The sequence below is a fragment of the Paracoccus fontiphilus genome, from assembly GCF_017356265.1.
Classification (GTDB): domain Bacteria; phylum Pseudomonadota; class Alphaproteobacteria; order Rhodobacterales; family Rhodobacteraceae; genus Paracoccus; species Paracoccus fontiphilus.
In genome coordinates this window covers 1-46,766 of the sequence record NZ_JAFNAW010000026.1, presented here as the reverse complement: position 1 = coordinate 46,766, position 46,766 = coordinate 1, and the positions used below count along the sequence as shown (strand labels likewise).

The following is a 46,766-nucleotide window of genomic DNA, read 5'->3' as shown; positions in this document are numbered from 1 at the left end:
GCGCGACGGAAAGGCGGCAGCCGGCGCGGCGCCGCGCGGCCCCGTCGTGGCCCGGCGCAAGTCCGCGCCCCCGGCCTTCGAGCTTGAGGAAGACCTGCCCGAGCCCGAGCTGATCGAACGCGATGCCGATTACGACGGCGACGCGCCCTCGGCCGAGGAGGTCAGCGGCCGGATCAACGACGCGATCCGCACGCGGTCAAGCAAGCCCTCGGTCCTGGCCACCGTGGCGGCCCGCCTGACGCGGGAAGGCCCGCGCGACGTGCCCGACGAGGACGACCTGCCCTTGGCCCAGATGCCGCGCGTCGCCGCGCCCTTGGTGAAGAAACCCGCCGCGCCCTCGCGCCCGTCGAGAGCCGAGCCCGAGGCCGAACTGTCGTTCGAGGATGTGCTGTCGACCTATGAGCGCCCGCCCTTGGCACTGCTCAGCGCTCCGTCCGCCGGCGACCATCACACGGTGTCCGAGGAGGTTCTGACCGAGAACGCCCGGATGCTGGAGGCGGTCCTGGACGACTATGGCGTCAAGGGCCAGATCACCGAGGTCCGTCCCGGCCCGGTCGTCACGCTTTACGAACTGGAGCCCGCGCCGGGCCTGAAGGCCAGCCGCGTGGTCGGGCTGTCCGACGACATCGCCCGGTCCATGTCGGCGCTGTCGGCGCGGGTCAGCACCGTGCCGGGCCGCACCGTGATCGGGATCGAACTGCCGAACGCGCGCCGCGAAAAGGTGCTGCTGCGCGAGATCCTGGCGTCCCGCGCCTTCGGGGACGGCACGCAGCCCTTGCCGCTGGCGCTGGGCAAGGATATCGGCGGCGATCCGGTCGTGGCGAACCTGGCCAAGATGCCCCACCTGCTGATCGCGGGGACCACCGGGTCGGGCAAGTCCGTCGCCATCAACACGATGATCCTGTCGCTGCTCTACAAGCTGACGCCGGATGAATGCCGGCTGATCATGATCGACCCCAAGATGCTGGAACTGTCGGTCTATGACGGCATCCCGCACCTGCTGTCCCCCGTCGTCACCGACCCCAAGAAGGCCGTCGTCGCGCTGAAATGGGTCGTCGGAGAAATGGAGGAACGGTACCGCAAGATGTCCAAGATGGGCGTGCGCAACATCGAGGGCTACAACGGCCGCGTCCGCGAGGCCCTGTCCAAGAACGAGATGTTCAAGCGCACCGTCCAGACCGGCTTCGACGAGGACACCGGAGAGCCCGTCTTCGAGACCGAGGAGTTCAAGCCCGAGACCTTCCCCTATATCGTCGTGATCGTCGATGAGATGGCCGACCTGATGATGGTCGCGGGCAAGGAGATCGAAGCCTGCATCCAGCGGCTTGCGCAGATGGCGCGCGCGTCCGGCATCCACCTGATCATGGCGACGCAGCGCCCGTCCGTCGATGTGATCACCGGCACGATCAAGGCGAACTTCCCGACGCGGATTTCCTTCCAGGTCACCTCCAAGATCGACAGCCGCACCATCCTGGGCGAACAGGGGGCCGAACAACTGCTGGGCCAGGGCGACATGCTGTACATGGGCAACGGCGCGCGGATCACCCGCATCCACGGCCCCTTCGTCAGCGACGAGGAGGTCGAGGAGGTCGTGACGCACCTCAAGTCCTTCGGCCCGCCGTCCTACAAGTCGGGCGTGGTCGAGGGGCCCGAGGACGAGGTCGCATCCGACATCGACGCCGTTCTGGGCCTGGGCGGCGACGGGGGCGACGATGCGCTGTACGATCAGGCGGTGATGATCGTCGCCAAGGACCGCAAGTGTTCGACCAGCTATATCCAGCGCAAGCTGGCCATCGGCTACAACAAGGCCGCCCGCCTGGTCGAGCAGATGGAGGAACAGGGCGTCGTGTCCGCCGCGAACCACGTCGGCAAGCGCGAGGTTCTGGTCCCCGAGGTGTGAGGACGGTATATCCGGCCCATGAGCGTCTGGAACATCCATCTTCTGAACGCGCGCCATGACCTGACGCGCGTCCTGTCCGAAGTCCGGCAGGCCAGCCGCGACGGGGTTGTCCAAGCCTCTCGCCATGCGGACCTGCCCGCCTTCGATCTGGTGATCCGCGCGCAGGCGGACCGGACGGCGGATGGCGCGATCCAGGGCCGGTGCCCCGCCCCCGGCGTGATCGAGATCGCGCTGAACCCCGACCGCTTCGACCCCACGGCCTTTACCCGCACCCTGGTCCGCCAGATGGCGCATCTGGTCCGCTGGACCGGACCGGGCTATGGCAAATCCCTGGGCGAGGCCCTGGTCAGCGAAGGGCTGGCGGGGCATTTCGTCCTGCAGGTCATGGGCGGGCAGGCCGACGCCATCGACAGCGTCAGACCGGCGCAGGGGGTGATGCGGCAGGCGATGAACGAATGGGCGCGGCGCGACCATGACCATGGGCGCTGGTTCGGGGGCAAGGGCGACCTGCGCAGGGGAACGGGCCATAGCCTGGGACACCGGATCGTCGCCGATCATCTGGCGCAGAACCCCGGTGATTCGGCCGCGTCGCTGGCAACCGCCCCGGCCGAGCCGTTCCGCCAGACCCTGCGCCGCCTTGCCGCGTCCGAAGGTCAGGCCGATCCAGAGGATTCAGAAGGCTGAGAAGCGGGGGCTGCGGGTTACGGCCAGGACCGCTCCCATGACCAGCCCGGCCATGGTTCCGCCCAGATGCGCTTCCCACGCGATCGAGGGCATGAGGACCGTCAAGGCGACGTTCAGCACGACCATCAACGCGACGCCGCGCCACAACTGTCCCAGCGGGCGGCGGCGGCGCCATCCCGTCACGGCCGCAAAGCCGATCAACGCGCCCGCCAACCCGAAGATCGCGCCGGATGCGCCGATCATCGGCCCCCCGTCCGGGGTCATCACGGCGAACAGCAGGGCGGCCGCGACCTGCGTGACCGCGTAGACGGCGGCCATCGCCCCCGCGCCGACAAGGCGGTTCAGTTCCCGCGCAAGGGCCACCAGCGACAGCATGTTCATGCCCAGGTGCAGCAGCCCGGCGTGAAGAAAGCCGTATGTCACGAAGATCGTCAGGATGTGACCCGGAAAGACCCCGTGCCCTGCCCAGAGGACCGGCGACCAGAACCCGCCGAAGATCAGCGCCGCCTGCCGCAGGATCGGATAGCCCAGCAGGTCGGCGATGATGAACGCGGCCTGGATCGCGCAGCACAGGGTGATCACGACCTTGACCCACAGGGGCAGGCGCGGCTGCAGTTCGTCCCGCAGGGCCGGGAAGGGGTCCGACCGGGCGGTCATCACTCCGCCTTGATCCGGCGGGCCTCGCCCACCAGCATGATCGGAATTCCCGCGCGGATCGGGAAGGCAAGGCCCGCGGCCCGGGACACCAGTTCCTGCCGCGCTGCGTCATAGGACAGCGTGGCGTGCGTGACGGGACAGACCAGGGCCTCCAGCATGTGGCGGTCGAAGCCGGGCTGGGCGGGGGCGGGGTGATCGGGGCGGTTCATTGCAGTCTTTCCTCGTTGTCGCCGCCGTGCAGGGCAAATTCGATCAGACCCTGCAGCAGTTCGCGCCGGTCGGCCAGGGTCGGGCTTTCCAGCAGCGCCTGCTTGTCGCCGGGCGAGAAGGGCAGCACCATGGACAGCGAGTTGATCAGAGCCTCGTCCTGGGCGTCGGCCGCCGCGTCCCAGTCGGTGGACAGCTCGTGCGCCTCCATGTAGCGGCGCAGAAGGGGGAACAGCGCGCCGCGGTCCATGGCCGGGTCGTCTTCCGACCCCTTCATGTCGCGGCCGAAGGACGACCAGTCCACGTCGCCCACAAGGTAGGGGGTGAAGCCTTCCTTCGCCTCGACCAGCCGGAACCGCGACACGGCCCGCAGCGAGATCATCTGCCGCCCGTCGTCCGTTTCCGAGAATGCCACTACCCGGCCCGCGCAACCGATCGCGGCCAGGCCCTCGCCCTCGGGCTGGATCAGGCCGATCAGGCGGTGGTCGGTCTTCAGCGCATCGTCCAGCATCTGCAGGTAGCGCGGCTCGAAGACGTGCAGGGGTATCCGCGCGCGGGGCATCAGCACCGCCCCGGGCAAGGGGAACAGCGGGATGCGCGCGGGCAGATCAAAGCGGAACATCATGGCCCGGTTCAGGCGAAGATCAGGGATGACAGGCGGCGGCGGCCCTTCTGGGCCAGCGGATCGTTGGGCTTGAGGCTGTCGAAGATGGTCAGCAACTGCGCCTTGGCCGCGCCCTCGTTCCAGTCGCGGTCCTGGCGGAAGCTGTCCAGCAGGATGTCGATGGCGTCCTCGACCCGGCCCGCGGCGTGCAGGGCCTGCGCGTATTCCAGGCGGGCCTGCTGGTCGGCCGGGTCGGCATCGACGCGAGCCTGCAGGGCGTCGAGCGGTCCGGCCTTCGCGGCCTGGCGGGCCAGGTGCAACTGGGCGCGCGCGGCCTCGACGGGGGCACTGGTCGCGGCGGGGGCAGGAATGGCGTCCAAGGCGGCCTGCGCGGCCTCAGCGTCGCCTGCGGCCAGATGGGCGCGGACCACGCCGGCCCAGGCATCGTTGCTGGACGGGTCTTCTTCGGCAATGGCGGCGAAGGTTTCGGCGGCGTCGATGAAGGCGCCTTCCTCCAGCATCTGCTCGGCCGCGGCCAAGGCATCGGCAAGCCCGCCGTCGTCGCCCGACAGCGCGGCCAGCTTGTCCACGAACTGCTTGATCTGGCTTTGCGGGATCGCGCCCTGGAAGGCATCGACCGGCTGGCCCTGGAAGAAGGCGTAGACGGTGGGGATCGACTGCACGCGCAGTTGCGCGGCGATCATCTGGTTTTCGTCGACATTGACCTTGGCCATGCGGACCCGGCCCTTGTGGCGCGCGACCTCGGCCTCCAGTTGCGGGCCGAGGGTCTTGCAGGGGCCGCACCAGGGCGCCCAGAAATCGACGATCACCGGCACCTGCATGGAGGCCTGCACGACCTCGGCCATGAAGGTCGCCTCGGTCACGTCCTTGATGAAATCGGCGGTCTTGGGCGTCTCGGTCGCGCCATCGAAAAGCATGGTCATGGGGTCCCCAGGGTGGTTTGGGCCAAAACGGTTGGCGGCAATATGGGGTTTGCTGCGCGCGAGGGGAAGGGTTGTTTGAGGCGGCAAGGCCGGGGGACTTCACGTCCCCCGGACCCCCTGTGGGATATTTGGGCCAAAGTGAAAGGGTCTTACAGATCGAAGCTGGCCAGCACCGGCACATGGTCGCTGGGCTGGTCCCAGCCCCGGCAGGGGCGCAGGATGCGGCTGGCGTGCGCGGCGTTGGCAATGTCGGCGCTGGCCCAGATGTGGTCCAGGCGGCGGCCCTTGTCGGCGGCATCCCAGTCGGCGGCGCGATAGCTCCACCAGGAATAGAGGAGGCCCGTGGGGATGTCCTTGCGCGTCACGTCCACCCATCTGCCCGCGTCCTGGGCCGACAGCAGGTGATCGACCTCGATGGGCGTGTGGCTCACGATCTTCAGTAGCTGCTTGTGGGACCACACGTCATCCTCGCGCGGGGCGATGTTCAGGTCGCCCACCAGGATCGACTTGCGGGGATTGTCGGCGTGGAAGACGTCGCGCATCTCGGCCACGAAATCCAGCTTCTGGCCGAACTTCTCGTTCACGGTGCGGTCGGGGATGTCGCCGCCCGCCGGGACATACATGTTGTGGATCGTCACGCCGTTTTCCAGCCGGGCCGACACATGGCGCGCATGGCCCAAGCGCGCGTAGTCGCGGTCGCCCGCATCCTCCAAGGGCAGGCGCGACAGGATCGCCACGCCGTTGTAGCCCTTCTGGCCGCGCGCCACGATCCAGTCGTAGCCAAGCGCCCGGAACTGATCCAAGGGGATCTTCTCGACCGGGGACTTGCATTCCTGGAGGCACAGGACATCGGGCGCTTCCTCGCGCAGGAAGCGGGCCACAAGCCCCTCGCGCAGGCGGACCGAGTTGATGTTCCAGGTGGCGATGGTGAACATGGGCTGGCTCCTTTGCGCGCGGACCCTAGCGGCGGGAACGGCCAGAGTCGAGTTGACGCGGCGGCAGCGAAAAAGCGTGAAACATCAATCCCTGCTTGGTGATCGGGGAAACTGCGGCTAAGCAATGACCGGCAAGCCAGGGGGACAGGATGCGACTGACGGTGGACGAGGCTTTGGCGCGCGGCGGGGCCGGGCGGTTCCAGTGGCGGCTTCTGGGGATCTTCGGTCTGGTCTGGGCCGCCGATGCCATGCAGGTGATCGCGGTGGGCTTTGCCGCGCCCTCGGTCGCCGCCACCTTCGGGATCGAGCGGGTGACGGCCTTCCAGATCGGCACGGTGTTCTTCGCGGGCATGTTCCTGGGGGCCTTCGCCTTCGGCCGGATCGCGGACCGCATCGGGCGGCGCAACATCCTGGTGCTGACCGTGGGGATGGATGCGATCTTCGGGCTGGCCTCGGTCTTTGCGCAGGATTTCACGTTGCTGCTGGTGCTGCGCTTCCTGACGGGCGTGGCCGTGGGCGGCACGCTGCCGGTGGACTACGCGATGATGGCCGAGTTCCTGCCGCCCCGGAACCGGGGCCGCTGGCTGGTCTGGCTGGAAGGCTTCTGGGCCGTGGGCACGATCGTCGTGGCGCTGACCGCCTGGATCGCCGTGGCACAGGGGGCGGCGGCACCCTGGCGCTGGATCTTCGCCGTCGCCGCCATTCCGGCGCTGATCGGCATCTTCCTGCGGCTGTGGCTGCCGGAATCGCCCATGTACCTGATCCGCAAGGGTGACGGGGCGGGCGCAAGGGCGGTGATCGACAAGGTTCTGGTCACGAACGGGATGCAGCCGCTGCCGCAGGATGCCGAACTGGTTCCGGCATCGGTGCCGACGGGGGCCGAAACCTCGATCTTCTCGGACCTGCTTCGGACGCGGACCATCGGCGTGCTGGCGGTGTGGTTCCTGGTGTCGCTGTCCTATTACGGCGTCTTCGTCTGGGTGCCGGGGCAACTGGCGACGGAAGGCTTCGGCTTCGTGCGCGGCTACGCGTTCCTGGTGGTGCTGGCCTTGGCGCAGGTGCCGGGATATGCCTTGGCGGCCTGGGGGGTCGAGGCGGTGGGCCGGCGCGCGACGCTGCTGGGCTTCCTGCTGCTCAGCGCCGCGGGTTGCGCGCTGTTCACGGTGGCCAGCGGCACCGCGATGGTCGCGGGCGCGCTGATTCTGATGAGCTTCGCGTTGCTGGGCACCTGGGGCGCGCTCTACGCCTTCACGCCCGAGCTTTACCCGACCCACCTGCGGGGCACCGGCATGGGCACCGCCAGCGCCATGGCGCGGTTGGGCGGCATCCTGGCGCCCAGCCTGCTGGCCTTCGTCTTTGCCAAGGGCTTCGGCTTCGCCATCGGGGTCTTTGCCGCCCTGCTGCTGCTGGGCGCCTTGGCGCTGCTGCTGGTGAAGACGGAAACCCGCGATCAGGCCATCGCCTGAAACCGGGGGCGGCTGCGGCCCGTTGCCCTGTCGATCACAGGAGGACAGGGCAATGGGCCAACTGGTCGAAGGCGTCTGGAAGGACGAATGGTACGACACGGGATCGAGCGGCGGAGAGTTCGTCCGCGACACGGCAAAGCACCGCAACTGGGTGACGGCCGACGGCAGCCCCGGCCCGACGGGCGAGGGCGGCTTCAAGGCGGAAAGCGGGCGCTATCACCTGTATGTCTCGTATGCCTGCCCATGGGCGCACCGGACGCTGATCTTCCGGGCGCTGAAGGGGCTGGCAGACCACATCGACGTCTCGGTCGTCCATCCCGACATGCTGTGGAACGGGTGGGAATTCCGGACCGATTTCGACGGGGCCACCGGCGACCGGCTGTTCGGCGAGCCTTACCTCTACAGCCTCTACCTGCGCGCCGATCCCAAGGCCTCGGGGCGGGTGACGGTGCCGGTGCTGTGGGACCGCGACGGGGACCGGATCGTGTCGAACGAAAGCAGCGACATCATCCGCATGTTCAATTCCGCCTTCGACGGGCTTACCGGCAATACGGACGACTATTGGCCCGAAGACCTTCGCGAGGGGATCGGCCACCTGAACGACCGCATCTATGACACGGTCAACAACGGCGTCTACAAGGCGGGCTTCGCCACGGCGCAGGAGGCCTATGACAAGGCCGTCCACCCGCTGTTCGACAGCCTGGACTGGATCGAGGGCATCCTGGCCGGGAACCGCTATCTGGCCGGCGACCGCCTGACCGAGACCGACTGGCGGCTGTTCACCACGATTGCGCGCTTCGATTCGGTTTATCACACGCATTTCAAGTGCAACCGCCGCAGGATCGTGGACTACCCGAATCTGTGGGGATGGGCGCGGGAACTGTATCAAGTGCCCGGCGTGGCCGAGACGGTGCGGCCGGACCATTTCACGCGGCACTACTATTTCAGCCACGACATGGTGAACCCGCACCGGATCATCCCCATCGGCCCGGACATGGACTGGACCGAACCGCATGGCCGGGGATGATACGCAAGCCCCGGCGCGGGAAAACGCCGGGGCATCAGAGAGAGGGAGGGAGAGAGTGTGGCCGCATCCGCCGACCACTGGGCTTCGGATTGACAACTCGGATCTTGGGCCGGGGTTCCTGAGGGCAGCCCGGCGGGGACGCACATTCCGCTGACGGGCTCCGGGACCGATCCGTCGCTCAGCCCTGGCTTGGCAGCGTGACGATGATCGGCCTCCGGTTTGTCGCCACGACGGTATGTTCGTACTGGACAACGGGTGCCGGCGGCTCGCTGTAAAGGGTCCAGTCGTCCGCGCCCGTGGCAGCCCAGGTTCCGCCCCGGGACAGGAACGGCTCGACGGTCAGCACAAGGCCCTTGTGCATCCGCCGCCGGTCGCCGCGTGTCGGCCAGGTCGCCACCTCCTCGGGGTATTCGTGCAGGGCCCGGCCGACCCCATGGCTGGCGAGGTTGCGGATCAGGGTATAGCCGCGTGCCGACGCGAACCGCCCGATGGCATTGCCGATCGCGGCCAGAGGCTTGCCGTGGCCCACCTGGGCGATGCCGATCTGCGTCGCGTGCCGTCCATCGCGGCACAGGCGCTCCAGGGACGGGCCTGCAGGCCCCAGGGGGAATGTCGCCCCCGTATCGGCAAAGTAGCCGTTCCTGGAGGCCGAGACATCGATGTTGACCAGATCGCCCGCGCGCAGGGTCCGGTCGCCCGGAATGCCATGGGCGATTTCCTCGTTGACGCTGATGCAGGTGGCGCCCGGAAAGTCATAGGTGGCTTCGGGCGCCGGAACCGCGCCCTCGCAGTCCAGAATCCTGCGGCCGATCTCGTCCAGTTCCCTGGTCGTCATGCCGGGTTCCATCGCCCTGGCCATGGCCTGCATGGTATCGGCCACGACGCGCCCGATATCCTTCAGGCCGTCCAGTTCATCCTGGTTCGTGATCGTCATCCTGCCTCTCAAAGCGGCGCAGCGTATCCGCCGTTCCTAGCAGCCATCGGCAGCCTTGTCCCGCGTGACGGTTCCTGCCGCGGCGACAGCAACCCCCGGTGCGAAAAGGCCCGGCGAATGGCCGGGCCTTTGCCTTGCGACTTGATCCGGCAGTCACGCCACCAGCCGATAGCCTCCCGATTCCGTCACCAGCAGGCGGGCATTGCTGGGATCGGGCTCGATCTTCTGCCTCAACCGATAGATGTGGGTTTCCAGCGTATGCGTGGTCACGCCCGCATTGTATCCCCAGACCTCGTGCAGCAGCACGTCGCGGGCCACCACCCCGTCCTGCGCGCGGTACAGGAACTTCAGGATGTTGGTTTCCTTCTCGGTCAGGCGGATCTTGCGGTCCTTGCCGTCGATCAGCATCTTCATCGCGGGCTTGAAGGTATAGGGCCCAAGCTGGAAGATCGCGTCCTCGGACTGCTCGTGCGTGCGCAACTGCGCCCGCAGCCGTGCCAGCAGAACCGGGAACTTGAACGGTTTGGTGATATAGTCGTTGGCGCCCGCATCCAGGCCCAGGATGGTGTCGGCGTCCGTGTCATGGCCGGTCAGCATGACGATGGGGCACTTGACGTTCAGCTTGCGCAGCTTCTTGCACAACTCGCGCCCGTCGGTATCGGGCAGGCCCACGTCCAGGATCACCAGGTCGAAGATCGCGCCCTTGGCGGCGTCCACGGCGCCCGCGCCGGTGCCCGCCTCGGTGACGTCGAATTCGTCGGTGGCGATCAACTGTTCGGCCAGGGCCTCGCGCAGGTCTTCCTCGTCGTCGACCAGCAGGATCTTTTTCAGTCCGGGCATGTTGCCTCCTCAACCTTGTTGCGCGATCAGGTGGGCAAGGCGTGCCGCGTCGTCCAGCATCATGTCGGAAATCTCACATGGAGTTGTCGGGAAAGGCGCATATGTTTCAGAATGTTTCACTTGGCCGGGACCATCCATGAGCCTGATCCCCACCCTGACCGAGGTCGTGTCTCGCGCCCGCACCGACTTGCGCATGGGCCTGCCGGTGATGATCGGCGGCCATCTGGTCGCGGCGGTCGAAACGCTGGCCCCGGCGCGGCTGGCCGACATCCGGGCGCTTGGCCGGCCGGTGCTGGCGTTGACCGAACGGCGGGCGGTGACGCTGAAGTCCTGGGCCAGTCGCGACGGCGTGGCGCGGATCGTGGTGCCGGCGGATGCGGATCATGGCTGGCTTCGGGCGATGGCCGATCCTTCGACCGATCTGATGAATCCCTTGAAAGGGCCGCTGTTCACGGCAGACGAGGGCGACGCCACCCCGCATCTGGCCGGGCTGGCGCTGGCGAAGTCGGCGCAGCTTCTGCCGGCGGTCCTGGTGGTCGCGACGGAGCCCCTGCCTGGCCTGACGCAGGTCGCCCCCGGCCCGCTGCTGGCGCAACTGGCGCACGAGGCGGCGATGGTCCCGGTTGCCGCCGCCAACCTGCCCTTGATCGCGTCGGAACGGTCGCGGCTGCACATCTTCCGCCCCGATGACGGTGCCGCCGAGCATTACGCGATCGAGATCGGCGATCCGCCACGCGACGCGCCCGTGCTGGCGCGGCTGCATTCGGCCTGCTTCACCGGCGACGTGCTGGGCAGCCTGAAATGCGACTGCGGTCCCCAGCTTCACGCGGCGCTGACGGCCATGGGTCAGGCGGGGCAGGGGGTTCTGCTGTACCTGAACCAGGAAGGGCGGGGCATCGGGCTTGCCAACAAGATGCGCGCCTATGCGCTGCAGAACCAGGGTTTCGACACGGTGCAGGCCAACCACCGCCTGGGGTTCGAGGATGACGAGCGCGATTTCCGCATCGGCGCGGCCCTGCTGCGGCGGATGGGGTTTTCGCAGGCGCGGCTGATGACCAACAACCCGCGCAAGGTCGCCATGATGGAAAGCCACGGCATCACTGTCACCGAACGGGTGCCGCTGGTGGTCGGGCGCAACCGCTTCAACGAGGCCTACCTGGACACCAAGGCCGAGAAGTCGGGGCATCTGCTGTGAGTCCGGGCGATCTGGTCCTGACGCCGCAGGGGGTGCGCTTTCGCGGTCGCCTGTTCCCGTGCAGCATCGGCAAGCGCGGCGTGACGCGCGACAAGCGCGAAGGCGACGGCGCCACGCCCGCGGGGGTGATGCGGATCGCCGGCCTGTGGTATCGCCCCGACCGGCTGGCACGGCCTGCGCCCTGGGCGCGGCCCATCGGCCTAGGCGACCTGTGGTGCGATGCGCCCGGTCATCCGGCCTACAACCACCACGCCCGCGCGCCGCTGGCGGCCAGCCACGAAAGGCTGCGCCGGGCCGATCCGCTGTATGACCTGATCCTGACGACGGACTGGAACTGGCCCGATGCCGTGCCCGGCCGGGGGTCGGCGATCTTTTTGCACCAGTGGCGGCGTTCGGGCTTCGGGACCGAAGGCTGCATCGCCTTCGCGCGCCCCGACCTGATCCGGATCGCCCGTCATGCGCGGCCGGGAACGCGGGTGATCGTGCCCTAGAGCGCGTTACGGGGCATCGGCAGCTCGCCCCGGTTATAGGGTCCCCAATCCGCGACCTCGGGATAGAACTGCCTGCGCCAGGCGCGAACGCGCGGGTTCATGCGCCGCCGCCACCAGGGCGGGACCATCGCCACGAAGGTCATCGCTGGATAGCCAAAGGGCAGTTGCGGGGCCTCGTCCGTTCCATAGGTTTGCAGCAGGGGAAAGCGGCGGTCGGGCTTGTAGTGGTGGTCCGAATGGCGCTGGAGGTTGATCAGCAGCCAGTTCGACGCCGTGTGGCCGGCGTTCCAGCTGTGGCGCGGCAGGATATGTTCGTATCGCCCCTCGCCCAGGTGCTTGCGCGTCAGGCCGTAATGTTCGACGTAATTCGTCAGCTCCAGTTGCCAGACGGCGACAAAGGCCTGGAAGACGAACAGCAGCAGGCCCTGCGCGCCGCCAAGCGCCAGCGCCAGCGCGATCATCCCCCCTTGCAGCGCGGCATAGCGCCAGAACGGGTTGCGCCGGTCCCAGGGACTGCGTTTGGCCCGCGCCAGCAGCCGGGTTTCCGCCCGCCAGGCGCTGGCGGGACCGTCGCGAAGGACGCGCCAGAAGAAGCGGTAGAACCCCTCGTTGTAGCGCGCCGAGACCGCGTCGCGCGGGGTGGACACCCAGGCATGGTGGACCAGCAGATGCTCGGTCCTGAAATGCGAATAAAGGGTCGAGGCCAGCAGCAGGTCGCCCATCCAGCGTTCCACGGCGGTCTTCTGGTGCAGCAGTTCATGGGCATAGACCATGCCGATGGTGCCGGACAGCACGCCCACGCCGAAGAACAGGCCCAGCTTTTCCGGCCCCGACAGGTGGCCCGCATGGGACACATGCCAGATCGACCCGAAGATCGCCGCGAATTGCAGCGGGAACCAGATGATCGTGACGGCGCGATGCCAGAACAGCCGCGCCGTTTCGGTCTGCGGGTCGGGATTCGCCTCGTTCAGGCCAAGGACGCCATCCAGGGCGGTGGTCAGATACCAGGCATAGGCCGGCAGCAGCGCCCACCAGAAGCCGCCCCGGACCGCCGCCAGCGCGACCAGCGGCAGCATGACCAGCGACATCCAGAAGGGCGCCGCAGCGGGCAATCTGCTTGAGGTAGAATCGCTCATGCCCGCGATGTTACGCGGCGATCTCGGCCCGCGCCATGTCCCAGACCTTGCGCATCAGCCCGGGCAGGGCCTCGCGGTCGATTTGCCGCAGGGGAACCAGGTGGCCGCGCGCCGGTGCCGCGTCCAGATCGCCGACCATGACCTGCAACGACAGGTTGAAGTGGGTGAAGACATGGCGGACATGGCCGACCGCCCGCCAGTCCGCCGCGCCGGGCGGCGGCAGGTCGCGCCCGTCCCAATGGGCCGAAGGGAAGGCCAGCGTCCCGCCCAGCAGTCCCGTTGCGGGCCTCTGCTCCAGCACAAGGGCGTCGCCGCGGCGGCCCACCCAGGCGATGCCGGTGCGGTCAGGCTTGGCGGTCTTGGGCGCCTTGCGCGGCAGGCTGGCGGCGATGCCTTGGGCGCGGGCGTCGCAGTCATGGATCAGCGGGCAGATGCCGCAGGCCGGGCTGCGCGGCGTGCAGATGGTGGCGCCCAGGTCCATCATCGCCTGCGCATAGTCGCCGGGGCGTTCCTGCGGCGTCAGCGTTTCGGCAAGCGCCACCAGTTCGGGCTTGGCGGCGGGCAGGGGGGTCTCGACCGCGAACAGCCGCGCGACGACGCGTTCCACATTGCCGTCGACCACGGTTTCCGGCGCGTCATGGGCGATGGCGGCGATCGCGGCCGAGGTATAGGCGCCGATCCCCGGCAGTTCCCGCAGCCCCTCCCGTGTCAGGGGAAAGCCGCCCCCCGCTGTCACCGCGCGGGCGCAGGCCAGCAGGTTGCGGGCGCGGGCGTAATAGCCAAGCCCCGCCCATTCCGCCATCACCTGCGCATCGTCGGCAGCCGCCAGATCCTGCACGGTCGGCCACAACGCCGTGAAGCGTTCGAAATAGGCCTTCACCGCCGCCACGGTTGTCTGCTGCAGCATCACCTCGGACAGCCAGACGCGATAGGGATCGGCCGCGCCGCCGCCGGGCGGGACGCGCCAGGGCAGGGTGCGGGCATGGCGGTCGTACCAGTCCAGCAGGGTAGGGGCGATCACCTTGGTGTCACGCAATTATCAGTCCTCGGCTTGTTTGACGTGCTTTCATCCCGGGGCGGGGCTGATTAAGGATATGGGGGTGATAGCAGGACAGGCAAAGATGGCACAGGCGCCGGACCGCACCCCCCCAAGCCGACGCAGGCGCGGCTTCCAGCAGGCCGCCACCCTGCTGGCCGACCGGGTGCAGAAGGCGGCCGAGGGGCGGGGCTTCGCCGTGGCCCGCCTGCTGACCCATTGGCCCGAGATCGCGGGCCCGCAGCTTGCCGCCATGACCCGGCCCGTGCGCATCAGCCACGCGCGCGGCGGGTTCGGCGCGACCCTGACGCTGCTGACCGCCGGCCCCGTCGCCCCCTTGGTCGAGATGCAGCTGCCGCAGTTGCGCGACCGTGTGAACGCCTGCTACGGCTACAACGCCGTGCAGCGGATCACCCTGACCCAGACCGCCGCCAGCGGATTCGCCGAAGGGCAGGCGGTCTTTGCCGCCGCGCCTGCCAAGCCTGCCATTCCCGACCCGGTCAGCCGCCAGGCCGCCGACCAGGTCGCCAGCCAGTTCCAGGACCCCACGCTGGCCGAGGCGATGGCCCGGCTGGCGTTGAACATCGCAACCAAACGAGACCGGAACCACCGAAAGGATTTTCCATGCTGATCCGCTCTGCCGCAGCCGCCGTGGCGCTTGCCCTAGCCCCTGCCGCGATGGCCCAGGAAGCCGCGCCCGCCCCGGCCGCGCAGGCGGAAACCCTGCCCGACATCGTGCTGGGCAATGCCGACGCGCCGCTGACCGTCATCGAATATGCCAGCTTCACCTGCGGGCATTGCGCCAATTTCCACACCGAAAGCTTCCAGAAGCTGAAGACCGAATATGTCGATACCGGCAAGGTCAGGTTCATCCAGCGCGACGTCTATTTCGACCAGCCGGGCCTCTGGGCGGGGGTTCTGGCGCGCTGCGGCGGGGACGAGAAGTTCTATCCCGTGTCCAGCATGCTGTTCACCGAACAGCAGGAATGGCTTTCCGGCGGCACGGGCGAGGAGATCGCCGCGAACCTGCGCAAGATCGGCCTGAAGGCCGGCATGACCGAGGACCAGATGACCGCCTGCTGGGAAGACACCGCCAAGGCCGAGCAGTTGATCGCGACCTTCCAGCAGAACGCCACCGCCGACGAGATCGAGGCCACGCCGACCTTCATCATCGGCGGCGAGAAGGTCTCGAACCAGCCTTGGGAAGACATGAAGGGCGTCATCGACGCCAAGCTGGCCGAGGCCGACTGATCCCCCCTGCGGCCCGCCCTGCTTACAGGGCGGGCCGATCCTGCCCGTGCAGGCCGATGCGATCACCGGGAATTGATTTTTGGCGGTGCGGGCCTCATGCTTCCCGTGGCGCCGGTATGGCGCATGTCACAAAGGATTGCTGCCCATGATCAGAGAATTCCGAGAGTTCATCGCCCGCGGCAACGTCATCGACCTTGCCGTCGGCATCATCATCGGCGCGGCCTTCACCGCGATCGTGAATTCGGTGGTGGCCGACCTCATCAACCCGATCCTCGGCGTGCTGACCGGCGGCGTCGATTTCTCGAACCTTTATTTCGTGCTGCCGAGCGATATCGCCGTGCCGGAGAATGCAAGCCTTTCCGCCGCGCGCGACACCGGGGCGCCGATCTTCGCCTATGGCGCCTTCCTGATGGCGGTGCTGAACTTCCTGATCATCGCTTGGGCGGTATTCCTGCTGGTCAAGGCCGTGAACCGCCTGCAGCGCATGGCAGCCCGGCCAAAAGAGGAGGAGGTTGTCGTGACCGCCCCCACCCAGGAGGAACTGCTGGCCCAGATCCGCGACCTGCTGGCCGACCGCACCGGTTGGGTCGACCATCCCGAGCCGCGGATCTGAGGCCTCATCCGACGCGCGTGACCCGCGCCGGTTCGGCCAGAAGCTGATCCGGCGTGATCGCCTCCAGCCCCAGGGCCTCGCCCACCGGGGGCGAGGTCAGGCGGCCGCCATGCGTGGACAGACCCGCCCGCAGATGGGGGTCGTCCTGGATCGCCCCCCGCCAGCCCTTGTCCGCCAGCGCCAGCACGAAAGGCAGCGTCGCGTTGCCAAGCGCCTGGGTCGAGGTCCGGGCCACCGCACCCGGCATGTTCGCCACGCAGTAATGCACGATCCCGTCCACCTCGTAGATCGGGTCCTGGTGGGTGGTCGGGCGCGAGGTTTCGAAGCAGCCGCCCTGGTCGATGGCCACGTCCACCAGCACCGCGCCGGGCTGCATGGTGCCAAGCTGCGCGCGCGTGACCAGCTTGGGCGCCGCCGCGCCGGGGATCAGCACGGCGCCGATCACCATGTCGGCCGTTCCGATCAGGTCGGCGGTGGCGGCCGCGCTGGAATATTGCGTGGTCAGGCGGCCCATGAAGATGTCGTCCAGATAGGACAGCCGGGAAATGGACCGGTCCATCACGGTCACGTTCGCCCCCATGCCGACCGCCACCCGCGCCGCCGCCGTGCCCACCACGCCGCCGCCGATGATGACCACGTTCGCGGGCCGCACGCCCGGCACGCCGCCCAGCAGCACGCCGCGTCCTCCGTTCGCCTTTTGCAGCGCCCATGACCCGACCTGCGGGGCAAGGCGTCCGGCGACCTCGGACATGGGCGCCAGAAGGGGCAGGCCGCCCGGCGCGTCCGTCACCGTCTCATAGGCGATGGCGGTCACGCCCGATCCCAGCAGGTCGCGCGTCTGGTCGGGGTCGGGGGCCAAGTGCAGATAGGTGAACAGCAGTTGCCCTTCGCGCAGCATCTGCCGCTCGGGCGCCTGCGGCTCCTTGACCTTCACGATCATGGCGGCCGCGTCGAAGACCGAGCGGGCATCCGGCGCGATGTCGGCGCCGGCCGCGGCGTAATCCGCATCCGTGAAGCCCGCCCCCAAGCCCGCGCCGGTTTCGACGAAGACCTCGTGGCCGCGCCCGACGGCCTCAGTCACGGCGGCGGGGGTCAGGCCCACGCGGAACTCCTGCGGCTTGATCTCTTTCGGGCATCCGATCTTCATGGTGCATCCTCCCTGGTTTTGAACCAGTGTGGCACCGCCTGGCCGCAAGGTGCTGCGAAGCTTTGGCCGCCAAGGGGCGTTGCTATCAAGAAACGGCTGGCATCGGCCCGTTTCGTCGAAGAATATCGCGCCATGTCCGATCTTGATGCAATAGACCGCCGCATCCTCGCCCTTCTCCAGAAAGAAGGGCGAATCAGCAATGCGGAACTGGCGCTGCGTGTGCACCTGTCGCCGTCCGCCTGCCACCGCCGCGTCCAGCGGCTTGAGGAAGCGGGCGTGATCCACGGCTATGTCGCGCTGCTGGATGCCCGCAAGCTGCGCCGCCAGACCACCGTGTTCGTCGAAATCACCCTGTCGGGCCAGGCCGACGAGGTGCTGGAGGCGTTCGAAAAGGGCGTGCGCGCGATCCCCGACGTGCTGGAATGCCACCTGATGGCCGGGACCGCCGATTATCTTCTGAAGATCGTGGTCGAGGATACCGACGACTTCGCCCGCATCCATCGCCAGCACCTGGCGCGGTTGCCGGGGGTGGCGCAGATGCATTCCTCCTTCGCGCTGCGCACGGTGTTCCGCACCACGGCGATCCCGGTCTGACAAAGGCTGCCTCGCACCCGGCTTGGCCCTGCCTTGTGTCCGCCCGTTTCCCGACCCCGCCCAATCCTGCCCCGGAAGAACGGCCATTTCGCCCCGGGTGCCGCCGATGACCGATGGCGCAGCCATGCGGGCCTGCCCGAAGCGGCGCGGCATCCCCCGGATCTGCATCCGTGCCGTCAGGGAAACGCAAACCCCCGCAACTTGCGCTGCGGGGGTTTGGCTGAAACGCTGTCGCGTCGTCTTGCAGTGCGCTTTCGCGCGCCCCTTACAGGGCGCCTTCGCGCTGGGCCTTTTTCCGGGCCAGCTTGCGGGCGCGGCGCACGGCCTCGGCCTGCTCACGGGCTTTCTTGACCGACGGTTTCTCGAAATGTTGCCGAAGCTTCATTTCGCGGAACACGCCCTCGCGCTGAAGTTTCTTCTTCAGGGCACGAAGCGCCTGTTCGACGTTGTTGTCGCGAACGTTGACCTGCATGTGGTTGTCACCACCTTCCTAGGTTAGAGTTGCAAAGATTGCAGGATGCGCCCCCCTATCAAAGCCGGGCGCGCTTGTCCAGACGGAGGCTGTTTATGACCCGAACCGACCGCGACGCGCTTCTTGACGCCGCCCTGACCCATGTTCCCTTCGAGGGGATGAACGACCGCGCCCTGATGGCGGGCGCGCGCGACCTGGGCATGTCGCGCGATCTGGCGCGCGTGCATTTCCCCCAGGGTGGCGCGGGACTGGCCGCCGCGTATCACCGCCGCGCGGACGCGATGCTGCGGGACAGCCTGGCCCAGACCCCGCCCGGCGGGCGCTTCCGCGACCGCGTAACCGAGGCGGTGTGGCGCCGCCTGATGCTGGTCGATGCCGAACTGGTCCGCGCGGGCGCCGCGACCCTGTCCCTGCCGCAGAACGCGGCGCTTGCCGCCCGGCTGGTCTGGGAAACGGCGGATGTGATCTGGACGGGTCTGGGCGACCGGTCGGAGGATGCTAACTGGTACACCAAGCGCGCCACCCTGTCGGCCGTGATCAGCGCCACGGTGCTGTTCTGGCTGGGCGACGATTCGCCCGACCACGCCGAAACACGGGCCTTCCTTGACCGCCGCATCGACGGCGTCATGCGGTTCGAGGGGCTGAAGGCCAGCCTGCGCAAGCTGCCCGGCGTCGAAACCGTGGCGGGCATGGCGCTGGGCTGGATCCGCGCCCCCCGCCCACGCGACCTGCCCGGCCGTGTCCGCCCGTAAGGAGAAGCGATGTTCCCCGATGCCATGAACGCGGTCGAGATCGCCGCCCCCGGCGATGCCGACGTCCTGAAGCTGGCCAGCCGCCCGGTTCCCGTTCCCCGACACGACCAGATTCTGATCCGCGTGGCCTATGCGGGCGTGAACCGTCCCGACGTGCTGCAACGCCAGGGCAGCTATGCGCCCCCGCCCGATGCCTCGGACCTGCCGGGGCTGGAAGCCTCGGGCGAGATCGTGGGCATGGGCGCGGGCGTGACCCGCTGGAAAAAGGGCGAGCAGGTCTGCGCGCTGTTGCCGGGCGGGGGCTATGCCGAATATGTCGCCTGCCACGCCGATCACGCGCTGCGCATCCCCGCCGGCTTGTCGCTGCGCGAAGCCGCCTGCCTGCCGGAAACCGCCTTTACCGTCTGGTCGAACGTCGTCACGCGCGGCGGGCTCAAGGGCGGAGAGCGGTTCCTTGTCCATGGCGGCACCTCGGGCATCGGCATGATGGCGATCCAGATCGCCCGCACCCTGGGCGCGCGGGTCTTTGCCACCGCGGGCAACGACAGGAAATGCGCAGCCATTGCCGCCCTTGGCGCCACGCCGATCAACTACCGGACCGAAGATTTCACAAAGGTCATGGCGGCCGAGGACGGGGCCGACCTGATCCTCGACATGGTGGGCGGCAGCTATATCCCGAAGAACATCAAGGCGCTGGCGCCGGACGGGCGCCTGGTGATGATCGCCTTCCTGGAAGGGCCGAAGGTCGAGCTGAACTTCGCCCAGATCATGGCAAGACGGCTGACTGTCACCGGATCGACCCTGCGCCCACAATCGGATGCCGCCAAGGCCGAGATCGCCGAGGCCTTGCGCAAGAAGCTGTGGCCACTGATCGGGGCCGGTTCGGTCCGCGTCACCATCGACAGCGAGTTCGACCTCAAGGACGCGGCCGAAGCGCATCGCCGGATGGAAAGCAGCCAGCATATCGGCAAGATCGTCCTGAAGGTCGCTGGCGACGACGTCTGAGGCACGGTCGGATGCCTCCGGCGGGGATATTTGAAACACAGAAGATGACGGACAGGCACACAGACCTTGCGGGCACCCGTCCCCAAGGTCTGTGGCATCTCCTGTGGCGGTCATCGGCGTCCCCGCCTGTACCGCATGACAGGCTTAACCTAGCAGGTGTTAAGAAAGTCTGAACGCGTCCATCTTCTGTGCGAAAATATCCCGGGGGTCCGGGGGCTGGCCCCCGGCTTGTCATCGCACCTGCTCCATCAGCACTCGCGCCCGCGAACAATCCCGCCTGGCGTCCGGCATACAGTCGCGCGGTTCCAGATCGCGGGTCAGGCAGATGCGGACCTCTTGCAGCCCCTCGGCCTTGCAGGTGACGGTGATGCCGTCGGGGGACAGGGCGGGGTTGGCGTCGATGAAGGCATCCTCGACGACCAGGGGCGGCAGGGTCAGGTTGCGGTCCAGATCGTCAAAGGGCACGGGGATCGCCACTTGCCGAAACGCCCGACGCGTCGCGGCGAAATAGTCCGCGGCCGACAGGCCGGAACATGTGCCGTGCTTTTTCCACTGATGCAGGGCCAGGCCCGGCGTCATCAGGTCTTCCATGGCCTGAACCTCGTGCCGGGACGGGTCGCGTTCGGCGGTCGCGCAGTAATCCGGCCAGCCGTCCTCGTATTGCGGCCAAAGCCCGTGGACTGTGAAATCCCGCCCGCTGTCCTTGGCGCATTCGCGGGCATCCTGCGCATCGCCGGTCGTCCGGCACCAGCTTGGCTGCCAGCTCAGCGACAGCACGTAGTAGTCGAAATCGCCCGCCATCCTGTCGGCGGAAGCCGCGGCGGGCCACAAGGCCAGCAGGACGGACAGGATGCGCCTTGTCCCCGTACGCGGCCACATGTCCATTGCCTTCATGCGAATCCTCTTTTCCCCGGGTCTCGAAAACGCTATATCACCCGTCAATTCCCCCCGAAAACGAGGAATGGCACCCGCCAAAAGCCGTTTTACCGGCCTCAGACCTGCTGTTCGGGGCAGACACGCGAAGGAGATTGACATGAGCAAGCCGCTGATGGCCAAGGCGACCGCCGTCTGGCTGGTGGACAATACCACGCTCAGCTTCAAGCAGATCGGCGATTTCTGCGGTCTGCACGAGCTGGAAGTCCAAGGCATCGCCGACGGCGACGTGGCCGCGGGCGTCAAGGGCTACGACCCCGTCGCCTCGCACCAGCTCGACGCCGAGGAGATCCGCAAGGGCGAGGCCAGCCCCACCTACAAGCTGCGCCTGAAGCACAACCCCGCCGCCGAGGGCGAGGAAAAGCGCCGAGGCCCGCGCTATACGCCCTTGTCCAAGCGCCAGGACCGTCCGAACGCCATCCTTTGGCTGGTGAAGTTCCACCCCGAGCTTCCGGATGCAGCGATTGCCAAGCTGGTCGGCACCACAAAGCCCACCATCGCCTCGATCCGGGAACGCACCCACTGGAACATCCAGAACATGCAGCCCATCGACCCGGTGGCGCTGGGGCTTTGCCGCCAGACCGAACTGGACGCCGCCGTGCAGAAGGCCGCGAAGAAGGCCGGCGCCACCGGCGAGGTGATGACCGATGACGAGCGCCGCAAGCTGGTCAGCACCGAAACCTCGCTGGCCATGAGCGACGAGCCGCGCCTGCCCTCGTCGATGGCCGGGCTGGAGAATTTCTCGTTGACGCGCGACGAGGAAAAGACGCCCGAGCCCGACCTGGATGCCGACAGCTTCTTCAACCTGCCCGACGCGGACGAGGATGAGGACGACGAAGGGCGCTGATCCCTTTTCGGCAAGCGAAAAGGCCGGTGCGGATCGAACGCACCGGCCTTTCCGTTTCCGCCCGCTCAGGTATTGCGGCGAATCATCCGTCCCAGGGCGATCAGGATGCAGGCGCCGATCACGGCGATGACGATCTGCCCGATGGCCCCGCCCGCCGTGGTGCCGAAGACCGCCCGAGCCAGCCAGTTGCCCAGCAGCGCGCCCAGGATACCCAGGATGATGTTCAGCAACAGGCCGTGGTCGCTTTTCATGATCTTTTCAGCGATCCAGCCCGCGATGGCGCCCAGGATGATCGACAGAATCCAGCCAAAACCTTCCATGCACTTCCCCTTTTTGCAAAAGCGACCCCGGATGACAGGCTGAAGGCCGGGGTCTTCGCAGGTCAATGCCGAGGCCCCGCCTTCCGTTCCGCAAGCCGTGGAATTGGTTGCAGAACTGTCAGATCGACAGGCAGATGTATTTCATCTCCAGGTAATCCTCGATCCCGTGGCGGCTGCCTTCGCGGCCCAGGCCCGACTGCTTGACGCCGCCGAAGGGCGCCACCTCGGTCGAGATGATGCCGGTGTTCACGCCGACGATGCCGTATTCCAGCGCCTCCTGCACGCGGGTGATGCGGCCGATGTCGCGGGCATAGAAGTAGGACGCTAGCCCGAAGATCGTGTCGTTTGCCTTCTGGACGACCTCCTCCTCGGTCTCGAAGCGGAACAGAGGGGCGAGGGGGCCGAAGGTTTCCTCGGTCGCGACCTTCATGCGGTCGGTGACGCCGGTCACGACCGTGGGCTTGAAGAACAGCCCGTCCAGCCGCTCGCCGCCGGTCACGACCTGCCCGCCGCCGTCCAGGACGTCGCGGATATGCTCCTCGACCTTCTCCACCGCGTCCTCGTTGATCAGGGGGCCGGTGGTCACGCCGTCCTCAAGCCCGTCGCCCACCCGCAGCTTGTCCACCGCAGCGGCCAGCTTCTGGGCAAAGGCGTCATAAACGCCGGCCTGCACATAGATGCGATTCGCGCAAACGCAGGTCTGGCCGTTGTTGCGGAACTTCGATGCCATCGCCCCTTCGACCGCCGCGTCCAGGTCGGCGTCGTCGAAGACGATGAAGGGCGCGTTGCCGCCCAGCTCCATGCTGCACTTCAGCACCTGGTCGGCGGCCTGGCGCAGCAGGATGCGGCCCACCTCGGTCGAGCCGGTAAAGGTCAGCTTGCGCACCAGCGGGTTCTCGCAGAACTCCTTGCCGATGTCGCTGGACCGGGACGAGGTGACGACGGACAGGATGCCCTTGGGCAAGCCCGCACGCTCTCCCAGAACCGCCATCGCAAGCGCCGACAAGGGCGTCTCGGCGGCGGGACGGGCGACAAAGCCGCAGCCCACGGCCAGGGCGGGGGCGGCCTTGCGGGCGATCATGGCGTTGGGAAAGTTCCAGGGCGTGATGCTGCCCACCACGCCGATCGGCTGGCGGATCACCGTCAGGCGCTTGTCGGGCAGGTGGCCGGGGATCGTCTCGCCATAGACGCGCTTGGCTTCCTCGCCGAACCATTCGACGAAGCTGGCGCCATAGGCGATCTCGCCCTTGGCCTCGGGGAAGGGCTTGCCCATCTCGGCGGTCAGGATGCGGGCCAAGTCGTCCTGGTTGGCCATCATCAGGTCGAACCACCGGCGCATCACCTGCGCGCGGTCCTTGGCAGTGCGCGCGGCCCAGGCCTTCATGGCCTGGGCCGCGGCGGCGATGGCGCGGGCGGCGTCGGCGCGGCCAAGGTCGGCGACCCTGGCGATGACGTCGCCCCGTGCCGGGTTGATCACGTCAAAGGTCGCGCCGTCCCCGGCCTCGACCCACTCGCCGGCCACGAAGGCACGGGTTTCCAGAAGCGAGGGGTCGCGCAGCAGCGTCTTCAGATCGGTGGAATGCTTGGTCATGGCTGGCTCCTGAAGCGGTTGGCCGATGATCACCACGCAGGCAGGGCGATGTCAAAGCCAAGGGGGATGATGCCTGCACGTGTGACAACCGTGAAAAAGTCGCGTCCGCCGTGAAACCCAACGGCCGCGCCGGCGTTGGAAGAACATCGCTAAGCCTTCCCTCTTGGCGACCCTCTCTCTGATGGGGCGGTGTGCCGGTCGCGCACCGCCCCTTTTTCATGGCCGCAGGTCGCGCCAGCAGGGCTGGCGGTCGCCCGGCGCCGGGACCGCGGCATGGACACCGCGCGCGATGGCCCGGGCCAGGCAGGACGCGGCGGCATGGCCCAGCAGGAAGGCATCCCGTGCGGGATCGGACAGCGGCCTTGCGCCCGACGAGACCGCGAAGACCAGGTCGCCGTCGAAGGGCGTATGGCTGGGAACCAAGGCGCGGGCCATGCCGTCATGGGCTGCGATGGCAAGGCGCTGCAGCGCGGCCTTGTCCAGGGCCGCGTCGGTCGCGACGATGGCGATGGTCGTGGCCTCGCCCATCCGCTTGGCCGTTGCCGGTTCCCGGGCGGCGGGAAAGCTGGCGGGCAGGCCCAGGCCGCCGAATTCGTCGCCCAACTCCCAGGGGGCGGCCCAGAACCGCCGGCTGTCGCCGACCGTCGCCCGGCCCACCGCGTTGACCACCGCCAAGGCGCCCACCGTGAGCCCGTCCGACAGTACCGCCGATGCCGAGCCGAGCCCGCCCTTGAGGTTCCCGGTCGTGGCCCCGGCGCCCGCGCCCGCCGTGCCCAGGGCAAACGTCGCGGCCGCTGCGTCAAGGGCTGCCCGCCCAAGCGCCGGATACGGATTGTCCGTCCAGTCCTTTTCCCCGCCATTGAGCAGGTCGAAGACGATCGCCCCCGGCACGATCGGCACCCGCGCGCTGCCCACGGCAAAGCCCCGGCCCGCCGCGCGCAGCCCCGCCATCGCCCCGTCGCAGGCCGCCAGTCCGAAGCCCGACCCGCCCGACAGCACCAGCGCATCGACCTGCGCCACCAGCTTGTCGGGGGCCAGCAGATCGGTTTCCCGCGTCCCCGGCGCGCCGCCCATGACGTGAACCGCTGCCGTGAAGGGCCGATCGGCGGTCAGCACCGTGACGCCGGATTTCAGGCGCGCGTCGGCGGCGTTGCCCACCCGCAGGCCCGCGATGTCGGTGATCAGGTTCAGCGGTCCCGGCTTCATGCGCTATTCCTTGGTGAATTCGATCTGGCGGACGCGGACATGGCGCAGCGATTCCACCATCAGCGCGGTCATCAGGCCAAAGCTCAGCAGCCCGTTCGCGGCGGCCAATCCCCCCAGGATGCGCCATTCGTCGGGCATCAGCACGTCGCCGTAGCCCAGCGTGGTAAAGGTCACCAGGGTAAAATACATCGCTTCCTCGAAATCCCGGAAGATGGACAGCAGGTGGAACGCCCCCGCCCACAGCCAGACCGACATCGTGACCATCGCCAGCACCGCCAGGCTGGAGGCCAGCACGATCAGGATCAGCTTGGGCCGGTGGGGCGCGCGCACAAGCCACCATTCCCATCGGGCGAAGGCCGTTTCCAGCAGCCAGATCCACAGGCCCGCGATGCCGATGCTGCACAGCATCAGAATTGATCCCAAGGCGATCTGACCCAGCATGGCAATGCCCTCCGCGCCTGCCGCAAGGGCTATCACACCCGGTCTGGCGCGCAACGCGCATCTTTACAGACCGCCCTTGCACGCCTATCTGCAAGCGCCATGGCCCAGGAACCCGACAAGAACTACAAGATCATCGCCGAAAACCGGCGGGCGCGCTTCGATTACTTCATCGAAAGCGACCTCGAGGTGGGCATCGTCCTGACGGGTTCCGAAGTGAAATCGCTGCGCACCGGGCAGTCCAACATCGCCGAAAGCTATGCCTCGGTCGAGGATGGCGAACTTTGGCTGATCAACGGCTATATCGCCGCCTACAAGCAGGCCGGGGTATGGGGCCACGAGGAGCGCCGCAAGCGCAAGCTGCTGGTCAGCCGCAAGGAACTGGCGCGGCTTTGGCAGGCCATCGGGCGCGAGGGGATGACCCTGGTGCCGCTGGTGATGTATTTCAACCACCGCGGCATCGTGAAGCTGAAGATCGGCGTCGCCAAGGGCAAGAAGGTCGCCGACAAGCGCGAGACAAGCGCCAAGCGCGACTGGAACCGGCAGAAGCAGCGGCTGCTGAAGCAGGGCTAGGCCATTGCAAGGGGGGCATCGGCCCTGTAGATCAGGCCCGCGCCATGAGGGGGAGGGGCCATGCAGGACGATCCGAAAACGCTGGTCTCGACCGAATGGCTGGCGGCCCATCTGAACGATCCCGACCTGCGCATTCTGGATGCAAGCTGGCACATGCCTGCAACGGGCCGCGACGCGCGGGCCGAATACGACGCGGCCCATATTCCGGCTGCGCGGTTCTTCGACATCGACGCGATTTCCGACAAGCGGTCGGCCCTGCCGCACATGGCCCCGCCGGTCGAGATGTTCATCTCCCGGATGCGCGCCCTGGGCGTGGGCGACGGCCATCAGGTCGTGGTCTATGACAATTCCGACGTGCGCAGCGCCGCGCGGGTCTGGTGGACCTTTCGCCTGATGGGCAAGACCGACGTGGCGGTCCTGGACGGCGGCCTCGCCAAGTGGCAGGCCGAGGGCCGCCCGGTCGAGGACATGCCCCCCATCCTGCGCGACCGCCACATCACCGTGCAGCGCCAGGCGGGCCTTGTGCGCGACGTGACGCAGGTGGCGGCGGCCAGCAAGCTGGGCGATCACGGGATCGTGGATGCCCGCGCCCCCGAGCGTTTCCGGGGCGAGGCGGCCGAGCCGCGCCCCGGCCTGCGGTCCGGCCACATTCCCGGCGCGCGGAACGTGCCCTTCGGGCGCCTGCTGAACGCGGACGGTACCATGAAATCGCCCGAGGCCCTGCGCGCCGCGTTCGAGGACGCCGGGATCGATCTGAAAAAGCCCGTGATCACAAGCTGCGGCAGCGGCATTACCGCTGCCGTGCTGAGCCTCGCGCTGGAGCGGATCGGGCACCGCAACCACTCGCTTTACGACGGAAGCTGGACCGAATGGGGCAGCTTCCCGGACCTGCCCATCGCAACCGGAGACGCCTGAATGCTGTCGAACCTGAAACCGCAAGCCCCCGATTCGATCCTGAAGCTGATCGAGGAGTTCAAGACCGACACCCGGCAGGGCAAGATCGACCTGGGCGTCGGCGTCTACAAGGACCCGCAGGGAGTGACACCGGTGATGCGGGCGGTCAAGGCGGCCGAGCAGCGGATCTGGGAAACGCAGACGACCAAGGCCTATACTGGCCTCGCGGGCGAACCTGAATACCGCAACGCCATGGCGGGCATGGTGCTGAAGGACGTGCCGGGCGACCGGCTGGCGTCGCTGGCCACGGTGGGCGGCACCGGCGCGATCCGGCAGGCGCTGGAACTGGCGCGCCTGGCCAATCCGGAGGTGACGGTTTACGTCTCGAACCCGACCTGGCCCAACCACCTGTCGATCATGAAGTTCATGGGCCTGCCCTTCGTCGAATACCGCTATTTCGACGCGGAAACGCGCGGCGTCGATTTCGACGGCTTGAAGGCCGACATCGCCAAGGCTGGCAAGGGCGACATCGTGCTGCTGCACGGCTGCTGCCACAACCCGACCGGCGCGAACCTGTCGATGGCGCAGTGGGAGGAAGTCGCGGCGATCCTTGAGACATCCGGCGCGATCCCGTTGATCGACCTGGCCTACCAGGGCTTCGGCGACGGGCTGGAGGAAGACGCGGCAGCGACGCGGATGATCGCCGCCCGCCTGCCCGAGGTGCTGATCGCGGCCTCGTGCTCCAAGAACTTCGGCATCTATCGCGAACGCACCGGCATCCTGTTCGCGCTGGCGGAAGACACCGCCGCGCGCGATCTGGCGCAGGGTTCGATGGCCTTCCTGAACCGGCAGAACTATTCCTTCCCGCCCGACCACGGGGCGCGGATCGTCAGCACCATCCTGTCTGACGACGCCCTGCGCGCCGACTGGGCGTCGGAGCTTGAGGAGGTCCGCAACACCATGCTGGGCCTGCGGTCGCAACTGGCGTCGGAACTGCGCGACCTGTCGGGCAGCGACCGCTTCGACTTCATCGGCCAGCATCGGGGCATGTTCTCGCGCCTGGGGGCGACGCCGGAACAGGTGCAAAAGCTGAAGTCCGACGCGGCGATCTACATGGTGGGAGATTCGCGGCTGAACATCGCCGGGCTGAACCGGGACACGGTGCCGGTCCTTGCCCGCGCGATCATCGACGCCGGGATCTGATTGCACAGGGCCCCTGCGGTCCTGCCGCAGGGGCTAGCTGGGATCGCGGCGCAGGTCGTTGACGCCGCCCAGCACGGGGCCCTCATCATCCATGTCGATGGCGATGGCCCCCGTGGCGCGCAGCCGCCCGAGATCCAGCATCAGGCAAGGCCAGTCCGCCTTCTCGACCCTGGCCGCGACCACCACGATGCGGCGCGGCTGGCAGGCGGCGGGCGCGCGGGTCTCGGCTCCCTTGCCGGTGAAATGCCAGACCTGCCAACCCCCCGGCAGCGCGGCCATCCGGTCGCGCTTGTCGCCCTGCCAGGCAGGGCGGGCGGCCGATTCCTCTTGCGTGACGACCTCGCCGTCCTCTTGCAGCCAGGTCTCGACGATGAAGGCCCCGCCCGAGGGTTTGGACACGGCCCGTCCCGCCACGGTCATCAGCCCCACGGCCTCGCCTTCGGGCGCAACCAGCAGCAGCGGGCGGCTGGCGGTCAGCCAGATCGCCCCGGACGCCGCCAGCATCGCAAGACCGGCCAGGAAGCCCGCCCCCATCGGGCCGGGCCGCCGCGCGGTCATCCCTTGCCGCCAGCACAGCACCGCCAGCGTCGCGCCGAAGCACATCAGCGGAATCACCGGGCCGGGCGGCAAGGGCAGCGCCGTGACCGATCCGCCAAGACCCGCCACGTATTCCGCGACCCGCAGCATCCAACGGGTGCCCAGTCCCATCACCCACAGCGCCGGTCCCGCCAGCCCCACCGGGGCCAGCAGCGCGCCAATCACGCCTGCGGGCATTACCAATGCCCCCATGACCGGCACGACCAGCAGGTTTGCGATCAACCCATACTGCGCCATCCGGTTGAAATGCGCCGCGGCCAGCGGCGAGGTCGCGATGGATGCCACAAGCGAGGAAACGATCAGCATCGCCACCGGCCTCAGCCAGAAAGGCAGGTGGGGCGAGATGCGCGACCATGGCCCGGCGGACAGGATCAGCGCGACGGTGGCCGCGAAGCTCATCTGGAAGCCGGGATGGGTCACGGCCTCGGGCGAATAGATCAGGATGATGGTCGCCGCCAGGGCGATGGTGCGCAGCGAGATCGCGCGCCGGTCGGCCATGATCGCCAGCAGCATCACCGCGACCATGACAAAGGCCCGCTCGGTCGCCACCCCGCCGCCCGACAGCCACAGATAGGCGGCCGAGGCCAGCAGCGCGCCAAGCGCCGCGATCTTGTGGACCGCCTGCGGCAAGGGTGCGCCCAGGCCCTGCGCCAGCACCAGGGCCATGCGCAGCGCGGCATAGACGAAGCCCGCCAGCATCGACATGTGCAGGCCCGAGATCGAGATGATGTGATAAAGGTTCGACGCCCGCATCACCTCGTTCGTGGCCTCCGTGATCCCCGAACGGTCGCCGGTCATCAGGGCCGAGGCCACGGCGCCTTCCTGCCCGCCGATGCCGTCCTGAATCGCCCGGCTGATCGCCATGCGGGCGCGGTGCATGGCCCAGAGGCCCCCTTCGGCCGGTTCCACGGTCATGATGGGGTTGCGGGTGTAGCCCACGGCGCCCAATCCCTCGAACCAGGCCAGCCAGCGGAAATCGAAGCTGCCGGGCGAGGCCGGGGCAGGCGGCGGGCCAAGATGGCCGGTCAGCATGACCCGCTGGCCCAGGGGCGGCAGCGGATCGGTCTGGTCCATCAGCGACAGCCGCACCTTGGCGGGCGTTCGGTCGGGGGCAGTGTCGCGCAGGACCGCCCGGTCCAAGGTGATGCGGATGCGGTCGCGGGCGGAGCGGTCGATGTCCACCAGCCGCCCCTCGACGGGCCCGTAGTATCGCCATTCCATGACAGGGGCCGCGACCATTGCGGATCGCAGCCCGATCAGGCCGAAGCCCGCGATGACCAGCAGAGCCGCGGTCGCCCCGATCCGCAGCCCGTCCGCCAAGGGCCAGCCGATGCGGCCCCGTTCCGCCCAGGGCAGGGCCAGACGCTCGGCGGCAAGCGCAGCCAGCGCCAGCAGGCCGGCTGCGGTCCACAGCCATCGCGACGGCGGGGCCGGCAGCGCGAACCACAGGGCGATTCCGGCGGCAAGGCAGACCGGCACCCAGGCGAACAGCCCCGCGCGCAGCGTGGCGGCCATCCGGGCGGGCCGCACGTCGGCGTGCCGCAGGGCCGCGCGCGCGCCGGAAAGGCCCGGCAATGCCGTCATGTCGCCCGAGGCGGCCATTCTTGTCCTTTCGCACCGGCTTGGCTATCTCTGCGCCCGAACACTGGCATGGACAGCTTACCAAAGCGTTAATGCCCGCCCGATCCAGGAAGCCGCCATGTCCGACACGCCCATCGTCACCCGCTTCGCGCCCTCGCCCACGGGATACCTGCATATCGGCGGGGCGCGCACGGCGCTGTTCAACTGGCTTTACGCGCGGGGCCGGGGCGGCAAGTTCCTGCTGCGGATCGAGGATACCGACCGCGCCCGCTCCACGCCCGAGGCGACCGAGGCCATCCTGAAGGGTCTGTCCTGGCTGGGTCTCGACTGGGATGGCGAGCCGATCAGCCAGTTCGAGCGCAAGGACCGCCATGCCGAGGTGGCAAGGCAGATGCTGGACAGCGGCGCTGCCTACAAATGCTTTTCCACGCCCGAGGAGATCGCGGAATGGCGCGAGGCGAACCCGCGCCAGCCGTTCCAGAGCCCGTGGCGCGATGCGACGGACCTGTCCGATGCGCCTTATGCCATCCGCCTGCGCGCGCCGCGCGAAGGCGAGACGGTCGTGAACGACGCCGTGCAGGGCACGGTGCGGGTCAGCAATGACCAGCTTGACGACATGATCATCCTGCGGTCGGACGGCACGCCCACCTATATGCTGGCGGTGGTGGTGGACGACCACGACATGGGCGTGACCCATGTGATCCGGGGCGACGACCACCTGACCAACACCTTCCGGCAGGTGCAGATCTTCGATGCGATGGGCTGGCCTCGTCCGGTCTTCGCCCATATCCCGCTGATCCATGGCGAGGACGGCAAGAAGCTGTCGAAACGCCACGGCGCCGTAGGGCTGCATGAATTCGCCGCGCTGGGCTATCCGGCGGCGGCGATGCGCAACTATCTGGCCCGGCTGGGCTGGAGCCATGGCGACGACGAGCTGTTCGACGACGCCCAAGCCCGCGACTGGTTCGATCTGGGGGGCATCGGCCGGGCGCCCGCCCGGCTGGACTTCAAGAAGCTGGAGCATGTCAGCGGCCATCATATCGGCGCCATGCCCGATGCCGAGCTGATGGCGGCGCTTGATCTGTTCCTGTCCGAGACGGGGGCCGAGCCGCTGACGCAGCGTCAAAGGGATCGGGTGATCGCCGCGCTTCCGGCCCTGAAGGAAAAGGCGAAAACCTTGCCGCAACTGCTGGATCAGGCCCGCTTCGCGCTGATCGACCGGCCGGTGGATCTGGACGAGAAAGCATCAAAGTCTCTGGATACGGTATCCCGTGGTATGCTGTCCGCGTTGACTGCCGCAGTGCAGCATGTTAGCTGGACGCGAGACGAGCTGGAGCAGGCGGCCAAGCAGGTCGCCGAAGAACACGGCGTCGGGTTGGGCAAACTGGCGGCGCCGCTGCGCGCGGCCTTGGCTGGCCGGACGGCGACCCCCAGCGTGTTCGACATGATGACGGCGCTAGGCCGCGAGGAATCGCTGGCCCGGTTGCAGGACCAGACGGATTTGGCAGGCTGACGCCTGCCCTCACTTGCCAGGGTCGTCCCGCGCGAAGTCGCCCCCGCGAACGCAAAGGTCGGCCCGGCTCAGCCGGAAAGGACGCATTGGATGGCCGACGCGACGACCGCCACTCTCAAGATCAACGACTCGGAATACGAGCTGCCGATCCTCAGCCCGACAGAGGGGCCGGACGTGCTGGATATCCGCAAGCTGTACGGCCAGGCGGATGTGTTCACCTATGATCCCGGCTTCACCTCGACCGCAAGCTGCGATTCGACCATCACCTTCATCGACGGCGACAAGGGAGAGCTGTGGTATCGCGGCTATCCCATCGAGCAGTTGGCGGCGCAGTCCCATTACCTGGAAGTCTGCTACCTGCTGCTTTACGGCGAACTGCCCACCGCCGAGCAGATGGAGGATTTCGAGCGTCGCGTGACCCGTCACACGATGGTGCACGAGCAGATGCACAACTTCTTCCGGGGCTTCCGCCGCGACGCGCACCCGATGGCGACCATGGTGGGCGTGATCGGCGCGATGTCGGCCTTCTACCACGACTCGACCGACATCAACGATCCCTGGCAGCGCGAGGTCGCGGCGATCCGGCTGATCGCCAAGGTGCCGACCATTGCCGCCATGGCCTACAAGTATTCGATCGGCCAGCCGTTCGTCTATCCGCAGAACGAACTGGATTATGCCAGCAACTTCCTGCACATGTGCTTCTCGGTCCCGGCCGAGAAATATGTCGTGGACCCGGCCCTGGCCCGCGCCATGGACCGCATCTTCACGCTGCACGCGGATCACGAGCAGAACGCCTCGACCTCGACCGTGCGTCTGGCGGGCTCGTCGGGCGCGAACCCCTTCGCCTGCATCGCGGCGGGCATCGCCTGCCTGTGGGGACCGGCCCATGGCGGCGCGAACCAGGCCTGCCTGGAGATGCTGCGCGAGATCGGCACCGTGGACCGCATCCCGGAATACATCGCCAAGGCCAAGGACAAGGACGATCCGTTCCGCCTGATGGGCTTCGGCCACCGGGTCTACAAGAACTTCGACCCGCGCGCCAAGGTCATGAAGGAATCGGCGGATGAGGTCCTGGATCTGCTGGGGGTGCACGACAACCCGACGCTTCAGGTCGCCAAGGAACTGGAACGGATCGCGCTGGAGGACGAGTATTTCGTCTCGAAGAAGCTGTATCCCAACGTCGATTTCTACTCGGGCATCATCCTCGAGGCGATGGGCTTCCCGACCTCGATGTTCACGCCGATCTTCGCGCTGTCGCGGACGGTGGGCTGGATCGCGCAATGGAAGGAAATGATCGGCGATCCGCAGGCCAAGATCGGCCGTCCGCGCCAGCTGTATGTGGGGGCGGGAAAGCGCGACTATCTCGAAGTCGCCGCGCGCTGATCTGTCGCACCTCGGACAGGGCCCCTGCGGGGGCCCTTTCTCGTTGCGCCCTTGCGAAGGCGCCGGGCCGGTGGCAAGGGAAGCAGCCATGACAGAGATACAGAAAATCGCGCTGGTGACCGGCGCATCCCGAGGCCTCGGTGCCGCCCTGGCCGAGGATCTGGCCGGGCGCGGCTATCACGTCCTGGCCGTGGCGCGCACGGTTGGCGCGCTGGAGGAACTGGATGACCGCATCCGCCGCGCGGGCGGCAGCGCGACCCTGGCGCCCATGGACGTGACCGAGGCGCCCGCCATGCAGCAACTGGCCCAGTCCGTGCTGGGCCGCTGGGGCGGGCTGGATCTGTGGGCGCATTGCGCGATCCACGCCGCGCCCCTGGCGCCCGCGCCGCATGTCGACGGCAAGGACTGGGCCAATTCGGTTCTGGTCAACATGGACGTGGCGCGCGGGCTGATCGCCCTGCTGGAGCCGCTGCTGCGCGTTCGGAAGGGCACGGCGCTGTTCTTCGACGATCCCCGCGCGGGGCAGAAGTTCTTCGGCGCCTATGGCGCGACCAAGGCGGGCCAGATCGCCCTGGCGCGCAGCTGGGGGGCAGAAACTGCATCCGTCGGGCCGCGCGTGGTCATTGCCGAGCCTGCGGCGATGCCCACGGCAGTTCGCGCGCGCTTCTTCCCCGGCGAGGATCGGGCGGCACTGACGCCCTGCAAGAAGGAAGCCGCGCGCATTCTGGACGCGCTTTAGGGTGCGTCCCGCGGCAGGCCGGGGGCTGTCTGCCCCCGGACCCCCGAGGGTATTTTCTACAACGAAGAAGCCAAAGGGCGGGTCGCTTGATCCAGCCAGGCGCGCGTAGGCTTGTCCAGATGCGGCGACAGCGCGTCGCGGACCCGGGCGTGATAGGCGTCAAGCCAGGCGATGTCGTCGCGCGACAGCGCCGAGACGTCGATCAGGCGGCGGTCGATGGGACAGAGGGTCAGGGTCTCGAAGCCCAGCATGGTGCGGCCCGGCTCGGCTTCGGCCGGGGTGATCGCGACCAGGTTCTCGATGCGGATGCCGAAGGCGTCCTCGCGGTAATAGCCGGGCTCGTTCGACAGGATCATGCCCGCCTCCAGCGGCAGGGTGCTGATGCGGCTGATGCGCGCCGGGCCTTCGTGGACGCAGAGCGCCGCGCCGACGCCGTGGCCGGTCCCGTGATCGTAATCCTGCCCCTGCATCCACAGGTATTGCCGCGCAAGGGCATCCAGATGCGCCCCGGCGACGCCTTGCGGAAAGCGCGTCCGGCTGACCGCGATCATGCCGCGCAGGACGGCCGTGCAGGGGGCGATGGCGTCGGGCAGCGGATCGCCCAGGGGCACCGTGCGGGTGATGTCGGTGGTGCCGTCGGGATATTGCCCGCCCGAGTCGATCAGCAGCACCTCGCCCGCTGCAAGTCTGCGGTTGGTGGCGCGGGTAACGCGGTAGTGGACGATGGCGCCGTTCGGGCCCGATCCGCAGATCGTGTCGAAGCTGATGTCGGCGATGCCGGCCTCGCGGCGCAGGGATTCGAGCTTCTCGACCACGTCAATCTCGGTCAGAGAGGCCGGTTCCCGGGCGTCGAGCCAGGCCAGCAGCCGCACCATCGCCACCCCGTCCCGCAGATGGGCCGCGCGCATCCCGTCCAGTTCGGCGGCGTTCTTGCGGGCCTTTGGCAGGATCGCCGGATCGGTGGCGCGGGCGATCTGGGTGTTCGCGCTTTCCAGCAGACGGAAGGCGGCCTCGGGGGCCGAGGCGGGGTCGATGCGGACCGGGCCTTCCAGATCCAGAAGCGCGGGCGCCAGGCCCTCGGGGTGCAGGATCGCGACCTCGTTGCCCAGATGGGCGCGCAGCGTGTCGTCGAACTTGGCCGGGTCGGCGAACAGCGCCAGGTGGCCGTCGTCCGACAGGACGGCGAAGGATTGCACGACGGGGTTCCTGGGCAGGTCGCTGCCCCGGATGTTCAGCAGCCACGAGATCGAGTCGGGCAGCGTCAGCAGCGCCGCCGCCTGTCCCTGCTCTTGCAGTTCGGCAGCCAGCCGGGCGCGCTTGTCGGCCGAGGTCTCGCCGGCCAAGGCATCGTCGTGGATGCGCGCCTGGCCGACAGGCGGTGAGGGGCGGTCTGCCCAGACCACGTCCAGCGGGTTTCGATCGACCGCGATCAGCCCTATGCCGCTGTCGGCAAGGGCCTTTTCCAGCTTCTCGATTTCCTGCCGGGTATGCAGCCAGGGATCGAAGCCCAGGCGACCGCCCGCAGGAAGGGCATCCCGCAGCCAGTCCGAGGGCTTGGTTTCCGGCCATGGCACCGGCGTGAAATGCGCCAGATCCACCTGCGCCTTGACCTGCACGCGGTAACGGCCGTCGATGAAGACGCCCGCCCGACCGGCGGTCACGATGGCGAACCCCGCGCTGCCGGTGAAGCCCGTGAGCCAGGCAAGCCGCGCATCGGCGTCGGCCACGTATTCGCCCTGGTGGGCATCCGCGCGGGGCACGACGAAGCCGTCCAGGCCGTCGGCGGCAAGGCGCGCGCGCAGTTGCGCCAGCCGGGCCGGATGGTCGCCCCCGCCCGCGGGATCGTCGAAGGACTGGAGGCTCACAGCGTGATCGCCTCCATGACCTCGGGCTCGATCACGGTCACTCCGGGCAGGCCGTCGATCAGCGCCTGGGCGGATTGTTCCAGCAGGGGGAAGGTCTTGTAGTGGCAGGGGATCACGGTCCTGAAGTCGAAGTACTTCCTGGCCGCCCAGGCCGCGCGCCGCATGTCCATGGTGAAATGCCCGCCCGCACACAGGATGCCGATGTCGGGCCGGTGGTATTCGCCCATCCAGCCCATGTCGGCCATGATGTCGGTGTCGCCCGAGACATAGATCACATGCCCCTCTCCGGCGATCATGTAGCCCGATTCGTGGCCCGCATAGATCGGCCCGTCCGCCCCGTCGAGCGAACTGGAATGGGACGCGTTCACCATCGTGACCCTGGCCCCGCCCAGATCGACGGTGCCGCCCTTGTTGAAGCCGATCCCCTCGACATCGTGATGGGTGACCCAGCTGTTGACCAGGTCATAGATGCCCGCGACAGGGATCTTCAGCTCCTTGGCGATGGCCAGCGTGTCGCCCGAATGATCGCCGTGGCCGTGGGTCAGCAGGACATGGGTCGCGCCCTGGATGGCATCGCTGCGGCGATCCTCGGGGAAGACCGGGTTGCCGGAAATCCAGGGGTCGATCAGGATCACGGCCTTCTCGATCTCCAGGCGAAAGCCGGAATGTCCAAGCCAGGTCAGTTTCATCGCGGTTCCCTTTGCCGGTGTCGGGGGCAGGTTAGCGGCGGGCCGGGGCCGTGACCAGACGCGATCAGACGGGCGCCGCATCCTCCAGACGCAGGCGCAGGCGTTCGCGCCCCCCCCAGGTGGACAGATCCAGCTTGCCTGCCAGATGAAAGCGCCGCCCGCGCGCGCCGATCAGCGCGGGGCCCAAGGGGCCGGTCATCGCGCCCCAGGCCACGGCTTCCAGCGCGGGGCCGCCCGCGCTGCGGAAGGACAGGCGCAGGTGATTGTCGCCCATGGTGCCTGCGCTGTCGATCATCTGGTCGGCAAAGGCGAAGCGCGGCGCGGGGGCGGCCTGGCCGAAGGGGCCGGCATCCTCCAGTTGGCGATACATCCGGGGGGTGGCGCCCGCGCATTCCATCAGCCCCGAGATGCGCAGATCCCGCGCCCCCGTCCGCTGCGCCAGGTCGGTTGCGATCAGGTCCGACAGCCGGGCCATGGCGGCAGGGATCATGGCCTCGGCCACGGTCAGGCCGGCGGCCATGGTGTGACCGCCGCCCTTGATCAGCAGCCCTTCATCCGCAAGGCGATGGATCGCGCGGCCCAGATCGACGCCGGGCACTGACCGGGCAGACCCCTTGCCGATGCCGCCATCCACGCCGATCACGACCGAGGGCAGGTCGGTCGCCTCCTTCACCCGCGCGGCGACGATGCCCACGACGCCCGGATGCCAGCCCTGACCGGCGGCCCAGGACAGGCGGGCATCGCCGCGCGCCTCGACCTGGGCCAGGGCCTCGTCGCGCACGGCGGCCTCGATGGCGCGGCGGTCGCGGTTGAGCATGTCCAATTCGGCGGCCAGCCGCCCGGCCTCTCGCGGGTCGCGGCAGGACAGGCACAGGGCGCCCAGATCGGCGCGCCCGACCCGGCCGCCCGCGTTGATGCGCGGACCCAGCAGGAAGCCCAGGTGAAAGGCGCCGGGCGGGCCGTCCAGCCGGGCCACGTCGGACAGCGCGACCAGTCCGGGCCGGCGCCTGCGCGCCATGATCGCCAGACCCTGCCGCACGAAGGCGCGGTTGACGCCGACCAGGGGCGCCACGTCGGCCACGGTGGCCAGGGCCACCAGATCCAGCATCGCCATCAGGTCGGGCTCGGGCCGTCCCAGGCCGCGCAGCACCCGGCCCGCCTGCACCAGCGTCAGGAACACCACCCCCGCGGCGCAGAGATGGCCAAGGGCGCCATCCTCATCCGCGCGGTTCGGGTTCACGACCGCCAGGGCAGGCGGCAGGGTCTCGCCGCCCAGGTGATGATCCAGCACGATGATGTCAGTGCCCGCGGCGGCGGCAAGAGCGTCATGGCTCAGCGTGCCGCAGTCCACGCAGACGATCAGGTCGTGATTTTCGGCCAGAGCCGCCATGGCGGGCGCATTCGGGCCATAGCCCTCGTCGATGCGGTCGGGGATGTAAAGCGTGGCATCACGCCCCTGGCCACGCAGCCAGTCCAGCAGCAGGGCGGCGGAACTGCCGCCGTCCACGTCATAGTCGGCAAAGATGGCGACGCGTTCGCCCTTCACCGCCGTTGCGACCAGCCGTTCCGCGGCAACCCTCATGTCGCGCAGGGACAAGGGATCGGGCAGCAGGTCGCGCAGTCGAGGTGTCAGGAAGCCGTCCGCCTCATCCGCCTCGACCCCCCGCTCGGCCAGGATGCGCGCAACGGCCAGGGGCAGGCCGGTGCGCTGCGCCAGCCCCTCGGCCAGGCGGTCGGCCGTGCCGTCCGGGCCGATCCACCGCCGATTTGTCAGCGATTGCTCGATTCCCAGAAACGTCACGGCCTACCTTCTTCGTTGTCCAAATACCCTGGGGGAGCCGCGCGGCACGCGCGGCGGGGGCAAAGCCCCCCTTACTTGATGGGGTTGCGATAGATCATCCGCCGGACCGATCCGGTCTTCGAGCGCATCAGGATCGTCTCGGTCTGCAGATAGTTCGGCTCGCGCTTGACGCCTGCGACGATCGACCCGTTCGTCACCCCGGTCGCCGCGAAGATGACGTCCCCCGTCACCAACTCGTCGCGCGAGTAGATCCGGTCAAGATCGGTGATGCCGGCCTTGCGCGCGCGGCCCTTTTCGTCGTCGTTTCGGAACAGCAGCTTGCCCCACATCTGCCCGCCCATGCATTTCAGCGCGGATGCCGCCAGAACGCCCTCGGGCGCGCCGCCCGATCCCATGTACATGTCGATGCCGGTCAGCTCGGCCTCGGCGCAATGGATCACGCCGGCCACGTCGCCGTCGGTGATCAGCCGGATCGCCGCGCCGGTCGAGCGAACCTCGGCCACCAGATCCTCGTGCCGGGGACGTTCCAGGATGCAGACGGTGATGTCGCTGTCCTCGACGCCCCGCGCACGGGCCAGGGCGCGGACACGTTCCGAGGGCGACATGTCCAGGCTGACCACATCGGTCGGATAGCCCGGCCCGATCGCCAGCTTTTCCATGTAGACGTCGGGCGCGTGCAGCAGCGTGCCACGCTGAGCCATGGCGATCACGGTCAACGCGTTCGGCATGTCCTTGGCGGTCAGCGTGGTGCCTTCCAGCGGGTCCAGCGCGATGTCCACCTCGGGGCCCTCGCCGGTGCCGACCTCCTCGCCGATGTACAGCATCGGGGCCTCGTCGCGCTCGCCCTCGCCGATGACCACGACCCCCTTGATGTCCAGCATGTTCAACTGGTCGCGCATGGCGTTCACGGCGGCCTGGTCGGCGGCCTTCTCGTCGCCGCGCCCGATCAGCCGGGCCGAGGCATGGGCAGCCGCCTCGCTGACGCGGGCTAGGCCCAGCGAAAGCATCCGGTCGTTGAAATCCTTGGGCGCGGTCATGTCCATCCCTCGTTGACGCAGGTCCGTCCGGCTTCTACGCCCGCCCTGCCGCAGCGACAAGTGTTGACGGCGCTAACGGATCACGCCTCGGCCAGGTCGAGGGCCAAGGCATGGATGCGGGGGACGATGTCGCCCAGGGCGCTGTGGACCAGCCGGTGCCGCTGCACGCGGCCAAGGCCCGCGAAGGCCGGGCTGGCCATGCGGATGCGGAAATGGGTCTGGCCGCCGTCGCGGTATCCCGCATGGCCGCGATGGCTTTCGCTTTCGTCGATGACCTCGATCCGGGTGGGATTCAGCGCGGCCAGCCTTTGGCGCATTTCGTCGGCAATCATTCGTCAAGACCTTTCATGTCGCGTCAAAAACTCTAAACTGCCGCCTCCGAGTCGCAAAGGTGCCCCAGGATGAGCAGTAACGACCCGTTCGGATTCGATATTTCGGCCGCGAAGGACAAGAAGCGCAAGAACAAGGGCCGTCGCGGCATGTCCGGCGCCTTCGAGACCTCGACCCGCATCTGTGACAAGCAGGGCTGCGACGAGCCGGCCCAATACCGCGCGCCCAAGAACCCGCGCAACCTTGATGACTACTTCTGGTTCTGCAAGGACCATGTCCGCGAATACAATGCGAACTGGAATTATTTCCAAGGCCAGTCCGAGGAGGAGTTCCAGCAGTTCATCGACAACGCGACCGTCTGGGAACGCCCGACCAAGCCCTTTGGCCGCGCGGCTGCCGAGGACAAGTGGGCGCGGCACGGCGTCAGCGACCCTCTGGAAATCCTGGGCGCCAACGGCACCGCGCCCGAGGCGCGCGCCAAGGCCAGCCGCAAGCTGCCCCCGACCGAGCGCAAGGCGCTGGACATCCTAGAAGCCAAGGACACCTGGACGCGGGCCGAGATCCGCAAGCAGTACAAGTCGCTGGTCAAGGACCTGCACCCCGACATGAACGGCGGCGACCGGTCCGACGAGGATCGACTGGCCGAGGTGGTCTGGGCCTGGGACCAGGTCAAGGACAGCCGGTTCTTCAAGGATTGAGGCCGGGTTTGGGGGCTGCCGCCCCCGTCCCCTGTCGGGGACTCCCCCGCGGGTATTTCCGCAACGAAGAAGCCGTCAGGCCGGCTTTCGGCGGAAAAGGGCGGCGGCAAGCGCGAGCAGAGCGAACAGGATTGATGGCGCATCGCCCCATCTCATCCACGGGGTGCCGGGCAGGGAAGCGGGCAAGGGGGCGTCGATCTTGCCTTCGACGCCCAGGCCGAGGGACTGGCGAACGTGGCCATGCGGGTCGATCACCGCGCTGATGCCGGTATTGGCCGCGCGGACCAGCGGCAGGCCGGATTCGATGGCACGCAGCCGGGCTTGGGCAAGGTGCTGGTAAGGGCCCGAGAACTGCCCGAACCAGGCGTCGTTCGTTGCCTGCAGCAGCCATCCGGGGCGCTGATCAAGGCCGCGCAGGTGCTGCGGGAAGATCGCCTCGTAGCAGATCAGCGGCTGGAAATCGGGCACCCCCGGCGCGGCCATGATCGCAGGGCCGGGTCCTGCGGAATAGCCATTGCCTTGTTGCGCGGCAAAGGCGCCGATGCCCAGCTGCGCCAGCGCGTCGCCCCAGGGAATGTACTCGCCGAAGGGCACAAGGTGGAACTTGTCGTAGATCTGGCCGACCGTCGCGTCGGTGTCCAAGGTGACGAGGCTGTTGAAGAACCGGCTGCCATCCCGGCGCTGGATGCCCATGACCAGCGGTGCGCCTGCGGCCTGCGCCATCGCGGGCAGGACCGGCTCGGCATCTTCCAGCAGGAAGTTGACGGCGGTTTCCGGCCAGACGACCAGATCACGGGACCCGGGTGCCGCCGACAGGTCCAGCAGTCGCTGGAAGAAGATCGCCGCCCATTCGGGGTCCCATTTCAGGTGCTGTTCGGCGTTGGGCTGGACAATGCGCAGGATGGTCTGCGTGTCGGGCGGCAGCGGTTGCGCCAGCCGCGCCATGCCCCCGAGCCATAGCCCGCAGGTCAGCAGCAGCGCGGCAAGGGCGGCGGAAACCGGCCGCAGCAAGGAGGGGAGGACCGCCAGAGCCAGCGTGGACAGGCTCAGCCCCAGGGCTCCGGTCCAGGCGGCGGTTTGCGCGACCGGCGTGTCGATCCAGACATGGCCGGTCAGGGACCAGGGCAGGCCGGTGAAGATCCAGCCGCGCAACCAGTCGGACAGGACCAGGGCGGCGGCAATCGCCAAGGCACGGCGGGGCGCATCGGTTGCCAAACGCGCAGCCCACCCGGCCGGGATAGCCCAGAACAGCGCGCCGCCAAGCGCCAGGAGGAACAGCGCGAAAGGCGCCATCCAGCCATGGATCTCGGGTTCGACCAGGAACGGCTCGACGATCCAGTGCATCGACAGGCAGAACCAGCCCAGGCCGGCGGCCAGCATGGGCCAGAACGCGTTGCTTGCCCGCGAGGCGCGGCGGATCACCAGCGCCAAGGCAACCGGCGTGGCGATCCAGAGGCCGAAGGGCGGCAAGCCAAGCGCGGCGATCAGCCCGAGCGACAGATCGGCCCCGAGTTGCCGCAGCGGCGGTCGGCCGGCCAGAGCGCGCATCGGCAGCGATCAGGCGTCCGCGTCGGCGTTCGGTTGGGGTTCCGCTGCTGCCGGGTCGTCCGTCTTCTTGCGGCGGGTGCGCTTGGGCTTCGGGGCTTCCTGGGTCGCGGCTTCGGAGGGTTCCTCGGCCTTCTTGCGCCGGGTCCGCTTGGGCTTCTCGGCAGGCTCGGAAGTCTCGGCACCGGTTTCGACTGCTTCCGCCTCGGTCTTCTTGCGGCGTGTGCGCTTGGGCTTCTCGGCAGGTTCGGCAGGGGCTTCGACCGCTTCCGGCTCGGCCTTCTTGCGGCGGGTGCGCCGGGGTTTCGGGGTTTCCTCGGCCGCCGGTTCGAGGGGGGCCACCGGGACTGGGGTCTCGGCTGCCGCTTCGGCAGGCTCTGCCGGGGCTGGCGCTGCCGGGGGGGCAGGGACTTCAGCCGCCGGGGTTTCGGTCACGGCATCGGGCGTCTCGATGACGGGCGTTTCCGGAACGGCCGCCGTGTCCGCAGTGGCATCGGACTTCCTGCGGCGGTTGCGATTGCGGCGCGGCTTGTCGGCCGCCTCGGGCATCGTCGGTTCAGGGGCTTCCACGAGCTTTGCTGCGGCATCCCGGTCAGCCGCGACGGCTGCAAGGGACGGGCGCAGTTCGACCAGCATGAATTCCGGGACGTGATCGCCCATGCCGACCACGGCGGGGCCGCGATGGTCCTCGCGGCGGCCGCGACGGTCGCCCCGCTGGTCGCGGCGGTCGTCCCGCCGGTCCTCGCGGCGATCGTCCTTGCGATCCTCGCGCCGGTCTTCCCGCTGCGCCTCGCGGCGCGGCTCCTCTCGTGCGGCTTCGACGGCACGCTCCTCGCGGCCGTCGCGGCGGTCCTCGTCACGGCCCCGGTTCTTGTCGCGGCCACGGCCCTTGTCGCGGCCGGTGCGGCGATCCTCGCGACCGGCGTTGCGGTCGGATTCGGCCAGGGTGAAGCCTTCGGGAAGGGCGGCGCGGGGCAGGGTCTGTTTCACGAGGTTCTCGATGGCGGCCAGGTATTTGTCATCCGCCGGGGTGGCGATGCTGAAGGCGCTGCCCAGGCGTCCGGCGCGGCCGGTGCGGCCGATGCGGTGGACGTAATCCTCGGCGTGCGAGGGCAGGTCGTAGTTGAAGACATGGCTGACGGCCGGGATGTCCAGGCCACGTGCGGCCACGTCGGAGGCCACCAGCAGGCGCAGCTTGCCGTCGCGGAAATTGTCCAGCGTGCGGGTGCGGTGGCTCTGGTCCAGGTCGCCGTGGATGGGCGCCGCGTCATAGCCGTGCTTGGCCAGCGACTTGGCGACGATGTCCACATCGGTCTTGCGGTTGCAGAAGATGATCGCGTTCGTGACCTTGTCGCCTTCGGCGTCGATCAGCGCGCGCAAAAGGTCGCGCTTCTGCTTGGCGGCCATGTCGCGGCGCGAGGGCGCCAGCTCGACCAGCCTCTGGGTGATCGTCTCGCTGGTGGTGGCCTGGCGGGCGACCTCGATCCGTTCGGGGGCGTGCAGGAAGGTGTCGGTGATCCGCTCGATCTCGGGCGCCATGGTGGCCGAGAAGAACAGCGTCTGGCGGGTAAAGGGCGTCAGCTGGAAGATCCGCTCGATATCGGGGATGAAGCCCATGTCGAGCATCCGGTCGGCCTCATCCACGACCATGATCTGCACGCCGGTCAGCAGCAGCTTGCCGCGTTCGAAATGGTCCAGCAGGCGGCCGGGCGTCGCGATCAGCACGTCCACGCCCCGGTCGATCAGCTTGTCCTGTTCGCCGAAGCTGACGCCGCCGATCAGCAGCGCCTTGGTCAGGCGGGTGTGCTTGGCATAGGTGTCGAAGTTTTCGGCCACCTGGGCGGCCAGTTCGCGGGTCGGGCACAGGACCAGCGACCGGGGCATCCGGGCACGGGCGCGGCCACGGCCCAGCAGGGTGATCATCGGCAGCGTGAAGCTGGCCGTCTTGCCGGTGCCGGTCTGCGCGATCCCAAGGACGTCGCGGCCTTCCAGCGCGGGCGGGATGGCGCCGGCCTGGATCGGCGTCGGCACCTCATATCCCGCCTCGGCGACGGCCTGCAGCACTTTGGGGTCAAGCTTCAGATCGGAGAATTTCGTCATTCAGGGGCTTTCCAAGAGTCGGACGCCAGTCCGGCTGGCGCGATGCGTTCCACCGCCGCGAAGCCCGGATGGCTGGTGCGGCCTGCCATGGGACGCAGAACTCGCACGCCCCTTCAGTCGGCCCGCCGGATGCAGGCCATGCCGTGCGTTATCCCAAGTGGACGGCCACGTCAATGTTTTGACCGGAAAACCTCGCGTAAAAGGGAGGTTTCGACGGGCTTCGGGGGCTTTCGGTTGACCTTGCACCGCCCCAGGCGGTAACCGGCAGGCGACAGTCAGGAAAGCGATGATGAACCTCTTTACCGATCTGCGCGGCGTCGTTCTGGCCGCGCTGGACCAGATGGTGCAGGCGGGCGAGCTGCCGCAGGGCTTGGATTTCGGCAATGTCGCGGTGGAACCGCCGCGCGATCCCGCCCATGGCGACATGGCGACGAACGCCGCGATGGTGCTGGCGAAACCGGCGGGGATGAAGCCGCGCGAGATTGCCGACAGGCTGGCCGCACGCCTGACCGACGGACGGATCGCCGCGGCCGAGGTCGCGGGGCCGGGCTTCCTGAACCTGCGCCTGTCGCCGGCCGTCTGGCAGGGCGTGGTCGCGACCGCCATCCGCGAGGGCGCGGATTTCGGGCGTTCGGCCATCGGCGCGGGGCAAAAGGTCAACGTGGAATTCGTCAGCGCCAACCCGACGGGGCCGATGCACGTCGGCCATGTGCGCGGCGCGGTTTTCGGCGATGCCCTGGCGAACCTCCTGGCCTTTTCCAGCCACGATGTGACGCGCGAATACTACATCAACGACGGCGGCGCGCAGGTCGATGTGCTGGCGCGGTCGGCCTTCGAGCGTTACCGCGAGGCCAACGGGCTGGAGCCCGAGATCCGCGAAGGGCTGTATCCCGGCGACTACCTGATCCCCGTGGGCGAAGCGCTGAAGCAGAAATACGGCACCAGCCTGCTGGACAAGCCCGAATCCGACTGGCTGGTCGAAGTGCGCGATTTCGCGACCGAGGCGATGATGGCCATGATCCGCGAGGATCTGGCGGCGCTTGGCGTGCGCATGGACGTCTATTCCAGCGAAAAGGCGCTGTACGGCACCGGCCAGATCGAGGCCGCGATCGAGCGGCTGCGGTCCATGGACCTGATCTATCGCGGCGTGCTGGAGCCGCCCAAGGGCAAGCTGCCCGAGGACTGGGAGGAGCGTGAGCAGCTGCTGTTCCGGTCCACCGCCCATGGCGACGACGTGGACCGCCCGATCCAGAAATCGGATGGCGCCTGGACCTATTTCGCGCCCGACATCGCCTATCACTGGTCCAAGATCGACCGGGGCTTCGACGCGCTGATCGACGTGTTCGGCGCCGACCACGGCGGCTATGTCAAGCGCATGAACGCCGCCGTCGCGGCTCTGTCGAACGGGCGCGTGCCGCTGGACATCAAGCTGATCCAGCTGGTGAAGCTGTTCAAGAATGGCGAGCCGTTCAAGATGTCCAAGCGCGCCGGCACCTTCGTCACCCTGCGCGACGTGGTCGAGGAGGCGGGCGCCGACGTCACCCGCTTCATCATGCTGACGCGCAAGAACGACGCGGCCCTGGATTTCGATTTCGCCAAGGTGCTGGAACAGTCCAAGGACAACCCGGTCTGGTATGTCCAATACGCCAGTGCCCGGGTTCATTCGGTGCTGCGCCGCGCGGCCGAATCAGGCATCGACGTGGGTGATTCGGCCTTGGCCTCGGCGGATTTGTCCGTTTTGGCGCATCCGGCGGAACTGGATCTGGCGCGGAAAGTTGCCGAATGGCCCCGGCTTGTCGAACACGCGGCCCGCGCCCACGAGCCGCATCGGGTCGCGTTTTTCCTGTATGAAATCGCGTCCGACCTGCATTCGCTGTGGAATCGCGGCAACGACGACACGTCGCTGCGCTTCGTGCAGGATGGCGATCCGGACACGTCACAGGCAAAAATCGCGCTGGTGCGTGCAGTTGGCGTTGTTATTTCAAGTGGTCTTGCTATCCTTGGGGTCACGCCGGTCAAGGAAATGCGCTGAGATACAAGGCGCCCCAGCCGGTCGGAACGGGCAGTCAAGTTCAAGTCGGATCAACCGGCAGGCAGGCAGGCTATGGCAGTGATGGATTACCGCGAAGGCGGCTATGTGTTCTCGCGTCACAAGGTGAAGCGCGAATTCTCGTACGATCAGGGCGGCTGGGACGACCGGGCGCAGGGCGACCAGTCGCGCCCCGAGGGCAACGGGCCCGAGGGCGACAGCCTGACCGGCCGGTTCGCGCGCCTGACGCATTACCTCGGCGCGGTCGCCTCGGTCGCGCTGATGGTGGGGCTGATGGTCTGGGGCTGGCAGCTGGTGTCGCGCGACGTGTCGGGCGTGCCGGTGATCCGCGCGATCACGGGCGATGCCCGCACCGCGCCCAGCGAACCGGGCGGAGAGCTGACCAACTATACCGGCTATGCGGTCAACACCGTGGCCGAGGGGGTCGAGCATCAGCCGACCCAGCAGGTCGCCATCGCCCCCGCGCCCGTGGGCCTGTCCGACGAGGACGTCGCCATGGGCCAGTTGGGCGCCACGGCCCGCGAGCCCGCCACCACCTCCGAGGTTCCGCTGAGCTTTGCGGGCGATCCCATCGTTCCGCTGTCCGACAGCGAGGCCCGCGCCCTTGCCGAGGCGCAGGCTGCCGCCGAGGCCCAGCGCCTGGCCATGGCCGACAGCGCCGTCCAGGACGCCGCCATCAGCGACGCCCCGGCCAGCGAAGGCCCCGTGAACGAGGCGCTGACGGATGAGAACGGCGTGCCGACCCAGGCCGCCGCCATCGCCGAGGCGCTGGTCCAGGCCCAGGCCGAGGCCAATCCCGGCGTGCTGACCACCTCGACCCGGCCCACGCCGCGTCCGCGCAGCACCCGCGTCGCCTCGGCCGGCACCACCGCAACCGACGCGCGCCCCGTGGCCGCCGAAAGCCGCCCGACCCAGGCGCCGGACTGTCTCTTATACACATCTC

General features: G+C 68.2%; 45 protein-coding genes and 1 pseudogene. 22 read left to right on the top strand and 24 right to left on the bottom strand.

The genetic code is table 11. The features are described 5' to 3' along the window. Window positions 1-1,900 (top strand): DNA translocase FtsK (locus J0F76_RS10910; protein WP_207469223.1); only part of this gene is annotated, 1,900 nt, incomplete at its 5' end. An 18-nt stretch (window positions 1,901-1,918) separates the two neighbouring features. Then, window positions 1,919-2,584, top strand: a complete 666-nt coding sequence (locus tag J0F76_RS10905; protein WP_207469221.1) for a DUF2268 domain-containing putative Zn-dependent protease — start codon at window positions 1,919-1,921, stop codon at window positions 2,582-2,584. Here the strand turns inward: J0F76_RS10905 and J0F76_RS10900 are convergent. From J0F76_RS10900 to J0F76_RS10880, 5 genes are all read right to left on the bottom strand, one after another. Next, window positions 2,573-3,241, bottom strand: coding sequence for a rhomboid family intramembrane serine protease (locus J0F76_RS10900; protein WP_207469218.1), 669 nt, complete (start codon window positions 3,239-3,241; stop codon window positions 2,573-2,575). The genes J0F76_RS10905 and J0F76_RS10900 overlap by 12 nt on opposite strands. Further along, entirely contained in the window at window positions 3,241-3,450 is a 210-nt protein-coding gene (locus J0F76_RS10895; protein WP_207469215.1) for a Trm112 family protein, read from the bottom strand. The genes J0F76_RS10900 and J0F76_RS10895 overlap by 1 nt, the downstream gene beginning before the upstream one ends. Continuing rightward, window positions 3,447-4,073 carry an LON peptidase substrate-binding domain-containing protein gene (locus J0F76_RS10890; RefSeq protein ID WP_207469213.1) on the bottom strand — a complete coding sequence of 209 codons (627 nt, stop codon included), beginning with the start codon at window positions 4,071-4,073 and terminating at the stop codon, window positions 3,447-3,449. Before J0F76_RS10890 ends, J0F76_RS10895 begins: the two co-directional genes overlap by 4 nt. Window positions 4,074-4,081: 8 nt before the next feature. Continuing rightward, window positions 4,082-4,996 carry a thioredoxin gene (gene trxA, locus J0F76_RS10885; protein ID WP_242690137.1) on the bottom strand — a complete coding sequence of 305 codons (915 nt, stop codon included), beginning with the start codon at window positions 4,994-4,996 and terminating at the stop codon, window positions 4,082-4,084. 149 nt (window positions 4,997-5,145) lie between these two features. Continuing rightward, window positions 5,146-5,931, bottom strand: coding sequence for an exodeoxyribonuclease III (locus tag J0F76_RS10880; protein WP_207469203.1), 786 nt, complete (start codon window positions 5,929-5,931; stop codon window positions 5,146-5,148). A 149-nt stretch (window positions 5,932-6,080) separates the two neighbouring features. On the opposite strand from J0F76_RS10880, the gene J0F76_RS10875 reads away from it, so the two are divergent. Next, a complete protein-coding gene (locus tag J0F76_RS10875; RefSeq protein ID WP_207469195.1) occupies window positions 6,081-7,397 on the top strand; it encodes an MFS transporter in 1,317 nt (438 codons plus the stop codon). Between the two features lie 52 nt (window positions 7,398-7,449). Beyond that, window positions 7,450-8,424 carry a glutathione S-transferase family protein gene (locus tag J0F76_RS10870; RefSeq protein ID WP_207469188.1) on the top strand — a complete coding sequence of 325 codons (975 nt, stop codon included), beginning with the start codon at window positions 7,450-7,452 and terminating at the stop codon, window positions 8,422-8,424. A gap of 178 nt (window positions 8,425-8,602) precedes the next feature. On the opposite strand, the gene map is transcribed toward J0F76_RS10870, so the two are convergent. After that, the gene (map, locus tag J0F76_RS10865) at window positions 8,603-9,358 is read right to left on the bottom strand and encodes a type I methionyl aminopeptidase (protein WP_207469186.1); all 756 of its coding nucleotides are present in this window, start codon (window positions 9,356-9,358) and stop codon (window positions 8,603-8,605) included. 153 nt (window positions 9,359-9,511) lie between these two features. Continuing rightward, on the bottom strand, window positions 9,512-10,198 hold the full coding sequence (locus J0F76_RS10860; RefSeq protein WP_207469184.1) for a response regulator transcription factor: 687 nt from the start codon (window positions 10,196-10,198) through the stop codon (window positions 9,512-9,514). 136 nt (window positions 10,199-10,334) lie between these two features. On the opposite strand from J0F76_RS10860, the gene ribA reads away from it, so the two are divergent. Both ribA and J0F76_RS10850 read left to right on the top strand, forming a co-directional pair. Next, window positions 10,335-11,393, top strand: a complete 1,059-nt coding sequence (gene ribA / locus J0F76_RS10855) for a GTP cyclohydrolase II (RefSeq protein WP_207469182.1) — start codon at window positions 10,335-10,337, stop codon at window positions 11,391-11,393. Continuing rightward, on the top strand, window positions 11,390-11,884 hold the full coding sequence (locus tag J0F76_RS10850; RefSeq protein ID WP_207469180.1) for a L,D-transpeptidase family protein: 495 nt from the start codon (window positions 11,390-11,392) through the stop codon (window positions 11,882-11,884). The genes ribA and J0F76_RS10850 overlap by 4 nt, the downstream gene beginning before the upstream one ends. Here J0F76_RS10850 and J0F76_RS10845 read toward each other — a convergent pair. Next, window positions 11,881-13,020: an alkane 1-monooxygenase gene (locus J0F76_RS10845; RefSeq protein WP_207469178.1), complete on the bottom strand. Its 1,140-nt coding sequence runs from the start codon at window positions 13,018-13,020 to the stop codon at window positions 11,881-11,883. The genes J0F76_RS10850 and J0F76_RS10845 overlap by 4 nt on opposite strands. A gap of 10 nt (window positions 13,021-13,030) precedes the next feature. Beyond that, a complete protein-coding gene (locus J0F76_RS10840) occupies window positions 13,031-14,056 on the bottom strand; it encodes an A/G-specific adenine glycosylase (RefSeq protein WP_207469176.1) in 1,026 nt (341 codons plus the stop codon). Window positions 14,057-14,141: 85 nt separating this feature from the next. On the opposite strand from J0F76_RS10840, the gene J0F76_RS10835 reads away from it, so the two are divergent. From J0F76_RS10835 to mscL, 3 genes are all read left to right on the top strand, one after another. Then, a complete protein-coding gene (locus J0F76_RS10835) occupies window positions 14,142-14,687 on the top strand; it encodes a DUF721 domain-containing protein (RefSeq protein ID WP_207469174.1) in 546 nt (181 codons plus the stop codon). Continuing rightward, window positions 14,681-15,307, top strand: a complete 627-nt coding sequence (locus tag J0F76_RS10830; protein WP_207469173.1) for a DsbA family protein — start codon at window positions 14,681-14,683, stop codon at window positions 15,305-15,307. Before J0F76_RS10835 ends, J0F76_RS10830 begins: the two co-directional genes overlap by 7 nt. Before the next feature lie 139 nt (window positions 15,308-15,446). After that, window positions 15,447-15,920 carry a large conductance mechanosensitive channel protein MscL gene (gene mscL / locus J0F76_RS10825; protein WP_278250417.1) on the top strand — a complete coding sequence of 158 codons (474 nt, stop codon included), beginning with the start codon at window positions 15,447-15,449 and terminating at the stop codon, window positions 15,918-15,920. Between the two features lie 4 nt (window positions 15,921-15,924). Here the strand turns inward: mscL and ald are convergent, their stop codons facing one another. Next, window positions 15,925-17,067 carry an alanine dehydrogenase gene (gene ald, locus J0F76_RS10820; RefSeq protein ID WP_207469169.1) on the bottom strand — a complete coding sequence of 381 codons (1,143 nt, stop codon included), beginning with the start codon at window positions 17,065-17,067 and terminating at the stop codon, window positions 15,925-15,927. A gap of 132 nt (window positions 17,068-17,199) precedes the next feature. Between ald and J0F76_RS10815 the strand changes: the two genes are divergently transcribed. After that, window positions 17,200-17,661 (top strand): Lrp/AsnC family transcriptional regulator, encoded by a 462-nt coding sequence (locus J0F76_RS10815; RefSeq protein ID WP_207469167.1) that lies wholly within the window; start codon window positions 17,200-17,202, stop codon window positions 17,659-17,661. Between the two features lie 265 nt (window positions 17,662-17,926). On the opposite strand, the gene rpsU is transcribed toward J0F76_RS10815, so the two are convergent. Beyond that, window positions 17,927-18,133, bottom strand: a complete 207-nt coding sequence (gene rpsU / locus J0F76_RS10810) for a 30S ribosomal protein S21 (protein ID WP_103173489.1) — start codon at window positions 18,131-18,133, stop codon at window positions 17,927-17,929. 95 nt (window positions 18,134-18,228) lie between these two features. Here rpsU and J0F76_RS10805 point away from each other — a divergent pair, with 95 nt between their 5' ends. Beyond that, the gene (locus J0F76_RS10805; protein ID WP_207469165.1) at window positions 18,229-18,885 is read left to right on the top strand and encodes a COQ9 family protein; all 657 of its coding nucleotides are present in this window, start codon (window positions 18,229-18,231) and stop codon (window positions 18,883-18,885) included. A 9-nt stretch (window positions 18,886-18,894) separates the two neighbouring features. Beyond that, complete coding sequence (locus tag J0F76_RS10800) at window positions 18,895-19,890, top strand: NAD(P)H-quinone oxidoreductase (RefSeq protein ID WP_207469155.1); 996 nt, start codon at window positions 18,895-18,897, stop codon at window positions 19,888-19,890. A 231-nt stretch (window positions 19,891-20,121) separates the two neighbouring features. On the opposite strand, the gene J0F76_RS10795 is transcribed toward J0F76_RS10800, so the two are convergent. Beyond that, complete coding sequence (locus J0F76_RS10795) at window positions 20,122-20,769, bottom strand: ribonuclease T2 family protein (protein ID WP_207469153.1); 648 nt, start codon at window positions 20,767-20,769, stop codon at window positions 20,122-20,124. Window positions 20,770-20,923: 154 nt separating this feature from the next. Here J0F76_RS10795 and J0F76_RS10790 point away from each other — a divergent pair, with 154 nt between their 5' ends. Beyond that, window positions 20,924-21,670, top strand: a complete 747-nt coding sequence (locus tag J0F76_RS10790) for a DUF1013 domain-containing protein (protein ID WP_207469151.1) — start codon at window positions 20,924-20,926, stop codon at window positions 21,668-21,670. 65 nt (window positions 21,671-21,735) lie between these two features. On the opposite strand, the gene J0F76_RS10785 is transcribed toward J0F76_RS10790, so the two are convergent. The 4 genes from J0F76_RS10785 to J0F76_RS10770 form a co-directional block, all read right to left on the bottom strand. After that, complete coding sequence (locus J0F76_RS10785; RefSeq protein ID WP_207469149.1) at window positions 21,736-21,990, bottom strand: GlsB/YeaQ/YmgE family stress response membrane protein; 255 nt, start codon at window positions 21,988-21,990, stop codon at window positions 21,736-21,738. Window positions 21,991-22,108: 118 nt separating this feature from the next. Then, window positions 22,109-23,581, bottom strand: coding sequence for an NAD-dependent succinate-semialdehyde dehydrogenase (locus J0F76_RS10780; protein ID WP_207469147.1), 1,473 nt, complete (start codon window positions 23,579-23,581; stop codon window positions 22,109-22,111). Window positions 23,582-23,797: 216 nt separating this feature from the next. Further along, complete coding sequence (locus tag J0F76_RS10775; RefSeq protein ID WP_207469145.1) at window positions 23,798-24,787, bottom strand: P1 family peptidase; 990 nt, start codon at window positions 24,785-24,787, stop codon at window positions 23,798-23,800. Window positions 24,788-24,790: 3 nt separating this feature from the next. Further along, complete coding sequence (locus J0F76_RS10770) at window positions 24,791-25,228, bottom strand: potassium channel family protein (protein WP_207469143.1); 438 nt, start codon at window positions 25,226-25,228, stop codon at window positions 24,791-24,793. Window positions 25,229-25,327: 99 nt separating this feature from the next. On the opposite strand from J0F76_RS10770, the gene smpB reads away from it, so the two are divergent. Genes smpB through J0F76_RS10755 form a run of 3 tightly spaced genes read left to right on the top strand, consistent with a single transcriptional unit; the run spans window position 25,328 to window position 27,895 of the window. After that, the gene (gene smpB / locus J0F76_RS10765) at window positions 25,328-25,798 is read left to right on the top strand and encodes an SsrA-binding protein SmpB (protein WP_207469141.1); all 471 of its coding nucleotides are present in this window, start codon (window positions 25,328-25,330) and stop codon (window positions 25,796-25,798) included. Between the two features lie 60 nt (window positions 25,799-25,858). Further along, the gene (gene sseA, locus J0F76_RS10760) at window positions 25,859-26,713 is read left to right on the top strand and encodes a 3-mercaptopyruvate sulfurtransferase (RefSeq protein WP_207469133.1); all 855 of its coding nucleotides are present in this window, start codon (window positions 25,859-25,861) and stop codon (window positions 26,711-26,713) included. Next, complete coding sequence (locus tag J0F76_RS10755) at window positions 26,714-27,895, top strand: amino acid aminotransferase (protein ID WP_207469131.1); 1,182 nt, start codon at window positions 26,714-26,716, stop codon at window positions 27,893-27,895. It begins immediately after the preceding gene. 33 nt (window positions 27,896-27,928) lie between these two features. On the opposite strand, the gene J0F76_RS10750 is transcribed toward J0F76_RS10755, so the two are convergent. Beyond that, a complete protein-coding gene (locus J0F76_RS10750) occupies window positions 27,929-30,094 on the bottom strand; it encodes a ComEC/Rec2 family competence protein (RefSeq protein ID WP_242690136.1) in 2,166 nt (721 codons plus the stop codon). Between the two features lie 97 nt (window positions 30,095-30,191). Between J0F76_RS10750 and gltX the strand changes: the two genes are divergently transcribed. The 3 genes from gltX (at window position 30,192) to J0F76_RS10735 (ending at window position 33,708) form a co-directional block, all read left to right on the top strand. Then, window positions 30,192-31,586 (top strand): glutamate--tRNA ligase, encoded by a 1,395-nt coding sequence (gene gltX / locus J0F76_RS10745; protein WP_207469129.1) that lies wholly within the window; start codon window positions 30,192-30,194, stop codon window positions 31,584-31,586. A gap of 90 nt (window positions 31,587-31,676) precedes the next feature. Next, window positions 31,677-32,969, top strand: a complete 1,293-nt coding sequence (gltA, locus tag J0F76_RS10740) for a citrate synthase (protein WP_207469127.1) — start codon at window positions 31,677-31,679, stop codon at window positions 32,967-32,969. A gap of 88 nt (window positions 32,970-33,057) precedes the next feature. Continuing rightward, window positions 33,058-33,708, top strand: a complete 651-nt coding sequence (locus tag J0F76_RS10735; RefSeq protein ID WP_207469125.1) for an SDR family NAD(P)-dependent oxidoreductase — start codon at window positions 33,058-33,060, stop codon at window positions 33,706-33,708. Window positions 33,709-33,764: 56 nt separating this feature from the next. Here J0F76_RS10735 and J0F76_RS10730 read toward each other — a convergent pair whose 3' ends face one another. From J0F76_RS10730 to J0F76_RS10710, 5 genes are all read right to left on the bottom strand, one after another. Then, window positions 33,765-35,573, bottom strand: a complete 1,809-nt coding sequence (locus J0F76_RS10730; protein WP_207469123.1) for a M24 family metallopeptidase — start codon at window positions 35,571-35,573, stop codon at window positions 33,765-33,767. Continuing rightward, window positions 35,570-36,262, bottom strand: a complete 693-nt coding sequence (locus J0F76_RS10725; protein WP_207469121.1) for a metal-dependent hydrolase — start codon at window positions 36,260-36,262, stop codon at window positions 35,570-35,572. Before J0F76_RS10725 ends, J0F76_RS10730 begins: the two co-directional genes overlap by 4 nt. Window positions 36,263-36,326: 64 nt before the next feature. Continuing rightward, on the bottom strand, window positions 36,327-38,063 hold the full coding sequence (recJ, locus tag J0F76_RS10720) for a single-stranded-DNA-specific exonuclease RecJ (RefSeq protein WP_207469119.1): 1,737 nt from the start codon (window positions 38,061-38,063) through the stop codon (window positions 36,327-36,329). A 71-nt stretch (window positions 38,064-38,134) separates the two neighbouring features. Then, a complete protein-coding gene (gene glpX, locus J0F76_RS10715; RefSeq protein ID WP_207469117.1) occupies window positions 38,135-39,100 on the bottom strand; it encodes a class II fructose-bisphosphatase in 966 nt (321 codons plus the stop codon). 80 nt (window positions 39,101-39,180) lie between these two features. Further along, entirely contained in the window at window positions 39,181-39,432 is a 252-nt protein-coding gene (locus J0F76_RS10710; protein ID WP_207469110.1) for a BolA family protein, read from the bottom strand. A 69-nt stretch (window positions 39,433-39,501) separates the two neighbouring features. Between J0F76_RS10710 and J0F76_RS10705 the strand changes: the two genes are divergently transcribed. Next, on the top strand, window positions 39,502-40,128 hold the full coding sequence (locus tag J0F76_RS10705; protein ID WP_207469108.1) for a J domain-containing protein: 627 nt from the start codon (window positions 39,502-39,504) through the stop codon (window positions 40,126-40,128). A 75-nt stretch (window positions 40,129-40,203) separates the two neighbouring features. On the opposite strand, the gene lnt is transcribed toward J0F76_RS10705, so the two are convergent. Both lnt and J0F76_RS10695 read right to left on the bottom strand, forming a co-directional pair. Continuing rightward, the gene (gene lnt, locus J0F76_RS10700; RefSeq protein ID WP_207469106.1) at window positions 40,204-41,676 is read right to left on the bottom strand and encodes an apolipoprotein N-acyltransferase; all 1,473 of its coding nucleotides are present in this window, start codon (window positions 41,674-41,676) and stop codon (window positions 40,204-40,206) included. A 552-nt stretch (window positions 41,677-42,228) separates the two neighbouring features. Further along, window positions 42,229-43,773, bottom strand: a pseudogene (locus J0F76_RS10695) (DEAD/DEAH box helicase); the annotation flags it as partial. Between the two features lie 289 nt (window positions 43,774-44,062). On the opposite strand from J0F76_RS10695, the gene argS reads away from it, so the two are divergent. Together argS and J0F76_RS10685 are read left to right on the top strand one after the other, a co-directional pair. Beyond that, window positions 44,063-45,805 (top strand): arginine--tRNA ligase, encoded by a 1,743-nt coding sequence (gene argS / locus J0F76_RS10690; RefSeq protein ID WP_207469096.1) that lies wholly within the window; start codon window positions 44,063-44,065, stop codon window positions 45,803-45,805. Window positions 45,806-45,886: 81 nt separating this feature from the next. Beyond that, window positions 45,887-46,766, top strand: an 880-nt coding sequence (locus J0F76_RS10685) for a hypothetical protein (RefSeq protein ID WP_207469094.1), incomplete at its 3' end; no start/stop codon positions are given.

Bases quoted from the DNA above. Each gene is read 5' to 3' on its own strand.
- J0F76_RS10905 (WP_207469221.1), top strand. From the start codon at position 1,919: ATGAGCGTCTGGAACATCCATCTTCTGAACGCGCGCCATGACCTGACG.
- J0F76_RS10900 (WP_207469218.1), bottom strand. From the start codon at position 3,241: ATGACCGCCCGGTCGGACCCCTTCCCGGCCCTGCGGGACGAACTGCAG.
- J0F76_RS10895 (WP_207469215.1), bottom strand. From the start codon at position 3,450: ATGAACCGCCCCGATCACCCCGCCCCCGCCCAGCCCGGCTTCGACCGC.
- J0F76_RS10890 (WP_207469213.1), bottom strand. From the start codon at position 4,073: ATGATGTTCCGCTTTGATCTGCCCGCGCGCATCCCGCTGTTCCCCTTG.
- trxA (WP_242690137.1), bottom strand. From the start codon at position 4,996: ATGACCATGCTTTTCGATGGCGCGACCGAGACGCCCAAGACCGCCGAT.
- J0F76_RS10880 (WP_207469203.1), bottom strand. From the start codon at position 5,931: ATGTTCACCATCGCCACCTGGAACATCAACTCGGTCCGCCTGCGCGAG.
- J0F76_RS10875 (WP_207469195.1), top strand. From the start codon at position 6,081: ATGCGACTGACGGTGGACGAGGCTTTGGCGCGCGGCGGGGCCGGGCGG.
- J0F76_RS10870 (WP_207469188.1), top strand. From the start codon at position 7,450: ATGGGCCAACTGGTCGAAGGCGTCTGGAAGGACGAATGGTACGACACG.
- map (WP_207469186.1), bottom strand. From the start codon at position 9,358: ATGACGATCACGAACCAGGATGAACTGGACGGCCTGAAGGATATCGGG.
- J0F76_RS10860 (WP_207469184.1), bottom strand. From the start codon at position 10,198: ATGCCCGGACTGAAAAAGATCCTGCTGGTCGACGACGAGGAAGACCTG.
- ribA (WP_207469182.1), top strand. From the start codon at position 10,335: ATGAGCCTGATCCCCACCCTGACCGAGGTCGTGTCTCGCGCCCGCACC.
- J0F76_RS10845 (WP_207469178.1), bottom strand. From the start codon at position 13,020: ATGAGCGATTCTACCTCAAGCAGATTGCCCGCTGCGGCGCCCTTCTGG.
- J0F76_RS10835 (WP_207469174.1), top strand. From the start codon at position 14,142: ATGGCACAGGCGCCGGACCGCACCCCCCCAAGCCGACGCAGGCGCGGC.
- J0F76_RS10830 (WP_207469173.1), top strand. From the start codon at position 14,681: ATGCTGATCCGCTCTGCCGCAGCCGCCGTGGCGCTTGCCCTAGCCCCT.
- ald (WP_207469169.1), bottom strand. From the start codon at position 17,067: ATGAAGATCGGATGCCCGAAAGAGATCAAGCCGCAGGAGTTCCGCGTG.
- J0F76_RS10815 (WP_207469167.1), top strand. From the start codon at position 17,200: ATGTCCGATCTTGATGCAATAGACCGCCGCATCCTCGCCCTTCTCCAG.
- rpsU (WP_103173489.1), bottom strand. From the start codon at position 18,133: ATGCAGGTCAACGTTCGCGACAACAACGTCGAACAGGCGCTTCGTGCC.
- J0F76_RS10805 (WP_207469165.1), top strand. From the start codon at position 18,229: ATGACCCGAACCGACCGCGACGCGCTTCTTGACGCCGCCCTGACCCAT.
- J0F76_RS10800 (WP_207469155.1), top strand. From the start codon at position 18,895: ATGTTCCCCGATGCCATGAACGCGGTCGAGATCGCCGCCCCCGGCGAT.
- J0F76_RS10795 (WP_207469153.1), bottom strand. From the start codon at position 20,769: ATGTGGCCGCGTACGGGGACAAGGCGCATCCTGTCCGTCCTGCTGGCC.
- J0F76_RS10790 (WP_207469151.1), top strand. From the start codon at position 20,924: ATGAGCAAGCCGCTGATGGCCAAGGCGACCGCCGTCTGGCTGGTGGAC.
- J0F76_RS10785 (WP_207469149.1), bottom strand. From the start codon at position 21,990: ATGGAAGGTTTTGGCTGGATTCTGTCGATCATCCTGGGCGCCATCGCG.
- J0F76_RS10780 (WP_207469147.1), bottom strand. From the start codon at position 23,581: ATGACCAAGCATTCCACCGATCTGAAGACGCTGCTGCGCGACCCCTCG.
- J0F76_RS10775 (WP_207469145.1), bottom strand. From the start codon at position 24,787: ATGAAGCCGGGACCGCTGAACCTGATCACCGACATCGCGGGCCTGCGG.
- J0F76_RS10770 (WP_207469143.1), bottom strand. From the start codon at position 25,228: ATGCTGGGTCAGATCGCCTTGGGATCAATTCTGATGCTGTGCAGCATC.
- smpB (WP_207469141.1), top strand. From the start codon at position 25,328: ATGGCCCAGGAACCCGACAAGAACTACAAGATCATCGCCGAAAACCGG.
- sseA (WP_207469133.1), top strand. From the start codon at position 25,859: ATGCAGGACGATCCGAAAACGCTGGTCTCGACCGAATGGCTGGCGGCC.
- J0F76_RS10755 (WP_207469131.1), top strand. From the start codon at position 26,714: ATGCTGTCGAACCTGAAACCGCAAGCCCCCGATTCGATCCTGAAGCTG.
- J0F76_RS10750 (WP_242690136.1), bottom strand. From the start codon at position 30,094: ATGGCCGCCTCGGGCGACATGACGGCATTGCCGGGCCTTTCCGGCGCG.
- gltX (WP_207469129.1), top strand. From the start codon at position 30,192: ATGTCCGACACGCCCATCGTCACCCGCTTCGCGCCCTCGCCCACGGGA.
- gltA (WP_207469127.1), top strand. From the start codon at position 31,677: ATGGCCGACGCGACGACCGCCACTCTCAAGATCAACGACTCGGAATAC.
- J0F76_RS10735 (WP_207469125.1), top strand. From the start codon at position 33,058: ATGACAGAGATACAGAAAATCGCGCTGGTGACCGGCGCATCCCGAGGC.
- J0F76_RS10725 (WP_207469121.1), bottom strand. From the start codon at position 36,262: ATGAAACTGACCTGGCTTGGACATTCCGGCTTTCGCCTGGAGATCGAG.
- glpX (WP_207469117.1), bottom strand. From the start codon at position 39,100: ATGACCGCGCCCAAGGATTTCAACGACCGGATGCTTTCGCTGGGCCTA.
- J0F76_RS10710 (WP_207469110.1), bottom strand. From the start codon at position 39,432: ATGATTGCCGACGAAATGCGCCAAAGGCTGGCCGCGCTGAATCCCACC.
- J0F76_RS10705 (WP_207469108.1), top strand. From the start codon at position 39,502: ATGAGCAGTAACGACCCGTTCGGATTCGATATTTCGGCCGCGAAGGAC.
- lnt (WP_207469106.1), bottom strand. From the start codon at position 41,676: ATGCGCGCTCTGGCCGGCCGACCGCCGCTGCGGCAACTCGGGGCCGAT.
- argS (WP_207469096.1), top strand. From the start codon at position 44,063: ATGAACCTCTTTACCGATCTGCGCGGCGTCGTTCTGGCCGCGCTGGAC.